The 53,073-nt window shown below is 63.7% G+C and carries 61 protein-coding genes (2 of these 61 running past the window's edge); 27 read left to right on the top strand and 34 right to left on the bottom strand.

The window, feature by feature from the left end:
- Together xseA and AC5Y5C_RS19250 are read right to left on the bottom strand one after the other, a co-directional pair.
- A protein-coding gene (gene xseA / locus AC5Y5C_RS19255; RefSeq protein WP_499975355.1) for an exodeoxyribonuclease VII large subunit crosses the window boundary here: on the bottom strand, positions 1 to 1,239 show its 5' portion. It extends 51 nt beyond the left edge of the window; the window shows 1,239 of its 1,290 coding nt (coding positions 1–1,239); its start codon is at positions 1,237 to 1,239; the stop codon falls past the left edge of the window.
- Positions 1,232 to 1,942 (bottom strand): lipid droplet-associated protein, encoded by a 711-nt coding sequence (locus AC5Y5C_RS19250; protein ID WP_499975353.1) that lies wholly within the window; start codon positions 1,940 to 1,942, stop codon positions 1,232 to 1,234. Before AC5Y5C_RS19250 ends, xseA begins: the two co-directional genes overlap by 8 nt.
- 60 nt (positions 1,943 to 2,002) lie before the next feature.
- Here AC5Y5C_RS19250 and AC5Y5C_RS19245 point away from each other — a divergent pair, with 60 nt between their 5' ends.
- Positions 2,003 to 3,010, top strand: coding sequence for a 4-hydroxy-3-methylbut-2-enyl diphosphate reductase (locus tag AC5Y5C_RS19245; protein WP_499975352.1), 1,008 nt, complete (start codon positions 2,003 to 2,005; stop codon positions 3,008 to 3,010).
- 5 nt (positions 3,011 to 3,015) lie between these two features.
- On the opposite strand, the gene AC5Y5C_RS19240 is transcribed toward AC5Y5C_RS19245, so the two are convergent.
- The 3 genes from AC5Y5C_RS19240 to AC5Y5C_RS19230 form a co-directional block, all read right to left on the bottom strand.
- A complete protein-coding gene (locus tag AC5Y5C_RS19240; protein WP_499975349.1) occupies positions 3,016 to 3,966 on the bottom strand; it encodes a DUF6542 domain-containing protein in 951 nt (316 codons plus the stop codon).
- A gap of 62 nt (positions 3,967 to 4,028) precedes the next feature.
- A complete protein-coding gene (locus tag AC5Y5C_RS19235) occupies positions 4,029 to 4,208 on the bottom strand; it encodes a YbdD/YjiX family protein (RefSeq protein WP_499975347.1) in 180 nt (59 codons plus the stop codon).
- Positions 4,205 to 6,472 (bottom strand): carbon starvation CstA family protein, encoded by a 2,268-nt coding sequence (locus AC5Y5C_RS19230; protein WP_499975345.1) that lies wholly within the window; start codon positions 6,470 to 6,472, stop codon positions 4,205 to 4,207. The genes AC5Y5C_RS19235 and AC5Y5C_RS19230 overlap by 4 nt, the downstream gene beginning before the upstream one ends.
- Positions 6,473 to 6,592: 120 nt before the next feature.
- Here AC5Y5C_RS19230 and AC5Y5C_RS19225 point away from each other — a divergent pair, with 120 nt between their 5' ends.
- The 4 genes from AC5Y5C_RS19225 (at position 6,593) to AC5Y5C_RS19210 (ending at position 7,994) form a co-directional block, all read left to right on the top strand.
- Entirely contained in the window at positions 6,593 to 6,916 is a 324-nt protein-coding gene (locus AC5Y5C_RS19225; RefSeq protein ID WP_499975343.1) for a hypothetical protein, read from the top strand.
- 37 nt (positions 6,917 to 6,953) lie between these two features.
- Complete coding sequence (locus AC5Y5C_RS19220) at positions 6,954 to 7,175, top strand: PspC domain-containing protein (RefSeq protein ID WP_499975339.1); 222 nt, start codon at positions 6,954 to 6,956, stop codon at positions 7,173 to 7,175.
- Between the two features lie 120 nt (positions 7,176 to 7,295).
- Positions 7,296 to 7,628 (top strand): hypothetical protein, encoded by a 333-nt coding sequence (locus AC5Y5C_RS19215; RefSeq protein ID WP_499976075.1) that lies wholly within the window; start codon positions 7,296 to 7,298, stop codon positions 7,626 to 7,628.
- 66 nt (positions 7,629 to 7,694) lie between these two features.
- Positions 7,695 to 7,994: a hypothetical protein gene (locus tag AC5Y5C_RS19210; RefSeq protein WP_499975336.1), complete on the top strand. Its 300-nt coding sequence runs from the start codon at positions 7,695 to 7,697 to the stop codon at positions 7,992 to 7,994.
- 13 nt (positions 7,995 to 8,007) lie between these two features.
- On the opposite strand, the gene AC5Y5C_RS19205 is transcribed toward AC5Y5C_RS19210, so the two are convergent.
- Positions 8,008 to 8,394, bottom strand: a complete 387-nt coding sequence (locus tag AC5Y5C_RS19205) for a DUF488 domain-containing protein (protein ID WP_499975333.1) — start codon at positions 8,392 to 8,394, stop codon at positions 8,008 to 8,010.
- 3 nt (positions 8,395 to 8,397) lie between these two features.
- On the opposite strand from AC5Y5C_RS19205, the gene ychF reads away from it, so the two are divergent.
- On the top strand, positions 8,398 to 9,471 hold the full coding sequence (ychF, locus tag AC5Y5C_RS19200; protein WP_499975330.1) for a redox-regulated ATPase YchF: 1,074 nt from the start codon (positions 8,398 to 8,400) through the stop codon (positions 9,469 to 9,471).
- Positions 9,472 to 9,491: 20 nt separating this feature from the next.
- Here the strand turns inward: ychF and AC5Y5C_RS19195 are convergent, their stop codons facing one another.
- Positions 9,492 to 9,995 carry a tyrosine-type recombinase/integrase gene (locus AC5Y5C_RS19195; RefSeq protein WP_499975327.1) on the bottom strand — a complete coding sequence of 168 codons (504 nt, stop codon included), beginning with the start codon at positions 9,993 to 9,995 and terminating at the stop codon, positions 9,492 to 9,494.
- A 268-nt stretch (positions 9,996 to 10,263) separates the two neighbouring features.
- Positions 10,264 to 10,449 (bottom strand): excalibur calcium-binding domain-containing protein, encoded by a 186-nt coding sequence (locus AC5Y5C_RS19190; RefSeq protein ID WP_499976074.1) that lies wholly within the window; start codon positions 10,447 to 10,449, stop codon positions 10,264 to 10,266.
- Between the two features lie 493 nt (positions 10,450 to 10,942).
- Here AC5Y5C_RS19190 and AC5Y5C_RS19185 point away from each other — a divergent pair, with 493 nt between their 5' ends.
- The 5 genes from AC5Y5C_RS19185 to AC5Y5C_RS19165 are packed head-to-tail and all read left to right on the top strand — an operon-like array spanning position 10,943 to position 13,951.
- On the top strand, positions 10,943 to 11,242 hold the full coding sequence (locus AC5Y5C_RS19185) for a WXG100 family type VII secretion target (RefSeq protein ID WP_499975326.1): 300 nt from the start codon (positions 10,943 to 10,945) through the stop codon (positions 11,240 to 11,242).
- A 1-nt stretch (position 11,243) separates the two neighbouring features.
- Complete coding sequence (locus tag AC5Y5C_RS19180) at positions 11,244 to 11,567, top strand: WXG100 family type VII secretion target (protein ID WP_499975323.1); 324 nt, start codon at positions 11,244 to 11,246, stop codon at positions 11,565 to 11,567.
- Positions 11,567 to 12,886, top strand: coding sequence for an HNH/ENDO VII family nuclease (locus AC5Y5C_RS19175; RefSeq protein WP_499975319.1), 1,320 nt, complete (start codon positions 11,567 to 11,569; stop codon positions 12,884 to 12,886). Before AC5Y5C_RS19180 ends, AC5Y5C_RS19175 begins: the two co-directional genes overlap by 1 nt.
- A gap of 2 nt (positions 12,887 to 12,888) precedes the next feature.
- The gene (locus AC5Y5C_RS19170; protein WP_499975316.1) at positions 12,889 to 13,284 is read left to right on the top strand and encodes an ankyrin repeat domain-containing protein; all 396 of its coding nucleotides are present in this window, start codon (positions 12,889 to 12,891) and stop codon (positions 13,282 to 13,284) included.
- 7 nt (positions 13,285 to 13,291) lie between these two features.
- A complete protein-coding gene (locus AC5Y5C_RS19165) occupies positions 13,292 to 13,951 on the top strand; it encodes an ankyrin repeat domain-containing protein (protein WP_499975314.1) in 660 nt (219 codons plus the stop codon).
- A 210-nt stretch (positions 13,952 to 14,161) separates the two neighbouring features.
- Here AC5Y5C_RS19165 and AC5Y5C_RS19160 read toward each other — a convergent pair whose 3' ends face one another.
- The gene (locus AC5Y5C_RS19160) at positions 14,162 to 14,440 is read right to left on the bottom strand and encodes a hypothetical protein (RefSeq protein ID WP_499975312.1); all 279 of its coding nucleotides are present in this window, start codon (positions 14,438 to 14,440) and stop codon (positions 14,162 to 14,164) included.
- Between the two features lie 262 nt (positions 14,441 to 14,702).
- On the opposite strand from AC5Y5C_RS19160, the gene AC5Y5C_RS19155 reads away from it, so the two are divergent.
- The 3 genes from AC5Y5C_RS19155 (at position 14,703) to AC5Y5C_RS19145 (ending at position 17,600) form a co-directional block, all read left to right on the top strand.
- On the top strand, positions 14,703 to 15,200 hold the full coding sequence (locus tag AC5Y5C_RS19155) for a PH domain-containing protein (RefSeq protein WP_499975310.1): 498 nt from the start codon (positions 14,703 to 14,705) through the stop codon (positions 15,198 to 15,200).
- On the top strand, positions 15,197 to 16,696 hold the full coding sequence (locus AC5Y5C_RS19150) for a PH domain-containing protein (protein ID WP_499975308.1): 1,500 nt from the start codon (positions 15,197 to 15,199) through the stop codon (positions 16,694 to 16,696). Before AC5Y5C_RS19155 ends, AC5Y5C_RS19150 begins: the two co-directional genes overlap by 4 nt.
- Positions 16,697 to 16,889: 193 nt before the next feature.
- A complete protein-coding gene (locus AC5Y5C_RS19145; RefSeq protein WP_499976072.1) occupies positions 16,890 to 17,600 on the top strand; it encodes a class III extradiol ring-cleavage dioxygenase family protein in 711 nt (236 codons plus the stop codon).
- Here AC5Y5C_RS19145 and AC5Y5C_RS19140 read toward each other — a convergent pair.
- Together AC5Y5C_RS19140 and AC5Y5C_RS19135 are read right to left on the bottom strand one after the other, a co-directional pair.
- Complete coding sequence (locus AC5Y5C_RS19140; RefSeq protein ID WP_499975306.1) at positions 17,591 to 17,902, bottom strand: VOC family protein; 312 nt, start codon at positions 17,900 to 17,902, stop codon at positions 17,591 to 17,593. The two genes, AC5Y5C_RS19145 and AC5Y5C_RS19140, sit on opposite strands and share 10 nt — an antisense overlap.
- Positions 17,903 to 18,037: 135 nt before the next feature.
- Entirely contained in the window at positions 18,038 to 19,558 is a 1,521-nt protein-coding gene (locus AC5Y5C_RS19135) for a multicopper oxidase family protein (RefSeq protein WP_499975301.1), read from the bottom strand.
- 200 nt (positions 19,559 to 19,758) lie between these two features.
- Between AC5Y5C_RS19135 and lpqS the strand changes: the two genes are divergently transcribed.
- The 4 genes from lpqS (at position 19,759) to AC5Y5C_RS19115 (ending at position 24,429) form a co-directional block, all read left to right on the top strand.
- The gene (lpqS, locus tag AC5Y5C_RS19130) at positions 19,759 to 20,181 is read left to right on the top strand and encodes a putative copper homeostasis (lipo)protein LpqS (RefSeq protein WP_499975298.1); all 423 of its coding nucleotides are present in this window, start codon (positions 19,759 to 19,761) and stop codon (positions 20,179 to 20,181) included.
- A 168-nt stretch (positions 20,182 to 20,349) separates the two neighbouring features.
- Complete coding sequence (locus AC5Y5C_RS19125) at positions 20,350 to 21,375, top strand: PLP-dependent cysteine synthase family protein (protein ID WP_499976070.1); 1,026 nt, start codon at positions 20,350 to 20,352, stop codon at positions 21,373 to 21,375.
- The gene (locus AC5Y5C_RS19120; RefSeq protein WP_499975295.1) at positions 21,327 to 22,640 is read left to right on the top strand and encodes an MFS transporter; all 1,314 of its coding nucleotides are present in this window, start codon (positions 21,327 to 21,329) and stop codon (positions 22,638 to 22,640) included. Before AC5Y5C_RS19125 ends, AC5Y5C_RS19120 begins: the two co-directional genes overlap by 49 nt.
- Positions 22,641 to 22,647: 7 nt before the next feature.
- Positions 22,648 to 24,429, top strand: coding sequence for an ABC-F family ATP-binding cassette domain-containing protein (locus AC5Y5C_RS19115; protein ID WP_499975292.1), 1,782 nt, complete (start codon positions 22,648 to 22,650; stop codon positions 24,427 to 24,429).
- Here the strand turns inward: AC5Y5C_RS19115 and AC5Y5C_RS19110 are convergent, their stop codons facing one another.
- The 3 genes from AC5Y5C_RS19110 to AC5Y5C_RS19100 form a co-directional block, all read right to left on the bottom strand.
- Entirely contained in the window at positions 24,430 to 25,110 is a 681-nt protein-coding gene (locus tag AC5Y5C_RS19110) for a GNAT family N-acetyltransferase (RefSeq protein ID WP_499975289.1), read from the bottom strand.
- A gap of 152 nt (positions 25,111 to 25,262) precedes the next feature.
- Positions 25,263 to 25,388, bottom strand: coding sequence for a hypothetical protein (locus tag AC5Y5C_RS19105; protein WP_044104255.1), 126 nt, complete (start codon positions 25,386 to 25,388; stop codon positions 25,263 to 25,265).
- Between the two features lie 118 nt (positions 25,389 to 25,506).
- A complete protein-coding gene (locus AC5Y5C_RS19100) occupies positions 25,507 to 26,028 on the bottom strand; it encodes a DoxX family protein (RefSeq protein ID WP_499975284.1) in 522 nt (173 codons plus the stop codon).
- Between the two features lie 39 nt (positions 26,029 to 26,067).
- On the opposite strand from AC5Y5C_RS19100, the gene AC5Y5C_RS19095 reads away from it, so the two are divergent.
- Genes AC5Y5C_RS19095 through AC5Y5C_RS19085 form a run of 3 tightly spaced genes read left to right on the top strand, consistent with a single transcriptional unit; the run spans position 26,068 to position 29,506 of the window.
- Positions 26,068 to 27,612 (top strand): ArnT family glycosyltransferase, encoded by a 1,545-nt coding sequence (locus tag AC5Y5C_RS19095; RefSeq protein ID WP_499975281.1) that lies wholly within the window; start codon positions 26,068 to 26,070, stop codon positions 27,610 to 27,612.
- 13 nt (positions 27,613 to 27,625) lie between these two features.
- Positions 27,626 to 28,987 (top strand): wax ester/triacylglycerol synthase domain-containing protein, encoded by a 1,362-nt coding sequence (locus AC5Y5C_RS19090; RefSeq protein WP_499976068.1) that lies wholly within the window; start codon positions 27,626 to 27,628, stop codon positions 28,985 to 28,987.
- A 30-nt stretch (positions 28,988 to 29,017) separates the two neighbouring features.
- Complete coding sequence (locus AC5Y5C_RS19085) at positions 29,018 to 29,506, top strand: VOC family protein (protein WP_499975279.1); 489 nt, start codon at positions 29,018 to 29,020, stop codon at positions 29,504 to 29,506.
- Here AC5Y5C_RS19085 and AC5Y5C_RS19080 read toward each other — a convergent pair.
- The 6 genes from AC5Y5C_RS19080 to AC5Y5C_RS19055 all read right to left on the bottom strand — a co-directional run bounded on the left by AC5Y5C_RS19080 (position 29,503) and on the right by AC5Y5C_RS19055 (position 35,507).
- Entirely contained in the window at positions 29,503 to 30,795 is a 1,293-nt protein-coding gene (locus AC5Y5C_RS19080) for a hypothetical protein (protein WP_499975275.1), read from the bottom strand. The two genes, AC5Y5C_RS19085 and AC5Y5C_RS19080, sit on opposite strands and share 4 nt — an antisense overlap.
- A gap of 28 nt (positions 30,796 to 30,823) precedes the next feature.
- Positions 30,824 to 31,408 carry a DUF3558 family protein gene (locus AC5Y5C_RS19075; RefSeq protein WP_499975272.1) on the bottom strand — a complete coding sequence of 195 codons (585 nt, stop codon included), beginning with the start codon at positions 31,406 to 31,408 and terminating at the stop codon, positions 30,824 to 30,826.
- A gap of 22 nt (positions 31,409 to 31,430) precedes the next feature.
- On the bottom strand, positions 31,431 to 31,826 hold the full coding sequence (locus AC5Y5C_RS19070; RefSeq protein ID WP_499975270.1) for a hypothetical protein: 396 nt from the start codon (positions 31,824 to 31,826) through the stop codon (positions 31,431 to 31,433).
- A gap of 108 nt (positions 31,827 to 31,934) precedes the next feature.
- Complete coding sequence (locus AC5Y5C_RS19065) at positions 31,935 to 32,792, bottom strand: hypothetical protein (RefSeq protein WP_499976067.1); 858 nt, start codon at positions 32,790 to 32,792, stop codon at positions 31,935 to 31,937.
- 14 nt (positions 32,793 to 32,806) lie between these two features.
- Positions 32,807 to 35,155: a TPR repeat domain-containing protein gene (locus AC5Y5C_RS19060; protein WP_499975267.1), complete on the bottom strand. Its 2,349-nt coding sequence runs from the start codon at positions 35,153 to 35,155 to the stop codon at positions 32,807 to 32,809.
- A 13-nt stretch (positions 35,156 to 35,168) separates the two neighbouring features.
- Complete coding sequence (locus AC5Y5C_RS19055; RefSeq protein ID WP_499975264.1) at positions 35,169 to 35,507, bottom strand: WXG100 family type VII secretion target; 339 nt, start codon at positions 35,505 to 35,507, stop codon at positions 35,169 to 35,171.
- A 266-nt stretch (positions 35,508 to 35,773) separates the two neighbouring features.
- On the opposite strand from AC5Y5C_RS19055, the gene AC5Y5C_RS19050 reads away from it, so the two are divergent.
- Together AC5Y5C_RS19050 and AC5Y5C_RS19045 are read left to right on the top strand one after the other, a co-directional pair.
- On the top strand, positions 35,774 to 37,984 hold the full coding sequence (locus AC5Y5C_RS19050; protein WP_499975260.1) for an MMPL family transporter: 2,211 nt from the start codon (positions 35,774 to 35,776) through the stop codon (positions 37,982 to 37,984).
- The gene (locus tag AC5Y5C_RS19045) at positions 37,977 to 38,618 is read left to right on the top strand and encodes a TetR/AcrR family transcriptional regulator (RefSeq protein WP_499976065.1); all 642 of its coding nucleotides are present in this window, start codon (positions 37,977 to 37,979) and stop codon (positions 38,616 to 38,618) included. Before AC5Y5C_RS19050 ends, AC5Y5C_RS19045 begins: the two co-directional genes overlap by 8 nt.
- Here AC5Y5C_RS19045 and AC5Y5C_RS19040 read toward each other — a convergent pair.
- Positions 38,609 to 39,421: a nuclear transport factor 2 family protein gene (locus AC5Y5C_RS19040; RefSeq protein ID WP_499975256.1), complete on the bottom strand. Its 813-nt coding sequence runs from the start codon at positions 39,419 to 39,421 to the stop codon at positions 38,609 to 38,611. The genes AC5Y5C_RS19045 and AC5Y5C_RS19040 overlap by 10 nt on opposite strands.
- A 5-nt stretch (positions 39,422 to 39,426) precedes the next feature.
- Entirely contained in the window at positions 39,427 to 39,921 is a 495-nt protein-coding gene (gene tpx, locus AC5Y5C_RS19035) for a thiol peroxidase (RefSeq protein WP_005059496.1), read from the bottom strand.
- 106 nt (positions 39,922 to 40,027) lie between these two features.
- Here tpx and AC5Y5C_RS19030 point away from each other — a divergent pair, with 106 nt between their 5' ends.
- Positions 40,028 to 40,672: a class I SAM-dependent methyltransferase gene (locus AC5Y5C_RS19030; protein WP_499975253.1), complete on the top strand. Its 645-nt coding sequence runs from the start codon at positions 40,028 to 40,030 to the stop codon at positions 40,670 to 40,672.
- A 12-nt stretch (positions 40,673 to 40,684) separates the two neighbouring features.
- On the opposite strand, the gene AC5Y5C_RS19025 is transcribed toward AC5Y5C_RS19030, so the two are convergent.
- The 4 genes from AC5Y5C_RS19025 to AC5Y5C_RS19010 are packed head-to-tail and all read right to left on the bottom strand — an operon-like array spanning position 40,685 to position 43,473.
- A complete protein-coding gene (locus tag AC5Y5C_RS19025; RefSeq protein WP_499975251.1) occupies positions 40,685 to 41,494 on the bottom strand; it encodes a class I SAM-dependent methyltransferase in 810 nt (269 codons plus the stop codon).
- 13 nt (positions 41,495 to 41,507) lie between these two features.
- The gene (locus AC5Y5C_RS19020) at positions 41,508 to 42,029 is read right to left on the bottom strand and encodes a DUF1697 domain-containing protein (protein WP_499975248.1); all 522 of its coding nucleotides are present in this window, start codon (positions 42,027 to 42,029) and stop codon (positions 41,508 to 41,510) included.
- A complete protein-coding gene (locus tag AC5Y5C_RS19015; RefSeq protein ID WP_499975246.1) occupies positions 42,026 to 42,622 on the bottom strand; it encodes a class I SAM-dependent methyltransferase in 597 nt (198 codons plus the stop codon). The genes AC5Y5C_RS19020 and AC5Y5C_RS19015 overlap by 4 nt, the downstream gene beginning before the upstream one ends.
- 2 nt (positions 42,623 to 42,624) lie before the next feature.
- Complete coding sequence (locus AC5Y5C_RS19010) at positions 42,625 to 43,473, bottom strand: class I SAM-dependent methyltransferase (RefSeq protein WP_499975244.1); 849 nt, start codon at positions 43,471 to 43,473, stop codon at positions 42,625 to 42,627.
- A gap of 60 nt (positions 43,474 to 43,533) precedes the next feature.
- Between AC5Y5C_RS19010 and AC5Y5C_RS19005 the strand changes: the two genes are divergently transcribed.
- Positions 43,534 to 43,719 (top strand): DUF5302 domain-containing protein, encoded by a 186-nt coding sequence (locus AC5Y5C_RS19005; RefSeq protein ID WP_499975243.1) that lies wholly within the window; start codon positions 43,534 to 43,536, stop codon positions 43,717 to 43,719.
- Here the strand turns inward: AC5Y5C_RS19005 and AC5Y5C_RS19000 are convergent.
- From AC5Y5C_RS19000 to AC5Y5C_RS18970, 7 genes are all read right to left on the bottom strand, one after another.
- Positions 43,716 to 45,050 carry an acyltransferase family protein gene (locus AC5Y5C_RS19000; RefSeq protein WP_499975241.1) on the bottom strand — a complete coding sequence of 445 codons (1,335 nt, stop codon included), beginning with the start codon at positions 45,048 to 45,050 and terminating at the stop codon, positions 43,716 to 43,718. The two genes, AC5Y5C_RS19005 and AC5Y5C_RS19000, sit on opposite strands and share 4 nt — an antisense overlap.
- An 89-nt stretch (positions 45,051 to 45,139) precedes the next feature.
- Complete coding sequence (locus AC5Y5C_RS18995) at positions 45,140 to 45,529, bottom strand: hypothetical protein (protein WP_078289592.1); 390 nt, start codon at positions 45,527 to 45,529, stop codon at positions 45,140 to 45,142.
- Positions 45,530 to 45,809: 280 nt separating this feature from the next.
- Complete coding sequence (locus AC5Y5C_RS18990) at positions 45,810 to 47,018, bottom strand: MFS transporter (protein ID WP_499975239.1); 1,209 nt, start codon at positions 47,016 to 47,018, stop codon at positions 45,810 to 45,812.
- Positions 47,019 to 47,048: 30 nt separating this feature from the next.
- Positions 47,049 to 48,698, bottom strand: a complete 1,650-nt coding sequence (locus tag AC5Y5C_RS18985; RefSeq protein WP_499975237.1) for a monocarboxylic acid transporter — start codon at positions 48,696 to 48,698, stop codon at positions 47,049 to 47,051.
- Positions 48,695 to 49,018 carry a DUF485 domain-containing protein gene (locus AC5Y5C_RS18980; protein ID WP_499976062.1) on the bottom strand — a complete coding sequence of 108 codons (324 nt, stop codon included), beginning with the start codon at positions 49,016 to 49,018 and terminating at the stop codon, positions 48,695 to 48,697. The genes AC5Y5C_RS18985 and AC5Y5C_RS18980 overlap by 4 nt, the downstream gene beginning before the upstream one ends.
- A 137-nt stretch (positions 49,019 to 49,155) precedes the next feature.
- Positions 49,156 to 50,184, bottom strand: coding sequence for a TPR repeat domain-containing protein (locus tag AC5Y5C_RS18975; protein WP_499975235.1), 1,029 nt, complete (start codon positions 50,182 to 50,184; stop codon positions 49,156 to 49,158).
- Positions 50,181 to 50,474 (bottom strand): hypothetical protein, encoded by a 294-nt coding sequence (locus AC5Y5C_RS18970; protein ID WP_499975232.1) that lies wholly within the window; start codon positions 50,472 to 50,474, stop codon positions 50,181 to 50,183. Before AC5Y5C_RS18970 ends, AC5Y5C_RS18975 begins: the two co-directional genes overlap by 4 nt.
- A gap of 116 nt (positions 50,475 to 50,590) precedes the next feature.
- Here AC5Y5C_RS18970 and AC5Y5C_RS18965 point away from each other — a divergent pair, with 116 nt between their 5' ends.
- A complete protein-coding gene (locus tag AC5Y5C_RS18965; protein ID WP_499976060.1) occupies positions 50,591 to 51,166 on the top strand; it encodes an HhH-GPD-type base excision DNA repair protein in 576 nt (191 codons plus the stop codon).
- Positions 51,167 to 51,195: 29 nt separating this feature from the next.
- On the opposite strand, the gene AC5Y5C_RS18960 is transcribed toward AC5Y5C_RS18965, so the two are convergent.
- On the bottom strand, positions 51,196 to 51,837 hold the full coding sequence (locus AC5Y5C_RS18960; RefSeq protein WP_499976059.1) for a hypothetical protein: 642 nt from the start codon (positions 51,835 to 51,837) through the stop codon (positions 51,196 to 51,198).
- Between the two features lie 153 nt (positions 51,838 to 51,990).
- Between AC5Y5C_RS18960 and AC5Y5C_RS18955 the strand changes: the two genes are divergently transcribed.
- Positions 51,991 to 53,073, top strand: the 5' portion of a protein-coding gene (locus AC5Y5C_RS18955; RefSeq protein ID WP_499975229.1) for a mannosyltransferase. 141 nt of this gene lie beyond the right edge of the window; only the first 1,083 of its 1,224 coding nucleotides appear in the window; it begins with the start codon at positions 51,991 to 51,993; its stop codon lies beyond the right edge, outside the window.

Below are 53,073 nucleotides of genomic sequence, written 5' to 3'. Positions count from 1 at the left end.
CCCGCTTGCGTGCAGAGAATCGGTCACGGTCGCGGTCACGGCACCATCGGAAACGCGTACACGTAGCGATGTGCCGGCGGGCGCATCAGCCACCGTGCGCAGCACCTCCACGGTGCCATCGTCGCGCATGCGCTGCACCACCGAGTACCCGCGGGCCAGGGTGGCGGCCGGTCCCAATGTGGCCAGCTGCGCCGACAGATGGCCCACCCGTTGGGTTTCGGTTTCCACCAGCCGCTTCATATCGCGGCGTAATGCTGTTCGTGCGACGCTGATTTCGTCGTGGCGCACCGTCACCATCCGGAGCGGATCGGCCAGCACCGGCCGGCTGCGTACCTGGTCCAGCCCGCGCTGCTCGCGCTGCACCCAGTTACGCAACGCCTGAGCCGAACGTCGCCGCAAGTCCAGAATCAGCGCCTGCTCCGCGGCCGCATCGGGTACCAGCTTCTTGGCCGCATCGGTGGGCGTTGCCGCCCGCAGATCTGCCACCAGATCGGACAACGGGTTGTCCGGCTCATGCCCGACAGCGCTGACCACCGGAGTGCGGCAGGCAGAAATCGCGCGGCACAGCGTCTCATCGGAGAACGGCAGCAGATCCTCCACGCTGCCACCGCCGCGGGCCAGCACGATCACATCCACCGAGGGGTCGGCATCCAAGGCCTGCAGCGCGGCCACGATCTCGGCCACCGCGTGCGGTCCCTGCACGGGGGTATTGCGGACCGCGAACTGCACTGCGGGCCAACGTGCCAAGGCCACCGAGGTCACGTCGTGCTCGGCGGCGCTCGCGCGGCCCGTGATCAGCCCGATGCGGGAAGGCAGGAACGGAACCGGACGCTTCAACCGTGCGTCGAACAGCCCCTCGGCGGCCAGCAGCTGACGCAGCCGTTCGATCCGGGCCAGCAGCTCGCCGATGCCTACGGCGCGAATCTCACTGAGCCGCAACGAGAACGATCCGCGTACCGTGTAGAAGGTGGGTTTGCCGCACACCACCACCTGGGTGCCTTCGGTCAGTTTCACCGGTGCGTTGCGCACCATATCGGGTGGGCATGTCACGGTCAGCGACATGTCGGCGGCCGGATCGCGCAGCACCATGAATACGGTCTTGCTGCCCGGCCGGACGTCGATCTGTGTCAGCTGACCCTCCACCCACACCTGGCCCAGGCGGTCGATCCACTTGGCCACTCGTGTGGCGACAGCCCGGACCGGCCAGGGGTTCTCGGGGCTGGTTCCCGGATCAGCCACGGGCAGCGGCGCGGGTGATCCTGTTCGCGAGCAAGGTCTGATACGGCGCCCGTGCCTTGTGAGCGTCCTCGTAGGCCAGCAGCTCTTCGAGCTCAGTCACGGACAACGACTGCAGCCTCGCCCGCAGCTGAGCCAGCGTCAGGTCGTGGTAGCCCAGCTCGACGACGACGTCGGGGGCATTCGGATCTGCGGGTTCGGCGGGTGCGGCCGGTGCCACCTTGTTGGCAGGGGCTTTCTTGGCGGCCTTTTTCGCCGGCGCCTTGCTGGGTGCGGCCTTCGCGACCTCCGGCTTGGCCTCGGGTGCGGGCGCCGCCGCGGCTTCGGGAGCGGAGAGGTCCGAGGAGTCTGTGGGCTCCGAGGAGTACAGCGCAAACCGTCCCTGCGTCATCCGCTCGGCGGCGTCCTCGTAGACGGCAGTGGCCTGTGTCTCGTCGGGTTCGGGTGCGTCGAGCTCGTCGAGATCCTCGTCGAATGTCGCCCACTCCGGCTGTTCGTCGGTGGGCGGGAAGATGTTTTCCCAGGTCTCGTCACCCTTGATGGCCAATTCCGTGACCGTCTGCTGGAACCGCATGAAGTTCTGCACGGTCTGACTGGCGGCCGTCATCGGATAGGTCAGAACCGCCTGCGGGAGCTTGCGGGTCTCTTCGAGAACGGTGGCGGCGACCCCAAGAAGCAACCGGACGCCGAACGGAGGACGAATCATAGGTCCAAGCTTGCCTTACGTCGGTCGTGCAGCGAAAGGCTGGGCCGTAAGCTGGTACGCATGGCTGCAGTCGATATGGGCACTCCGGGGATGGTGAGCACCGCGGTAAGCCGGGTCGGCCCGGCGACCAGCAAGCGAGTGCTGCTGGCCGAGCCGCGCGGCTACTGCGCGGGCGTCGATCGTGCGGTCGAGACCGTGGAGCGGGCGCTGGAGAAGCACGGCGCCCCGGTCTACGTGCGTCACGAGATCGTGCACAACCGCTATGTGGTGGACACGCTGGCCAAGGCGGGGGCAATCTTCGTCGACGAGACCGACCAGGTCCCCGAGGGCGCGATCGTGGTGTTCTCGGCCCACGGTGTGGCTCCGACCGTCCACGTGGACGCCGCGGCGCGCAACCTGAAGACCATTGACGCCACCTGCCCGCTGGTCACCAAGGTGCACCAGGAGGCCAAGCGTTTCGCACGAGACGACTACGACATCCTGCTCATCGGTCACGAGGGGCATGAGGAGGTCGTCGGCACCGCCGGTGAGGCTCCCGATCACGTGCAGTTGGTCGACGGCCCCAGCTCGGTGGACAAGGTCACCGTGCGCGATGAGAACAAGGTCATCTGGCTGTCCCAGACGACGCTGAGCGTGGACGAGACCATGGAGACGGTCCAGCGCCTGCGGGAGCGTTTCCCGACGCTGCAGGACCCGCCGAGCGACGACATCTGCTACGCCACCCAGAACCGCCAGGTCGCGGTGAAGGCGATGGCGCCCGAATGTGAACTGGTGATAGTCGTCGGTTCACGCAACTCGTCGAACTCGGTGCGCCTGGTCGAGGTTGCCCTCGGAGCGGGTTCACACGCCTCGTACTTGGTTGATTACGCCGAAGACATCGACCCGGCCTGGCTTCAGGACGTGACGACGGTCGGGGTCACCTCGGGTGCTTCGGTGCCGGAGGTGCTGGTGCGCGGGGTATTGGAGCGGCTCGCCGAGTATGGATACGGCGAGGTGCAGCCGGTCACCACGGCCAACGAGACCCTGGTGTTCGCGCTGCCGCGCGAGCTGCGGGCCTCACGGCGCTAGGTCACCTAGCGGTCGTAGTCCCAGGCGTCGTCGTATCGGCCCTGACGACGCCGTGGCGCCGGCGGGCGTTCGTCTCTGTACCTGACCGCCGGGCGGTGCGGTTCGCGGGCGGTTTCCGCGCGCGGCTCCTGGTAGCGGGGCCGCGGTTCGTACCCGTAATCGTCGTACTCGTCGCGGACTCGACGCGCGGGGCGGCGCTCGGTCCGCATCGGGCGCTCGTCCTCCCACGGCGTACCGACACCTGATGTGCGTCCACTCGATGTCCGTCGTGAGACGGGCTCGGAATCATGTGTAGGACGGCGGCGCACCCCGGATTCGTGTCGTCCATGGCGTGTCCGTGGGGCGGCCTCGTCGGCGCGAGGACGGCGGCTTCTGCCGGTACTTCCCGCGGCCTTGCCTGCGGTGTCGGCGTCGGCATCCACCAGCGCCTGTACCCGCGTCCGCGCGGAAGACTTCGGCCTCGCGGCCTTGGTGGCCTTTGTCCTGGCGGGTTTGGCTGTCTTTTCTGTGATGGGCCTGCCGGTGAAAATGCCCCAGTACCAGCGCACCACCCCGATGATCAGCACACCCAAAGCGGTGCTGATCATCAGTGGGAATCGTTCGATCAAGGGGTACCCGATGGTGATCGCCGTCGATTTTCCGCCGGCTAGTGGTGCCTGCGACATAACCATGTAGGCCATCGGGATGCTCGCGAACAGGATGAGCGGCGGCTGCACGACGGCGGTGAAAATCGACGCGTACCGCACCGCGAAAACCGCCACGACGCACCCTGCCGCATAGCATCCGGCAAACGCGCCGGTCAGCTTCTCGCCATTGGCCATCGCGTCAATCGCAAAGCCAAGGGCGGTGCCAGCGACCGCGATCAGGATCGCGCCCCACCATGGCACACCCGGAATATCAGGGTGCGCCGACCGATGATCGGCTTCCACCGATGAGCGGGCGCGTTGACCTGTCACATGTTGAAAGGTACCGGTGCCGAGCCGGATGTTCGGTAACGGTGCCCGTCAGCGCGCTTGTGTCAGCAGCATCGCGCGGCTGGATTCGCGTCGGCGTCGGCGTACCGCGCGCGCCAAAACTCGGCTTCGGTGGGCGCCGGGCAGCCCGGGTGGCGGCGCCGCAGGTGCTCGACATGCCGCTGGTAGTCGTGGTCCCCCATGAGGGAGGTGAACCACCACACCAGCCCTTTGATCACCTTCATGTCCGCGTCCCGGTGAGTTCACGTGCTGCCCATTGTTTTTCGACGTCCTTCTCCACGTCGGTGGGCAGGAAGCCGCTGGGCGCGAAGAATCTCGATGGCTCATCGGGATCCTCTGTAGTGGCCAATCCGCCGGCCCGGACTGCCCGCAGGCACGTCCAGGCCCCGGCCGCGACAACGACCAGCACCAGTGAGGCGAAGACAGCCGACAGCGTCCCCTGGATGAACGTGTTGCGAATCACGGCGTCGATGGCCTCGGGTGTTTTAGCGGTCTTGAAGCTCGTTAATCCCGCGTCCCGGGCCGCCGCATATAGGTGATGTTGCGTCCAGTAGCCCACTGCGGGGTCGGCCGAGAAGAGCTTCTGCCAGGACGCGGTCATGGTGACGGTCAGGTCCCAGGCCAGTGGGACCCCAGGGATCCATGCCCACTTGTAGAGCCGCTGTTTGACCACGATGGTCAGCACCACCGTGAGTGCGATGGCGGCCAGCAGCTGGTTGGCAATACCGAACAGCGGGAACAGGGTGTTGATGCCGCCCATGGGGTCGGTGACGCCCATGAGCAGTATCGAACCCCAGCCGCCGACGACGATCGCCGAGCAGATCCACGCCCCGGGCCGCCAGGAGGCGTCCTTGAACCTGCGCAGCGGACCACCGGCATTGCCCAGGGAGTCCGACAGCATGAACCGGGCGACGCGGGTGCCGGCGTCGACGGTGGTGAGGATGAACAACGCCTCGAACATGATCGCGAAGTGGTACCAGAACGCCTTGAAACCGCTGCCCCCGAATACATCCGACATGACATGGCTGATCCCGATGGCCAGGGTGGGAGCACCGCCGGCGCGAGAGACGATCGATGTCTCGCCGATATCCTTGGCGGTTTGGGTCAGCTGTGCGCCGGTGATGTCCGGCCCGCCGATCGGCAGCGCGTTGACGTAGGCGGCCGCGGTCTCGGCGGTGCCGCCGGTTGCCGCGCTGGGGGCGTTGATCGCAAAGTACAAGTGTTGGTTGAGGATCGCCGCGGTGACCAATGCCATGACCGCGACGAAGGACTCCGTGAGCATGCCGCCGTATCCGATGAAGCGGGCCTGAGACTCCTTCTCCAGCAGTTTGGGTGTGGTGCCCGAAGAGATCAGCGAATGAAATCCGGACAACGCCCCGCACGCGATGGTGATGAACAAGAACGGGAACAGCGACCCGGCGAAGGCGGGACCGGAGCTGTTGAAGGCGAAGGCGCTGACCGCGGGCAGCTGGGCCACCGGGCGAGCGATCAGGATCCCGACCGCCAGCATGGCGATCGTTCCGACCTTCATGAATGTGGACAGGTAGTCACGCGGTGCCAGCAGCAGCCAGACGGGCAGCACCGAGGCCGCGAAACCGTAGAACATCATCAGCCAGGCGATGGTGGTCTTGTCGAGGCCGAACAGTGCTTCGCCCCAGCCCGAATCGGCGACCCAGCGACCGGAGATGATGGCGGCCAGCAGCAGCGCGACTCCGATGACGGTCACTTCGGTGACCTTGCCCGGGCGCAGGTAGCGCAGGTACACCCCCATGAACAGTGCGATCGGGATGGACATCGCAATCGAGAACACGCCCCACGGGCTCTCGCCGAGCGCGTTGACGACAACCAGGCCGAGTACCGCGATCAGGATGATCATGATGACGAAGATCGCCACCATCGCGGCGATCCCGCCGACGGCACCCATCTCATCGCGGGCGATCTGGCCGAGACTGCGGCCGCCGCGCCTGTTTGAGATCACCAGCACCAGGTAGTCCTGAACCGCGCCGGCCAGGACCACGCCGACGACAATCCAGATGATTCCGGGCAGGTAGCCCATCTGTGCGGCCAGCACCGGACCGACCAATGGGCCGGCGCCAGCGATGGCGGCGAAGTGGTGCCCGAACAGCACTCGCCGGTCGGTAGGAATGAAGTCCTTGCCATTGTCGATGGTTTCCGCAGGTGTGGCGCGGTCGTCCCGTGGCCGGACGAGCTTGCGCTCAATCAGCTTGGCGTAGAAGCGGTATGCGATCAGATAGGTGCAGATAGCGGCGACAACGAACCACACCGCGTTGACGTGCTCCCCGCGCAGCAGCGCGATCATCGTCCAGGCGAAGGCGCCCAGCAGTGCCACCAACACCAGCACCACACGGGCGGTGGGTGAGGGCGCCCGGTTATCGATCACGCCGACGGGCGGGAGGTCGGGGTCCGTCCGCAGCAGCTCGACGCCGGGTGGGGGAGTCAGGTCCTGGGGCTCTACCGCGGTGGCCATGGGCGCTACCTTAGGTCCCCGTCACGTGGACCCGTCGTACATCTACCGTCTGTTCAAGTTCAGGGAAAGATCGGGGCTATCCCTGATGTTCCCCATGACCGGCGTTCATAGCGTCGAGATATGACCAAAACAGCGTGGTTTGCAACGGCTTTGGACGCCATGATGGTGGTTCTCCCGATTGCGGCGGTGGCGCTGGCGGCCGCTGCGTACGCGGGGCCGCAGGGGTACGGAGACGCCGAGGCTGTGATCAGTTCCCTTGAGGAGCAAGGAAATTACGTCATCCTGAATCGGACGGGCGATAAGCCACTCGAAAATTGCATCGTCACCAGGGTTCGGCAGGGGCCGTCGGTGTATCGGTACGAGCGGTCCGTCGGGGCCGATTCGAACTCGGCTCCGGCCAAGGTTCTGGACCATGGGATTTACTACGTGGACCTGAAATGCTGAGCCGCGAAGGCCAGGGGAAAGATCAGGGACTTCCCCGATGCGCCAGGGTATTTCGGTGCCCTACGGTGAGGCTATGACTACTGTACTGCGACGTCCCCAGACCGGGAAGATGATCGGTGGGGTGTGCGCGGCAATCGCCCAGCGTTTCGGATGGGACGTGACGATCGTCCGGGTGCTCACGGTCGCATCGATCCTGCTCCCCGGGCCGCAGGTGCTCGCCTACCTGGTGTTATGGGCACTCATTCCGCGGGAGCAGTGAGCGGCCAACGCGCGTTACGTTAATTTCTCGTAACCACCGGGTGTATAGGTATCGGCGTAGGGGCAAACCGTGAGTTAGTGTGCGCTCATGAGGTCATACGATTACCCCCTAAGGGTTACCGTGCTGGTCCTCGTCGCCGGGGTGCTGTGCTTCGTGGGGGTGAACCCGGGAAGTGTCATGGGTGAGCCTGGATCAGCGGCCACGGCGCACGCCCTCGATCGGGACGGTTCCCGTGCCGCGCCCGCGGATGTGCCCCAGGTCGATGCCTTCGCCCAGGTCGTGCAGATCGCCAAGATGTGCCGGGGAATCCTGGCCGGGGCGATGCTGCTGGTGCTCGCTTTCGTGGTGCGCTACGTGCTGCTCACGGCGACACGGGGGTCACCTGTGTTGCAACGGATCGTTGGCCAAGAAGGCCGCATGGTGTTGCTCAGGGGCTGTGTACATAGGTGCTGACGGGTTGGTGCGACCCAACCCCATGTCAGTCATGCCGCGGTATCGCGGTTCTACACAGGAGCATTCATGATTTCTCGTTTTGCGGTAGCCGCGTTGGCGGTCACAGCGACATTGCTTACCGCGCCGTCGGCGCACGCCGGCCCCGATGGGGAGAGCGCCGCCGACGTGATCGCCGACCTGGAGTCGCGCGGCAACATTGTCGTCGTCAACCGTGTGGGTAGCGGTCCCATGGCCGACTGCAAGGCGACCGCCGTCCGTCCCGGGCGGCTACTGGCCCCGGGTGCGTCGATTAACGCACCGGGAGCCAGCTGGGGTGGCTCCATCCTGTCGAATCATCGGGTCATGCACGTCGACATCACCTGCTGACATCAACCACTGACTAACCACTGAGGACGTCCAGCAGCACGATCGCGTGATTGTGCTCGGGGTCTTTCGCGGCGTACAGCAGCGTGACGGTGCCATGTTCGCGTTCGAGCTCATGGGCGGTATGCACCGCAGGATTGGTGGACAGCTCGGCGCGGTACTCGTCGGCGTACACGCCCCAATCCTCGGGTGTGCCGTGATGCCAGCGGACCCGCAGGTCCGGGCTCGGTGCGATGTCCTTGAACCAGAGATCGACCTGCGCGGCGGCCTTGCTCACACCACGCGGCCAGAGGCGGTCGACCAGCACGCGATATCCGTCTGACGGGTCGGGAGGCTCATAGATCCGCTTGGTGGAAAAGGTCACCTGAGCATTCTTATCCGCCCGGGTCCGTAGACTCACCATCTCGTGAGCCTGAACTTGGGAATCGTTGGTCTGCCGAACGTCGGAAAGTCGACGCTGTTCAACGCGCTAACGCGCAATAACGTGCTGGCGGCCAACTACCCGTTTGCGACCATCGAACCGAACGAGGGCGTGGTGCCACTGCCGGACCCGCGCCTGGACAAACTGGCGGAGGTGTTCGGCTCGGCGCGCACGCTGCCTGCGACCGTGACGTTCGTGGACATCGCCGGCATCGTCAAGGGTGCCTCCGAAGGGGCAGGGCTCGGGAACAAGTTCCTGGCCAACATCCGCGAATGCGATGCCATCTGTCAGGTGGTGCGGGTGTTCGCCGACGACGATGTCGTTCACGTCGACGGCCGGGTGGATCCGGCGGCCGATATTGAGGTGATCGAGACCGAGCTGATCCTCGCCGATATGCAGACGCTGGAGAAGGCGGTGCCGCGGCTGGAAAAGGAAGCCAAGACCAAGAAGGACCGCCAGCCACTCGCCGATGCCGCCAAGGCCGCGCAGGAGATACTCGACAGCGGCAAGACGCTGTTCTCGACGGGGCAGGACTGGTCGGTGGTGCGCGAGCTGAACCTGATGACCACCAAGCCCTTCCTGTACGTGTTCAACGCCGACGAGTCGGTGCTGGGCGATGAGGCCCGTGTTGCGCAGCTGCGGCAGCTGGTGGCCCCGGCCGATGCGGTATTCCTGGACGCGAAGATCGAGTCCGAACTGCAGGAGCTGGACGAGGAGTCCGCTGCTGAGCTGTTGGAGTCGATCGGGCAAACAGAACGGGGTCTGGATGCGTTGGCGCATGCGGGTTTCCACACGCTAAAGCTGCAGACCTACCTGACCGCCGGGCCAAAAGAGGCGCGGGCGTGGACGATTCACCAGGGCGACACCGCGCCGAAGGCTGCCGGCGTCATTCACACCGACTTCGAGAAGGGCTTCATCAAGGCCGAGGTGGTGTCCTATGAGGACCTCGTCGAGGCGGGCTCGATGGCCGCGGCGAAGGCAGCCGGGAAGGTCCGGATGGAAGGCAAGGAGTACGTCATGGTCGACGGTGACGTGGTGGAGTTCCGTTTCAACGTCTGAACATGCAGTTCAACTGGCATTTATGGCTGCTCAGTCCGCAGAGCGTCCGCAGGAAGATTAATCGACTGCTCGAAAAGCTCGCCAGCGGCTTTACGGGTACGGTCGTTCGCGTCAGGCCACAGATGTGCGTACGTCGACAACGTGACGGTGGCTGACGAGTGCCCAAGCGCTCGCTGGACCGTCACCACGTCGCATCCGGCAGCGATGAGCCCGGAGGCATAGAAGTGCCGGAGGTCGTGTAGCCGGTAGGCGTGTTCGACGTTCGCCCATGCGCGGCGCCACCAGTACCCGACCGAGTTCTGATGTAGCGGCTGGTCCTTCTCGCCAGGGAACAGCCAGCGTCCCGGATCGTCACCCGGACGATATACCCGGACGTGCTCGCTAATGGTCTCGATGAGGCTCTTGGGGGCATATACGGTGCGCTCGCTGCCGAACTTCGGGGGCCGGATCTCAACCTTTCCGCCGTTGGCGCGTTGCCAGACGACCGGCTCGTCGCGTCTGCTCTTCTGCTGCAATCCGAGCACCCAGGATCTGCCCTCTACGTGGCCACTAGCGACATCAACATGCAGACCAAGCTCGCAGCTGTCGGCCTCCCTTACGTAGAACCACCTGAAGCTTGAGCACCCAGGGGGATACCCCTCCCTGGCCGCTTAGCTGCACCTCGGGGCATAGGCGGCTCTACATTCACCACATTTTCCACCAAAGCGGCCATCACCGGTTAGGGGCCGTAGAGAAGGTTGGTTAGGGCGCCGATGAAGTCGTTGACGCCACCGAAAACCCCGGTAAAACAGCCTATTGGGGCTTGGGTTCGCAGGCGACGCCATCGCCGTCGCGATCGAGTTTCGCCCGATATCCGGGCTCGCCCTTCTTGATGTTGTACGCCCCGTCCTGGTGCGCCTCGGTGCAGTTCCCGTAGGGCGGATCCGCCTGCGCAACCGACGCCAAAGATATTGGCAGGAAAGAAAATCCAGCTGCCATCAATGCCGGAACGACCTTGGTCTTCATGGCGTGTTCCCCTCCGTCGGTCGAGCGCGATCAGGGAACTGTACGCGCGGCCACCTGCGCCTATGGCAAAAGTGAGCTTTGCCGCGCTTGTATCGCGCGCGGATAATATTGGCGGTCGCATACACATCACCGCACCATTTACGCAGGTCTTCGGCTATGAGCAGGTGGCGTTCACCGTGGTGGCAGCCATCGTGGCCCAGCGTGGACATAGTCCGGTGACAGTTGCCGCGACTCTAGACCCTCCGGGCAGAAATTGGCAGTCGACGACGGCATGCATCTACCACGATCCGGGGGGGATGTGCGCCAGATCTAGTTGCTGTCCGCTGGCGCTGACCCCGGAACTCAGGTGGGTCACCTAGTTAGTTCGGTGATAGCGTGCGGGCAGGATTTGCACAGGAGGAGCAAACTCGCTCACGAACCAGAGGGCTAGCTGCTGTGGATTCGCTGGGGACAGGAAGGCAGGGGCATGGGACGGGTTGAACCGAATCCAGATGTGGTTCGTGCGGAGTTTGCGCAGTTGCAAGCTGCGGCGAAGTTCATCCAGGAAGCCTCTGAGCAATTCAAGACCGGTAAACGCAATCTGGATCGCAAGGCTGAGGACGTGCTCGGGGGAAGTTGGACAGGTAAGGCTTCCGCGCTGATCCATGAGGGCTGGTCTGAGTGGCAGAAGGGGTTCTCCGACATGATGTCGTCCTTGCACGACTCGGGGGTGTTGGTCGGGGCCATCGGCAAGGACTTTCAGCAGGTTGACGAGCGGGGGCGCTGATATGGCTCGGCCTGGCGGTAGCTCCGGAGGATCTGAGGACGATTTCGACGTTGATCTCGATGACCTTGACGAGCTGGTAGTGCAGATGGATCAGTTCAACAAGTTTGTGGATACCGCCTCGGATCAGCTCATATCCCAGATGGACCAGCTGCACTCGGTATGGGACGGCAAATCAGCCGCGGCGCATACCGAGTGGCATGACAAATGGGTCGCAGCCCTGGAAGAGATGCAAGAAGGGCTCGACAAGCTCAAGGCGGGGAGCCGCACCGCACACGGCAACTACTCCAAAGCGGTCGCTGCGAACAAGCGGATGTGGCCGTCGTAATGGCACCCCCAATTCACTTCCGCAAGGGCACGTTTCAAGACACCTGCGATGACTACCACGACCGCCGCAACGAGCTGGCGGCAGCGGCGGACAAGCTCAAGGGCGCGCTGGCCGGAATTGGCGGTATCGCAGGCTCGGACGATCCGGGCAAGAAATTCTCCGATGGGTTCGATCCGAAGCTCAATGAGAATCTAGAGGCGATGACTGCGGTCATCAACGCCACCGGCAGCATGCACGACCTTTTGCAGCAGTCGGCATTCAACTACCGTAATTCCAACGATGTGCGCGGCATCGACGAGCAAGCCGATCTGGCAGTACCCAGCTGGATGTCTCCACTGCACTTCGTACCCAACGCGCCCTCGACCTACGGCGGTCCCAACAAAGACCCCAGCTGGTGGTCCAAGATCAAAAGCTATGTCGGCGGGAGGATTTGGCCCAACGGCGACATCGACAAGCTCAGCTCACTCGGCACAGCGTGCCGTGATCTGTCGGTCGCATTCAATGGCGTTGCCGATGCTCTGGCACCCACCAACGCCAAGCTCAGCGGCCTGCAGGTTCCTGAAGCTCCGCAAATCTCCACGAACGCCGGGAACTTGGCGAAAGCGATCAGACAGATCGCTACCAATTTCAGCAATTTAGCTTCGGCGGCCGATGGCTACTCCAGAGACATCGAGAACGCGCACAACCGTCTCGAAGACGAAGTCAAAACCCTCGTTGAGGCGGCCTTAGTAGCCGTCGGCATAGGCATCATCGCGGGTTTCGTTTCCTTCGGTGTCGGCGCGGCGGTCGGCGCTGGCGGTGGAGCCGCAGCCTTGACGGCCGCCGGGGTACTAGCAATAGAGATACTCGATGCGCTAGCGCTAGCCGCATACACAACCACAGCAGCGTACGCAGGAGCGTCAGCGATCAGCGCTGTTAGCGATATCCAGGCGCTGGCAGCCGCCTCGCCCGTGGCCGTCCAATACAACTCGGTCAACGAAGCAGCTGGAGAGGGCGACGCCTACGATGTAGCCGGACGTCGCGTCAAGCTTCGAAAGGGCACCAAAGAGGAAATCGATGCGGCTCAGCGCCGGGACGGCTTAGTCGACAAAGACGGGAACCTTCTTGATCCCAACACCCTTGAACCCATACCGAAGAACGGCCCGTTCGACTACGGTCACCGGCCTGGTTTCGAGTGGTGGAGAACCCGGATACAGGCACGTGAAGAGGGCTGGACCCGAAAAGAACTCATCGAGTACGAGAACAATCCCAACCACTACCGGGTTGAGAATCAGGGATCAAATCGCGGCCACCGTTGGGAACAACCGAAAGAGAAATAGACATGGCAGTTGACCAAGGCGGACGGTCCCCAATCCACTACGCAGCCCTAGACGGCAAGGTTGATTTGCTCCGCGAACTCATCGCGGAGGGCGCCGACGTAAATGCACGAGACCAGCAGGATTTCACACCACTTCATTTCGCTGCACAGCAAGGGGAATTGGATGCCAGTACCCTCCTGCTCGACAACGGGGCACAGGTAGACCCCAAGAACTCTCACGGCAATACGCCTCTATGGGTCGCAATGTTCCAGCCTGGGCCTGAAAGCAAGCTCGTGGTTCGGCTACTGCTTGCGCGCGGCGCTGACCCGGACAGTGTGAACAGTGTCGGGAAGACTCCCAGGAACGTCGCCGAGACGATGGTTAACGAAGAGCTGAAAGAAATCTTCGGGGTGCAGTAGGAGCCCTATGCCAGCGACACCTCGACTTCACCCCGATGTTGAAGAGCTGATCCACGCGGTTGAGCGGGGCGACTCGGAGCTGGTCCGGTCCACACTTGCCACCGGCAGCATCAACGTGAACCAGGACATCACCGCTGGTTACACCCTGTTACATCTGGCAGTGCAGCGGGGACGACTTGAGATTGTTCAGCTACTGATCGCCCATGAGGCGGAAGCCAATTGGCGCGGCGACGACGGATGCACGCCGATTTTCATGGTTCCAATGGCCCCAGCTTCAGTTCAGGTTCAGCTTTACGAACTCTTGGTCAAGCTCGGGGCGTCTCCGCGCGCGGTGAACAACCAGAAGCTGTCGGCCAAGAAGTACCTTCGATTGCTGGGGACCGACCCGCTTGTAGATCATCTCGGTGGTCGCCTTACAGATCTCTCTGACTCAGAGTCCGCACCATCCCGGCTGACGCAGCCGGAGCCAACTGCCACCGACGAAGAGGCATTCCGCGTTCGTTACCGCGCGATGGTGGACGAGAAGATCACTGACTGGCTCGATGATCACCCTGATTACGGGAATGCCGTGCCCGCTGGCGTCAGGCAGGCGATCGAAGAGGACTGCCGTCGTCAAATACAACATCTGTGGGCGGCCCATCGCCGCAGCATGGCCGAGCACGACTAGTTCGTGCCGGGACTTTCTCCCCGTCCGCAGTGCGTCCGCAGTAGATTCAGCACCAGTCGTTAACTGTCAACGCTGCTAACGCCTCTGAGCTGGCAAAATAAACGGTGTCAACGACTATCAACTTAGCCATATGCCCAGGTGGTAGTTCCGTTTCAACGTCTAAGAGGAAAGCTGCTTGACGATGCCGGGTCGTCCGGGGTCGAGTAGCGCCTAACCGGAGGTCGACTCGTCAAGGATGGACGCGACGAGTGACGAGCGTGGCGAGAAGACATCGAGGAGCCCGACGGCGCGTACCCCGGGTGCAAGGTTTCGAAGCTCGCTTTCGATGTCTGCGTAGCGCGGATCTGACCGAGGAGTGGTTTCCAGCAGTTTGGCGTTTGCGATGAACGCGGCGACGGTGCCCTTGCGTACGGTGACTCCATCGACTGTTGCGGAGTTTTGGGCGTCTGATAGGACATCTTCCGGGCGAATTGCGCCTTGTTCGGTCATCGAGTGGTCCCTTCTCTCTTCTATGGCTCTCTGCGCAAGCCTAAAAGACGATGCAGGCTGAAGGGGTTGCTCCACGGCTCGCGGGCACCGGTGATCAGCATCCGCCGACGGTGAAGCGGTGGAGTTCCGTTTCAAGGTCCGATCTTGGACGGTGGAAAGCGTGTCGAGCGTGATCAAGATCTGTTGCGCAACCACGGCTGCGATCCCCTGGCGAATGTCGCTGCCTGCGCAGACCTCTATTTGCTGTCGGTCACGTTCCCCTATGATCAGCCCTGTGACCACCTCGATGCTTTTTGTCGCACCTGCCAACCGGCTGGGTCCGAACGCGCGTAGGCTATGGATTATTCAGGGCATTGCCAACTATCTCGTCCTGAGCGCAGTCATCGTAGTGGTGGGGTTCTTTGCGCCCGGCCGATTATGGTGGTGGATCGCCGCGGCCGTCATCGGAATTCTCGCAGTGCCTTACGTTATTGTCCGCTCCAACCTGCGCATACGTGTGCACCGTTGGGAGTTCAACGAAATGGCCCTGTATGTCCAAACCGGTTGGATTACGCACGTCCGCGCGATCATTCCTATCCAACGGGTCAAGAAGATCACTGTGGAACGTGGATTGCTGCAGCGAAAGTTCGGGCTCTCCACGCTGACCATCAGCGCTGGTTCGGGTGCTGGCACGATCAGCATCGACAACATTGACCACCTGGTCGCGGCAGAGATTGCTGGCAGATCTGCAATCGTCAGTACCGCAGATACCGAAGAATGACGTTTCGTCGATCGCCGCGGTGGATTCTGCGGGAGTTGGTTGAGACCCTCAAGATTGGCTGGGCTGGTCTGGCCTTGGTCTTGATCAATAGGTCGTTGCTGCTCTTTTTTCTGGCGTACCTCGTGTTGGTAGTTCTGTTGAAAGCCTGGGCGTGGTGGAGAACCACGATCGAGGTCGGCGGCGACGCAGTTGTGCTGGAAATTCGGGGGCTAAGCACCAAGCGAGAGTCTGTCGCGCGCAGTGCGATTGAAACGCTGGTTGTATCTGCCGAAATGCTGGATCGACTGTGTGGGCTGCAGACGTTGCAGCTGACCACCAACGACGATTCCAACACTCTGGTTCTGAAAGGGCTCTCGTCTCAATCCGTCCGCGGCATTAGCGCGAGCCTGGAAACCGAAGTCAGCGAAGAGGCTTCCAACGCTCGGTTGATTGCCGCCTTTAAACCCGGGTGGTTTGGCTACGCCCTGCTCACTCCCATCGGCTGGACGGGCGTTGTGGGCGTGGTGTTCCTGGCGAACCGGATTGGTGATCGCTTTGTGAGCCCGTTTGACGGGCTCAGTGCGCAAGCGCAGGCGGCGCTTAACCAAGTCGCCACGCCGTTGCTGATTGTCCTCAGTGTGGCGGCGGGAGTCGCGATCGTATTGTTGCCGTACGCAGTCCGCTACGGCCGGTTTCGCCTAGAGGAATCGGTGGGTAAGAACGGCGCCGAGGACCCGCTGTTGGTCTATCGGCGGGGGCTGTTCGAGACCAAAGCAATTACTTTCACCCGGAGCCGGATTCGCGGAATTAGATTGACCGAGCCTATTCCGCTGCGGTGGGCCAGGGGTGCGCGGCTACATGCGGAAGTTGTGGGGCACAAGGATGTTGAACTGTTGCCGCCGGCGGCACGCGCGATCGCGCTCGACGTGGCCCGCGATGTGCTTTCCCATCGCGGGCCGGATGCCGTTGCTGCGCTCAGTGCAGGGGGTCGGCTTCCCGGCCACGGTCGGGCCGCGCGGCGGATCCGTTTGCAAGAGTCAGCGACTATTCCGCTTGCGCTGCTGACTGCCGCAGCCGTTGCCGCGGTGATCAACGTCGAACTTTCCTTCCTCGTGATCCTGGCATTGGTCCTACTAATTGTCCGGCTGTGCTACACCTGGATTGTCTGCGGGCGGTGCGCAACCGCGTGGGTGCGGCGGCCGTACCAGCCACTGATCCTCGCCCAGTCACACCCACAGCTGACGCGCAATCTCACTATCACCACATTCGATTCAGCCCTGGGCGTTCGTATCCGCCAGAGCTGGCGGCAGCGCAGGGTCGGTGTGGCCGACCTCAGCATCCGATCGAATGCGGGCGACGGAGCGGTGGCGGTGGACTCCCTACCTGATGCCGCGGCAACGAATTTGGCGATCTGTCTTTGTCCCGTCGCTGCTAGCTTCGCGCAACCGGTGCCGCCATCGGCTGATCCTGAACATGCCGTTGACCGCTTCGGAACGTTCGGCACTCGTGCATCCTGATGGGGCGTGGCCGCTGCGGAATCGGTGCCGTCGACGTTGTCGCCCCTGATGCGATGTCTGTGACATTGCGGCATAACATTGCTTGGTGAGTTCTGTTGTCTCTTTGACTTTTACCGTCGACGCCTGGGCCGCCAGTGGATCGGTGTGACGTGATCTGATGGCGTTGATTTCGGCTGCGATATGCCCACACCCGATGATGTTGATACCCGATATAGCAGGCAGGGCAGACAGGAAGTGGCGGCAGCTCCGTGATGCTTGTCTGGAATCTATTGGCCGACTGAATATTCCGATTTCCGGCAGGGGGAGTGCCATTGCAGAGAATGCACCTCACTTGGTTGTGATCGTAGGCGGTGACGATACGACCAGGAGTTTCGATCCGGCCTGCGCATACGGAAGCCTCTGGTCGAACGGTATCCGCTGGAACTACGGGTGGGGTATCGACAGCGCGGCCCCTCAACCCTTACCGCTATCCCTGACTCTTGGATACTGGCTCATGATTCAATCCCGGATCGGTAATAAGGGAATGATTGTGGCCGATGTCGCCTTCCAAGCGATCGATTTCGATGCGTCGTCGGCGGCGTGCGCCGAACTAGGACGGGATTTGGCTGAGCGCGCTGAGCGTGTCGCGATGATTGTCATGGGCGAAGGATCCACGTGTATGCCCGCGGCCGCGCGGGTACAGGACGCCGAGGAAGCGAAGCGGAGCGATGACGAGGTGCTGCGCGCGCTCAGGGAAGCTGACGCAGATGCCCTCGCCCATCTCGAGTTTCGGGGAACCGGGCCGGCGGCTTGGAAGGTGTTGGCAGGTGCAGCTGGCGATCAACGATTTCACAGTCACATTCACGCGAACGGGTCGCGCAGATACAGGCGATACTTCGCGGCGAGTTGGACGCCTCAGTCGTAGAACCGGACGAGGCAGAACTCATTTCCTTCCGGATCGAGCATGACGAGCACCATGCCCTCGTCGTAGTCATGGCGCTCGCCCGACCACGATCCGCCGAGTCGCTCCACTTGAGCCCTCGCCACATCGATGTCATCGACCTCAACATCGAGATGAAGGCGCACTTTCGAGGTCTTCGCCTCCGGCACACGCTGAAAGGTAAGCCGGGGTTGATCGACGGCGCGCGTGCCCAGCGTGGCCCACCCCGGATCGTCACCGTGCTCGGCCGAAGGTACGAGGTCGAGCAGCGTGCCCCAGAACGACAAGAGCCGCGCGGGGTCTGCACAGTCGATGTGAGCCCAAACCAGCGATTCGTCACCCTGTCATTGTTGACTGATCAACCGGAGTTGTCGCATATAGCCGGGCAATTCCCTTATGTGTCGAGGAATGTTCTGTGCGCGTCAGTCCTGCACGTAGGACACGACCGCCATCATTCCTGCTTCGCCGTGATAGATGTTGTGGCAGTGGGTAAGCCACTGCCCGGGATTGTCGGCGTCGAAGTCCACCTCGACGGTCTTCATGGGGGCCACGAGAACAGTGTCCTTCCGGGCGCGGAAGGCCCCCTTCGCATCTCGAACCGAGAATGTGTGTCCGTGTAGATGCATGGGGTGGAACATCATTGAGTCGTTTATGAAACGCAGACGTACGCGTTGCCCGTCACGCACCGGCAGTCCATCGCGCGGGTCATAGGTCTTGCCGTTGATGGTCCAGGTGTACTTACCGACCGGCCCGGCCAAGCGCACGTCATGCGTGACGTCTGGGTCGCGTCGCCCCAGCTGGACCTCGGGGGAGGCCGTCAGCGTCGCGGTATCCAGCGGCACCTGGGACTTCATCAGCATCGCGGCGTCTTCGGCGCGCCCGCGTACCGGCGTATCGCCCGAACGCAGAATCAGTTGAGCGAAGCCCTTTTTCCCCTCGGGCACGGCGACCAGCGGCACCGATGAACCCGGGATCGTGACCACGGCGTCGACCCGCTCGCCCATGGTGACCAGGATGGTGTCGGCCCGGTAGGGCTGCACCGGGAAACCATCAGTGTGCGTAACCGTCATCGGCGCACCGGGAATGCTGATCCGGAACGCCGTGTCGCCGCCGGCGTTGACGATGCGCAGCCGCACGCGCTGTCCGGCGCGATAGGTAGCGGCGAACGGATCGGCGGCCACCCGTCCATTGATCAAATAATGGGGATACTTCACATCGCCGGCGTCCATACCCAGCGGCGCGGTGGGGTCCATCCCCATGCCTCCCATGGAGTGATCCATCGGTGGCATGCCCTTTGCGCGTAGCCCTTCCAGCACCTGGTCGGGATCGGTGCCGGTGCCGTCGATCCAATCATCGAGAGCGACGACCAGTTCTTCGTCGTAATCGACACGCTCGTCGGGGTCCTCGATGATCAGCGGCGCGTAGAGCCCGCGATCGATTTGCGTTCCGACGTGGGGGTGGAACCAATAGGTCCCCGCGTGAGGCACCGCGAACTCGTAGTCGAACACCCCAGTCGGCGGGATCTCCGGCTGGGTGAGGCCGGGTACGCCGTCCATGTCATTGCGTAGCGCCAGGCCATGCCAATGCACGGTGGTGGGGGCCGGGAGGTTATTGACTGTTTGCACGCGGAGGATTTCACCCTTGCGCACGCGAATCTCCTGGCCGGGTACCCGCCCTCCGTACGCCCATGTCGACACCCGGGTCCCGGCGAGGTCGATCTGCGCGGGTCCGGCATTCAGAGCGAACTGTCTGACCTGGGCTCCCTGCGTCCGCCGGGCCGCTTCCGTTGCGGCGACCCGGGCCGAGTCAGGGTTAACGCGTTGTGGTGTCGCGGCTGCGGGGAAGTTCTTGGTGCAGGACGCGAGAAACCCTGCTGCGGCAACTGTCATGCCCAGACGGAGGAGCCCGCGGCGGTCAAGCAGTGGTGAATCGCCCGTTGTCATGTCTTCATGCATACCCCGTAGGGGTATGCATGCGCAATTGCGCGCTGCGGTCGCGACGTGTTGTGTGGCCGATCTCTCTGGTCCGCTGGCGCGGCGCTCGACCCGGGTCATGCATGTGAGCGTTGAGTGCTGAGCACGGATAGGTAGCGATCGGGTCACATACCCCATGAGGGTATGTGACATCGTGCTAGCCTCGCTACATGCTGACCGGAGCGCGCCGCACCCGTGGCCGTGGTCGGCTCTGGCTTATCGCGGCCATGGTTGCCATGGTCGCGAGTCTGCCGGTCCTGCATTGCGCCTCCGCCGATCACGGCGGCGCCGAGGCGCCACACCATCAGGCAACGCACGCCGCACTCATCGGGCACGGTCCATCGGCCACGCATGCGCACCTCGACAACGCCGCGCATCAGATGGCATGCCAGACCATGGACGGGCTGGTTTCACTGGCCCGGGGTCACAATCCGCTGCGGGTTCTTTTCGTGCTGGCGGCGTTGGTCCTTACCGCCCTGGTGTTTCAGCCCGTGGCTGCCCACCTCGCACGGGGTCCACCGCTGGCCGCCGGCTATCACGGGGCCCGAACGGGCCGCGACATTCTCACTAATCTCTGCGTCATTCGGCGCTGATCGGCGCCTCGGGCAAAGCGGAGTCCCGCCATGCCCACATGCCGTCATCAGCTTCGTGGCCGTATCGTGCGGCCCCTCACGCAGGGATTCTCCATGAACAACAGCATCGCTCTGTCATCTCGTCGTAGCTGCACTCACTTGGGACCGAAGTTCCACGATCCCAACACTTTGGTCGGCAACACCCCGGTGTTGTGGGTATCGGAGCCATTCGCGACACCGGGCACCGGCTTTTGGGCCAAACTCGAAGGACACAACCCCAACGGCATGAAGGACCGGCCCGCGCTACACATGATCGAGCAGGCCAGGGCGCGCGGGGATCTCAAGCCCGGCGCCATGATCGTCGAATCGACCAGCGGAACGCTGGGGTTGGGGCTGGCCCTGGCCGGAATCATCTACCGTCACCCGGTCACCCTCGTCACCGATCCGGGCCTGGAGCCCATTGTGAGCAGCATGCTGACGGCATACGGTGCGCGGGTGGTCACCGTGACCGAGCCGCATCCGGTCGGGGGCTGGCAGCAGGCACGCAAGGATCGCGTCGCTGAAATACTTGCCGCCGAATCGGATTCATGGTGCCCCGACCAGTATCAGAACCCCGACAATGTGGACGCCTACCGCGGGCTCGCGGAGGAACTGATCGACCAGCTCGGCACCGTGGACGCCCTGGTCTGCTCGGTGGGAACCGGTGGACATTCCTCGGGCGTGGGACGTGTGCTGCGGGAACACAATCCGAATCTGCGGTTGGTCGGTGTCGACACCATCGGCTCCACGATCTTCGGGCAGCCCGCCAGCTCGCGGCTGATGCGCGGCCTCGGGTCGAGCATCTATCCGGGCAATGTCGACTACCCGGCATTCGACGAAGCCCATTGGGTCGCGCCGAATGAGGCTGTCTGGGCGGCCCGAACCCTGGCGTCGACCTACCATGCCAGCGGCGGATGGAGCGTCGGGGCGGTGGCATTGGTCGCAGGGTGGGTGGCGCGGACATCGGCGCCCGGATCGCGCGTCGCCGCCATCTTCCCCGACGGCCCGATGCGCTACCACGGCACAATCTACGATGACGATTACTGCCGTGAGCACGATCTGTTGGATCGCCCACCGGCGCAGGATCCCGATGTGATCGACGATCCGTCGGATCGGGTGGTAGACCGATGGACAAGGCTGACCCATGTGATCGATCCGATAGGGAGGAAGGCGTGATCCAAACCTTCCGCCAGTTCCGGTCTTTCGATCGTCCCAGCCAGATCCTGATGGTGAACCAATTCGCCATCAACGTCGGCTTCTACATGCTGATGCCCTACCTCGCCGGATACCTTGCCGGGCCGCTGGGTTTGGCGGCGTGGATGGTGGGTCTAGTGCTGGGTGTCCGAAACTTCTCTCAGCAGGGCATGTTTCTGGTCGGCGGCACTCTGGCCGACAGGTTCGGATACAAGCCACTGATCGTGGCCGGATGTCTCTTGCGCGTCGCCGGATTCCTGATGTTGGCCTTTGTCGGCTCGCTGCCGGCGATATTGATCGCCTCGGCGGCAACGGGTTTCGCGGGCGCACTCTTCAATCCCGCAGTGCGCGCATACCTGGCGGCGGACTCTGGGGAGCGCCGGGTGGAGGCGTTCGCGGTCTTCAACGTCTTCTACCAGGCGGGAATCCTCTTCGGGCCGATCATCGGTCTGGCGTTGACAGCCTGGGATTTCAGGATCACCTGCGCCGTCGCCGCAGCGGTTTTCGCGGTCCTGACGGTGATCCAATTGATGGCCCTGCCACCGAACCGCGCCGAGCAGGACGTGGATCGGCAGCCCGTGCTGGCCGACTGGCGCTCGGTGGTGTCCAACAAGGCCTTCCTGTTGTTCTCCGGCGCCATGATCGGTTCGTACGTGCTGACGTTCCAGGTGTACCTGGCGTTGCCGTTCCAGGCGGCACTGCTGACCAGCGACAAGAAATCCGAAACGGTCTTGGTGACAAGCATCTTCGTGGTCTCCGGGCTGGTGGCGATCGCCGGCCAGGTGCGGCTCACGGGCTGGTTGTCCGCACGGTTCGGCCCTAGTCGCAGCTTGGTGCTCGGGATGCTGGTCATTGCGGCGGCCTTTGTGCCGCTGATGCTGCTCCCCACAGGGGCGGCGGCCGGATCAGTCCCGGCGATCGTTGCGCTGCTGCTGGCGGCGGCCCTGCTGGCCGTGGGCACCATCGCGACCTTCCCGTTCGAGATGGACACCGTGGTCAGGTTGGCGCGTAACCGGTTGGTTGCCACTCATTACGGGCTGTACAACACGATCGTCGGTGTCGGCATTCTGGCCGGGAATCTCCTGACCGGCTCGATATTCGGGTACACCCAGCAGCACGGTAAGCCCGCCTTGCTGTGGGTATCGCTCACCGGTATTGGACTCGTGTGTGCCGCGGCATTGTTCGCGTTGCGGCGGGCGGGACTGCTCGACCGGGGCAGGGAAGTGGCGCCGGCTGCCTGTGCCTGAGTAGTTTGTGGAGGCCATGACCTCCCCTGCCAAAGCCATCAACCTCGTCAACCTCGAGAGCGTCTCGAAGTCATACGGCGTCAAGCCGTTGCTCTCGAACGTGAGTCTCGGGGTGCAGGCGGGAGACCGCATCGGAGTGGTGGGCCTCAACGGCGGCGGCAAGACCACGCTGCTGGAGGTGCTTGCGGGTGTCGAGCCGGCGGATCAGGGCAGAGTGAGCCGGACCGGGGACCTGCGCCAAGCCGTCGTCACTCAGCGGGAGGACCTTGTCGGCGACACCGTGTTCGATGTCGTGATCGCGCCGCTGGGCGTCGCCGAACACGAATGGGCCGGGGATGCCCGGATCCGTTCGATTCTCGACGGGCTCGGCGTGGCGGCCCTCGGCCTCGACAGACGGGTGGACCAGCTGTCCGGAGGCCAGCGGCGCCGGGTGGGGCTCGCCGCCGCCCTCGTTCGCGATCTGGATCTGCTGATTCTGGACGAGCCGACGAACCACCTAGATGTCGAAGGCGTGCAATGGCTCGCCGAGCACCTTCTTGCGCGGCGCACCGCGCTGGTGGTCGTGACGCACGATCGGTGGTTCCTGGACACCGTGGCCACCCGCACGTGGGAGGTCGTCGACGGCAGCGTCGAATCGTACGAAGGCGGATACGCGGACTGGACGTTCGCGCGTGCCGAACGCGGGCGCCAGGCCGACGCCGCCGAGGCACGTCGCCGCAATCTTGCGCGCAAGGAGCTGGCCTGGTTGCGCCGCGGCCCCCCCGCGCGTACGTCCAAGCCCCGATACCGGATCGAGGCAGCCGAAGCCTTGATCGCGGACGTGCCACCCCCACGAGACTCAGTGGCGCTCAGTGCATTTGCGCGCCGACGCTTGGGAAGAATCGTCATCGAGCTTGAGGACGCGACGGTGACGACACCCACCGGTGAGGAGCTGGTGCGTGATCTGACCTGGCGCCTGGCCCCAGGCGAGCGCATCGGCCTGGTGGGGGTCAACGGATCCGGGAAGACGACCCTGTTGCGCGTGCTTGCCGGCGCGGTGCCCTTGGCGGCCGGGCATCGCAAGGAAGGCAAGACGGTCAGCATCGGCTGGCTGCGCCAGGAACTCGACGACCTGCCGGGCGACATCCGCGTGCTCGATGCGATCGAGTCGATCGCCCTGCGGATTACGCTGGGCGACAAGGAAATGTCAGCTTCCCAGGTCGCCGAGATGCTCGGGTTCAGCCCGGCGCGTCAGCGCACCCCCGTCGGCGATCTCTCCGGTGGCGAGCGTCGCCGACTGCAGCTGACTCGTGTGCTGATGGCGGAGCCGAATGTGCTTCTTCTCGACGAGCCCACCAACGACCTGGACATCGAAACCCTGCAGCAGGTGGAGGATCTGCTGGACGGCTGGGCGGGCACCCTGGTCGTGGTCAGCCACGACCGGTATCTCATCGAGCGGGTCTGTGATTCGACGTGGGCGCTACTCGGTGACGGCAAGCTGACCAACCTGCCCGGAGGCATCGAGGAATACCTGCGTCGGCATACCCCATTGGCTGCCGCTCCTGTGAAAGTCATATCGGATCGCGGCCGCGATGGCGCGGCATTGCGGAACGCACAGAAGGAGCTCGGCCGGCTCGAGCGGTCCGTTGCCAAGCTGGATGCACGCGAGGCCGTCCTGCACGAGAAGCTTGCCGAACATGCCACCGATGCGGACCGGGTGGCGACGCTGACCGCCGAGCTCAACGCCGTCGTCGCCGAGAAGGATGCGGCCGAGGTGCAGTGGATGGAGCTCGCCGAAGAGCTTGAGTAGTCATCCGAGCCGGATGGCCAGGTGCCGTCCGTACTCCACGTATCCAAGCCGTCGTGCGATGGCCAGAGACCGGAGATTGGTCTCCTGGGCCCGGTAGCGGGCGATGCCATGCCGGTTGACAGCGAAGGCGGTCGCCGCTGCGGCCAATCGGGTTCCCCAGCCACGCCCACGGGCTCCGTCGTAGGTGAGCACTCCGACGTCGGTGGCGCGGCCATCCCACATCGTTAGGTTGGCGGCGCCAACCAGCCGACCCCGGGTAAAGGCGCCGAACAGTTCTTGGGTTTCGTGGTCGAATCCGCTTTCCGTCCAGTCCCCGGCTGAGCACTCCGCCCGCAGCTCTGCGAGGGCACCGGCGTCCTTGGTGTCAAGATGCCGCACATCCGGATGCGTGGTCAGTCGGGTCGTCTCGGTGAGGTAGTTGTGCACGTTCGGCCCCAGCACCTCGGCGTGCGGCAGCTGTTCCTCCCAGAAAGCCCGGGTAAGGAGAGTTTCAGGGGGATGGGCAGCAACGATCCGGCGTGTGTTCGACACCATTGGGCCTGGTACACAGATGCGCGCACACGCGGGAGTGCCGACCGCCAACACGCCATTCCAGTCGTCATTGCTCTCGATGACGTGGACACCGGGTTCGGCGCCAACTCCGAACACCCGCACCCAGTAGTCCTCGATGAGTGCGAACATCAACGCCTTAATAAAAAAGCGAGGGCAGTCAAAAATGACTGCCCTCGCCCAGAAGTGGATGGATGAGTGAGAAACATCCGGGACTGAGCCCGGCATGCGATGCGCTAGGCGCCTCGCCGATGCGTCCCCCTATGGGGTTCGCCTACCTGCCGTTATACGGCTAGCGGGAACCACTCATCGGTCTGCTCCGAGTTGTCGCCCTCAACCAGCATCTCGCCGCTGTAGATGGCTTCGAAGTCGATCTCGATGACCGTGGCACCGAATTCCTCGTTCGTCATGTACTGAACAGTAGGGGTCACTATTAAGAAATCATTGAGTCACGAATCGGAAAAGTCTGGCAATTTTCGCTATACGCATCGGCCCAGGTCATGGACCATGAGCGGCCTTGCTGAACTCTTAAGAAAGCGGATTTGTGCCCTTGACGAGCACCCAGGCCGCGATCGCGCCCCCAATTCCGGCTATGACCAGCACCGATGAGGCAGCTGCGGGCCACTCGTCGCGGCCAAACCGCCCGTCCACAGAGATGCGTCCCGGACCAATCAGCAGCACGGCCAGGGCGGCCGCGCCGAGCACCAGGGGGAATTGCAGCGCCAGGCCGGATGGAAAGAGGTCGTTTCGCACCGAATAGATCTGGACTGCGGCATAGAGCATCGACCCCAGCACCGCGGAGGCGCCGAAGGGAGTGAGGAGTCCGGCGACCAGCATGGCGCCGCCGATGCTGTAGGTACCCGCGAGCACCCGTGCCGGCAGATCAGGCTGCGTCTCGACAGGCAATGAGCCGAGTTGCAGGAACTGGCCGGAGGCGAGCACGATGTTCAACCCGTTCCAGCACAGCGTCACCCCCACCGCGACACGCAGGACCAAGAGTCCAATATCGTTGCGGGTCAACGGATCGCTGTACTTACTGGCGCTCGGCACGGCGGAAGTCTATGGCATGCGCGCTATGGTGAACCCGCTATGGCGGCGGTCACTTCCCGGTATGACGACGGCAATAACATCCCTGGCATACCGTCCGTGCGAGTCGCACACGCCGACCTGACAGCGATTACCGCGCTGACGGCCCTCGTGTTCGGGTGGGCGAGCAGTGGATACGGCTACTTCTTCGACGAGGCGTACTTCGTTGTCGCGGGACGCGACCACTTGTCCTGGGGATACTTCGACCAGCCCCCGCTGGTGCCGTTCATCGCGGGCATGGCCGACAACATCGCGCCCGGCTCGTTATGGGTGCTGCGCCTAGCCGCGACTGCGGCGGTCGCGATCGGGACGTTGATGTGCGGGTTGATCGCCGCTGAGCTCGGCGGGGGCCGCCTAACGCAATCCTTGTCCGCCATCGCATATGCCACCGCGATGTTCCAGATCCTGGCCCACTGGCTGCAGACGCCGGCGATCGACCCGGCGCTCTGGGCGGTGGTGTGCTGGCTGCTGGTGCGCTGGACCCGCGGCCTGCGGGAGCGATTGCCCGACGATCGGCTGCTGTTGTGGGCGGGAATCGTCACCGCGGTCAGCATGCAGGTCAAGTTCCTCATCCCCGCGCTATGGCTTGCGGTGCTGCTGTGCGCGGCGGTTCTCGGGCCGCGTGCGCTGCTGCGCCGTCGGCAGTTGTGGATCGGGGCGGCCGTTGCCGTCGCGGCCACCGTCCCGACCCTCATCTGGCAGGCCACCCACGGGTGGCCGTACCTCCGGATGGCCGGGATCGTGGCAGCGGAGTCCGAACGCGGGATAGCGCTCGCGGCGGGCATGTTCGTTGGTTCCGTCTTCATTGGCCTGGTGCTGCTGCTGGCCGGAATCGTGGCGCTCGTGATGGTGCCGTCGTCGCGCCCCTACCGGTACCTGGGTGCTGCCGCGGTGTTGGTGGGGGCATTTATGTTCGCCTCCCATGGACGTGCCCACTACGCCATGGGCCTCTACGCGTTGCTGATAGCCGCGGGTGCGGTGGGGCTTTCCCGCTGGCGCCCGTCCCGGCCCGCGGTGCGGCGCGTGATCTACGGATTCATCGGGTTCCTCGCGGCCGTATCGGTGATCATGGCGATCGTCCGGCTGCCCATCGTGTCCGAACCGGCCGCGGCGCGCTGGTTTTCCTGGGCGGGCGCCATGGGGCCCACGATGCTCGCCGAAGGTGATCACTCCACCGAGAGTCTGCGCCAGGTGGCCCGGGATACCTACGATTCGATGCCGTCGGGCGTGCGCGGCCGCACGGCTCTGGTGCTGCAGATCTACCCCATGGCCGCCGCCTATGACGTGGAGGCGGGACGCGAGGGACGCTCCCGTGCCTACAGCTTCCACCGCGGGTACTACTACTTCGGGGCACCGCCGGAATCCATGACGGACATGATGTACATCGGTGTCGACGATCCGGATCCTAAACTTGCCCAAGGCTTCCTGGGGGTGCAGCGGATCGAACTGTTGCACGCTCCCGGCGAGGACGAGGCACATGTGTATCGCTACTACGGCAGAATTGCGCCGTGGCAACAGCTGTGGGACAACTGGCGCACCTACAAGTAGGCGTCGTATGACGATGTTCAATGGTCTTCGCGCGAGCGGCTCATCCGTCGAACAGATGGCGCCCCGCGACGCCCAGATGTACTGGATGTCGACGAGAATTCCGAACGATCAGTTCCTGCTGTTCTGCTTCGACTCGCCGACGGTGGATGTCGCCGCCGTGCGGGAGACAATCGCCGAGCGTGCGACCCACATTGCGGACCTGCGCGTGCGGGCTGTCGACGTCGCCGGACACCTCGACTACCCGTACTGGGCGCCGCGCGATGAATCCCAGGTGCCCTTGACCGTGCACACGCTGCCGCAGCCGGGCTGGCCGCATTGCCGATCCGCGATCGCCGCGCTGCTCACGAGTACCGTCGACATCCGCCAAAGCCCTTGGCATCTCCATCTTTTCCCTGAGGTACACGGCGCGCCGCAGGTACCGGGCCGGGCGCTCGTCGCGGTACTGCAGGTATCGCACGCGTTGGCCGATGGCCGACGGGCCACTGCGGCCGCGCGTGCATTGTTCGGCGATGCGGTGGCGGTGGGCGGCACGTTACCGGACGTGCCCGGTTATGCCGCGCTGCGCGGGATAGCCGGATTTCCGGTGAAGTTGGCTCGGCTGCTGAGTGCGAGCCGCGCTGGGTACCTGGCCTATCGTCAGCAGCAAGAGCTCGTCGAGGCGGGCGAGTTGGAGCCCGAACCGCAAGGTTTCCCGCTGATTTCGCTTAATGCCCGGCCCGATGAGCGCCGGGAGATCCGGATGATCGTGCGGCCGCGCGACGAACTTCGCACCGAGAACGTCAGTGTGACCGTTGCCGTCCTGACGGCGATCGGTACGGCGCTGCCGCAGTATCTGCGCGATCACGGTCAGTGGGTTCCGGACAGGCTGGGCGCAGAGGTGACGGTTGCCGATTCCGGGGAATCTCTGGCACGCAATAACTTCCGCAATGTCGGAGTCGATCTGTGTTGGGGCGAGCCGGAGGTAGGCACCCGTGCCCGGCGGATCGCGGAGGGGATCGACAGCAGGCGCCGTCGTGCCGCCCATCCGGTGCTGGCCGCGCAACGCGCCGGTGGTGCGGCCCTGCCCGCGCCGATGATGTGGGTGGGTATTAACGCTTTCAATACCGATCTCATGCCGCCCACTGTGGCGGGCAACACCGTAGTGTCGAGCGTGGTTCGTGGCGCGGGCGATCTGACCCTTGCCGGTGGGCGGGTGGTGTTCACGGCCGGGTTCCCGGCGCTGTCGCCGGTGATGGGCCTGACCCATGGGGTGCACGGGATCGGCGACACCGTGACGGTGAGCGTGCACACCAGTGCCGCGGTGATGCCCGATGCCGATCACTATGAGGGCCTGCTGGCCGCTGCACTCACCGAGGTATCCCGCCGATTGCGATGAGTTTTCTCGTCTGCACCGGTCGATACTGATATGCCGACGATTACCCCCTGTCTCTGGTTTGACACCCGCGCCGAAGAGGCCGCCAACTTCTATGTGTCCGTGTTTCCGAACTCCCGGATTCTCGAGGTCACCCATTACGGGCCGAACACGCCCATGCCGGAGGGCACGGTGCTCACCGTCGAGTTCGAGCTCGACGGACAGCGGTACACCGCCCTCAACGGCGGACCCCAATTCACCTTCGACGAGGCGATCTCCTTTCAGATCGACTGCACATCGCAAGAGGAAGTCGACCGCTACTGGGAGGCGCTGACCGCGGACGGGGGAGAGGAATCCCAATGCGGTTGGCTCAAAGACAAGTTCGGAGTTTCCTGGCAGGTGGTTCCGCGTGAGCTGATCGACCTGATTTTCCACTCCGATCCCGTGACCGGTAACGCGGCGATGCAGGCCATGATGGGCATGCGCAAGCTCGATCTGGCGGTCGCCCGAGAGGCGGTGGCCGCGGCGCAAGCTGGCTCTTAGTCGTCGTCTCCGAAGTCGACGTTCCAGCCCATGGACTTGTAGCGGCGTTTCTCCGACTCGCGGCGCTGCTTTTCAGCGCGTTCATGTTCGGTCCAGTCGCCGATGACGCCGGGGGATGCCTTGGGTAGATCGCCGAAGAGCTCGTTGCCGTTGTCCCAGTTGATGAGGAATTCCGGAGTCTGGTGTTCGTCGTCGTCTTCGCCCTTGCCACCGCGGCCGTGGGCGCCACCCATGGGTGCCATGCCCATGCCGCCCATGCCCATTGCGCCACCACGGACTCCGGCGCCGCCGATGCCGGCGGCGTTGGTTCCGGCGCCGCCCGGTCCGGGAACGCCCGAGCCGCCGCGCAATGCTCCTGGTCCGCTGAGGGTTCCGGTACCTGAGCCCGAGCCTGAGGGGGAGCCGAAGCCTGCTGCGGTCGTGTTGCCGGGCGCCAGGCCGGAGCCGTCCTTGCCCAGGCCGCCCGCGAGGCCGCTGAGTGCATTGCTGAGTCCGCTACCCGAACCACCGGAGCCGCTTTGGGGGCTACCACCACCCGAGCCGCTACCGCTGCCGCCACCTGCGCCTTGGCCTTGTCCGCCTTGGTTACCCGCGCCGTCGCTGAAGGCCGGCTTGGTGTTCTTGTCGGCGAGGCCGTTGGCCGGATTGTTTGCGCCGCCTGAGTTCTGGCCACCGCCTGAGCCGCCGCCGTTCTGGCCGCCGCCACTCGTGCCGGTGTTGTTGCCCGATTCGGTGCCGTTACTGGGCTGCTGAAGCGTGATGTTGCCGGGGTTGTTGCCCTGCGGTGGCCGCACGTCGGTGACATTGTCGCCTTCGCGCACGACTGGCTCGCTGAACAAACCGACCATCTGTAGGCGCGCGAAGAACTGCTCCTGGTTCTTCAGCTGTTGTATGTCGGCATCCGAGGATCCAGACTTCTTTTTCTGTGCGACCTCGGCATCGGACATCGGCGGCTCGATACTCGACTTGGCGGCGCTCATCGCGTCGGCAAGCGGTGGCATCCTGTCGGCCACGTGCCGGATGCTGATGATGCCTCGTTCTGAGGCTCGGAAATACTCGGACATGTTGGTCTGCAAGGATTTCGCGGCCGCGCCGCGCCAGTCTTCGACCAGCATGCCTTGCACCTTGCCGCCGAGCGTGTGCATGATGTCGCCCAGCTGCTCGGCGATGTTGTTGATCGATTCCTGGGCGGCATGCGGGCTGCCAGTCTGGAATGCCTGGGCGGCGTTGTAGATCGACTGGTGGTCGTGGCCTTCCCAGTGTTCCTTCTGGATCTGCTTCTTCCCCATGTCTTCTCCTCCTGAAAACTTATTGGCTCTAAGGGATTTTCGGCTCGATCTGCTTCATGATCTGCAGAGCCAACGGGCATTGGTCGTAATGCTGCTCGGTCAAGTCCAGATTCAGGTCGACTTGAACGGCGGCGATTGCTTGTTGCGACTGGATGCCGACAGAGCAGCCAATCCAGTTCTTATCGTGAAGTAGCCAGCCGGCGCGTGAACCGATCTGCACACGTTCTTGGCGATCGAATCGGCCGTTAGGTTGCTCCAGTTGCGTCAGTGAGCCGTCTACTGCGTAGATCTTGATACCCCACTTAGGTCCGTTCCAGATACAGCCGCGAACACGCTGGCCAAACGCCGTGGTGTGCGCGTCGCGCTTATCAGGCTTGACTTCCCACGTCGCAATATCAGCGTCGGTAATGGCCGTACATGGATCGAAGGTTGTCCCCTTTACGGGGTCGCTATCGGTACTTGTCGTTGACGGAGTCACGCTGTTGGACGACGAAGGTGAACTGGAGGAGGTTGATGCCGACCCTGCTGTGGGCGCTCCCTGGATTCCGTTATGAGTACACCCGGCGGCGAGTGCCGTCGAAAGGGCGACAACGGCGATCCATTTCGTCTTCATTGGTTCGAGTCTTCCTGACCTGTCAGCTGGTGGTGGGCGGCGGGTAGACGCCCAAGCCGTTGCTGTCGATGGTGTCTCCCCTGAGCTGCTCGAATGATTCGGCGTTTCGGTGCTCGGTGTTGTCATACTCGTTCTGAGCGACCTTGGCCCACTCTGCCCACGTCTTGACAGTCTTGATATGCGCGGCGATGACAGCAGCAACGGAATCTGAGTCGGCCGTCACCAACTCGTTGAGTGCCGTGTTCCAGGAGGAACCTTCAGCACAGGAACCCATACCGACGTCGAAGGCAAACGAGTTCGCGTCTTGACGGAGCTCCTCCAGCTTGTCGACTGCTGCGCTGAACTCCTGTGACACCTTCGTCGCGGCTCCGGGTGCTAGATGCAGCTCGTTCATATCGAGCCCTGATTCTCCGGGCATGGACGCTCCCCTCGCTGGTCAAGCAGACATGTTTGTCCTACATATAGCTCTGACGCCGGATGAGCCGGTTTGGTTCCATGTTTTTTGGGTGAGGACGAACTGGGGACGTCAGGTGCCTGCCGCACGCCAGCCAGGTTCGGCGGGCAGAGTCGGGAAGTCGCTCCGAGGGTGCTCGCCGACAGTGATGAAGTCGCCAGATCTTACGAGGGGGTCAGGGGCCTTCTCGCCGCAAGCATTGAGAGTCAGGCGAAAGTCATCCAGGGGCCAGTCCGAGCGCTGATCCATCCATGTCGCGATGCCCGGGCTGTCTGCCGTGCGTATTTTCCAACCGCCGAATACGTCGGTCGAGGGATTGGGTGAGCCCCCGTGTTGAGACGTTTTCGTGGGGTCCGGTTCGGACGGTGGCGGTGGGGTGACGGTGATTCGGAGAGCCAGCGTGCCGACACCAGCCCGTGTCGACCACTGTGAATTCGAGGGAAGTCGGTTCGGGTAGCGGTATTGACCGTTGGGTAATTGCACTCCGGTGTCGATATCCCAGACACACACTTTTGCGGTGTAACCCAAGGTTGGGTCGCCAGTGATGGACAGTATGTGTTCGCGCCAGGTGCCGACGATCGGAGTGGTGGTCTGGAACCCGCGACTCTCTAGCTGTGAATCGCCGGTCACGAGCGGACGGATGAGCGGACTGACCCCCGGGCCGTTCAGCGGGACGGCGTGTTCGAAGCCGGGGTAGTAATACGCGGGGTTTGCCATAAGTCCGCCGATTACGTAAGACTCGCGGTAGGCCCGGACGATAACGGCGGGGCCTGTGAGTAGATCGACGTCTGGCTCGGTGGACCACCGAATTCGCAGCTCTTTGGTCAGCCCGGTAAACGGGATTAGCGGCTGGTCAGTGGGTGTGCACCCTGCCGACGTCAACGTAATCGTTGCCAGCAAGCTGATCAGTGCCTGGGCGTCAGCGCGCATCCTCAGTAGGCGTTTCATCGGGTTGTCTTCACAGCGTTGTTATAGGCATCGACCAGCGGCTCGGCGGAGCCCGCATCTCCGGGTACCCGGCGAAGGGCTTCGTTGACCATGGTGTGATATCTGTCTGAAGTGAGGTGCTCGTAGACGGGGCGGCCATCCGGATGTTGCATCTGTCGCAATTCTTCCAAGCTCCCTACTTGCAAGGCGCCCGGGTGCCCAGGTACTGGCACAAGCATATTTGGGGGGAACTGGTCGGGTTGTAGCACTCCGGTGGCGACGTAGGCGTTCAGGAGTTGCTGCTGAGCCTTTGCCGGATTCATGTCTGGAACAGTGGTGTTGAGGAGCTGAGTGGGGTCGGGGGCCGATCCGATGATGCTCTCCTTGAGTGTGTCGGACATGATCCCAAAAGGAGTTGTTGCGTAGTCCGGTATGGGCAAGACCTTCGTAATTGAGCCGTACGCCGCTTCCTTAAGTTTCTGCAGGTCTTTGGCGTATTGCTCCTTGGAAACGGCTTGGGCGTTGTGTTGTGCATCGTTGCCTGCGGCTAGTCCGGCGTCCGCCAGGCCACGGAATCTGCCCGCCTGGTCCAGATCGCCGACCGGGCCGGTGCCGAATTGCTTCACGGTTTCGGCGTAGTGATTCGTCGCCATGATCGAATCCCCATACAACGCGCTACCCAGCGTGGTGGCCGCGTCTGCATTGGTATCAAGCACTCTGAAAAGTGCCTTGGCTTGAGGCATAGAGCCATTGCCAATGGCGTCGTCGGTATCCAACGCTTTATCGAATCCGGGGGTGGTCCCGAATATTGCGGGATCTCCGCCTCCAATGATGGCTGTGTATGGCGCCAAGCCCCACGCCATGCCTTTCACTAGCTCGGGGCTGAGTTCGCCGAGCGTTTTCGTCCCCTTTCCAAGGCCTTGGTTGTCGTTGGCTGGCAATGAATTTAACTCTTTATGGTCGGCGATGTAGCTTGCGTACGCGCGAGCCGTCTCACCGGACATTTGTGCTTGTTCCGAGGACACCCCCGGTCCCACATGTGCCGAGCCGTGGGTCCAGCTCATCAAGCCGCCCGCCGCTTTGCCGCCATCAGGGAACTGATGATGCATCAGATCGCCCAAGAACTGATCGTTACGCTTGCCATCAGGGCTGACCATCATGTTGTGGTCGACGATGTGGTCTCGGCCAGCTGCCGAGAAGATGTTCTGAATCGTCGAATCCGCAGCGCCTTCGTGGCTGTCGTGATTTTCGTTCTCGAAATGCAAGATATCGGCGCCGCGCTGCATGAGCTTCTGATCCAGCTCGGTGCCGTGCTGGAAACCGGCATCGCCGTCTTTGATGACGTCCGACAGCCTGTCTAGATTGCCCAGGGTCGACCCGTCGGTCACGGGTGCGGTTCCTTGCCCAGGTCCCTGCGATACATAGCTGAACCCAGGGGACTTGTCGTTCAACGCGTTCTGTACCGAGGCGGGCAGCTTGTCATACCCGCCTGTCGTGAGCTCGGTGGTGGAACCCTGTGCGCCGGGACGTAATTCGGTCTTCGCGTAGCCGTACTGATTCGAACCCATCATCTGCAGCGCGTTACCGATAATGCTCTTGTTGTTGCCCAAGCGTCGCTCGGCCCGGTGAATGTCTTCCACCGACATACCGTTCATCTGTGCCTGCAGTTGACCCAACACCTGTTGCTGCGAACGCGTCAACTGCACCGGCCGGCCCGCATCGCGGTCCGCGATCTGCTCCGGGCTAAGGATCGATGCCGCCTGGACGCGCGTCTTCTGTTCTTCCGTAGCGGTACCGGCGAGAACGTCGTGGACGTCGCGTTCGGCTTGTTCAGGAGTTCCCTCGGCGATCTGTTTCTCCGCCATGGTGTGGCCGCCAGTGCCCTCGTCGAGCACACGAGCCAACGAGTCGTCCAACATTTCGCCGCGCGCTACGAGGCCCGTCACCCGCTGGTGAAGTTCCTTCAGTTTGTCGATGACCTTCTGTAATTGGTCTTTGTTCAAACCAGTGATATCTGGCGGCGTCACCGTGTTCGTCTTGGGATAGATGTCCACCTTCGGGGGCGCGGCAGCGTATGCCAAGAAGGAGGCGATGTCGTCGGCCAGAGCTTGCGACTCTCCATAGGCCTTGTTGGCATGCATCGCCACATACATCGCCTCAAACCCGGCGGTCTCGAAGCGGGAGGCCGAGCGCTTCATCGCATCCCTGGCGGCGTCGCCGGCATCACCCTTCCAGGTCGACATGTCGATGATGGCCTGCACCTTGTCCGCTGCCTGCTGGCTGGCATCACCCCGTTTAGACGCGGCATCCGCGAGTGCCTTGATCTGAGGCGGCCAGTGCTGCAGTTCATCGAGCGTCATCCCCATATTCGTTCCCCCTTTAGACCGCGCTGCCGGGTCCGGCTTGCTCGATACCCGCACGATTGAGCTCATCCCGGTTCACGAATATGGCCGCCGACGCTTTGTGGTTCTCGCCGTGACTAGTGAGCTCTGCGTGATGGTCTGCGCTTTCCTTCTCCCACTCGGAAATCCGGTTACCCAACGCATTGGCGGCACGCCCCGATCCGAAACCGGCCTGCGCATCGGTCAATGCGCGATGGGCGGCGTCGTGTGCGTCCTTCAGGTCGGAAGCGTGCGTGTGGAGTTGGTCTCCATGAATTTGCAGTTCGGCCGGGTCCACATGCAAGTGGCCACCCGATGAACCCGAAACGCTCGCCATGTCTGACTCTCCTCGTCCGTACGGGCGTGCATGCCCCTATATAAAGATCGGACGGGGTGGGCCCTCGTTTGGTTCCATGTTTTTTCTGGGAATCGCGGGCTGGCGGGGTGCCTCGTATAACCCCTCTCCGAGTGCATACCGCACGCCGCTGATTACGCCGCTTCACCTGCGTGCGGTGTGCGCTCGGCGGGGACATTCCCACCCTTGACCCGTCTAACTTATCGCTGATAACTTAACGCCGTTATCCTCTGGTGGAAGGCGTTGCAATGCTGGAACGTTTGGCTCGATCGGTGATCGCGGCACCCCGCGTCGTACTCGGCGCGGCGCTGCTCATCGCCATCGCGGCCGCCATCTTCGGGGTCCCGGTGACCAAGCATCTCGCCGCAGGCGGGCAGCAGGACCCGAACTCCGAGTCCGCGCATGTGACGCGAGTTCTCACCGACAAGTTCGACATCAGCGACCAGTCCCTGGTCTTCATGCTTACCAGCGATCAGGGAGTCAAGAGCCCGCAGATGCGCGCCGTCGCAGCCGATCTGGAGCGCCAACTCAAAGACTCGGGTGAGGTGCTTAACCTGACCTCGGCGTGGACGGCTCCGCCGCAGGTCGCCGACGATCTCTTTGGCACCGACGGCACGTCGGGCTTGATCGTCGCCGGGCTGACCGGGGGCGAGAACGACGCTCAGAAACACGCGGCGGTTCTCATCAAGTCGCTCGCCGTCGACCGCGACGGGGTCTCGGTCAAGGCCGGGGGCGTGGCCACGCTCTACAACCAGATCGTCACGCAGTCCGAGAAGGACCTGCTGGTCATGGAATCGATCGCGATTCCGATCAGTTTCGTGGTGTTGGTCTGGATCTTCGGCGGTCTCTACGCGGCCTTGCTGCCCCTGGTCGTCGGGGTGTTCTCGATCGTCGGAGCGATGTCCATCCTGCGCGGCCTGACGTATGTCACCGACGTGTCGGTGTTCGCGCTGAACCTCGCTGTCGCCATGGGATTGGCACTCGCCATCGATTACTCGCTGCTGATCATCAGTCGCTATCGCGAAGAGGTGAACGCCGGTAAGCCCCGCGACGAAGCGCTGGTTCTGACCATGACCACCGCGGGCCGCACCGTGCTGTTTTCGGCGCTGACGGTCGCCCTGGCGCTGGTGGCATTGATCCTGTTCCCGATGTACTTCCTCAAATCATTCGGGTACGCGGGTGTTGCGGTGGTGTTCGTCGGTGCCATTGCGGCTCTTGTCATCGTGCCCGCGGTGGTGACGCTGCTCGGCGACCGGATCGATGCCCTGGACGTACGCCGCCTCATTCGCAAGATCCTGGGCAGGCCGGAACCCACGGTCAAGGAGGTCACCGAGACCTTCTGGTACCGAAACACCAAACAGGTTATGGCCCGGGCGATTCCGATCTCCATCGTGATCGTCACGGCATTGGTGGTTCTGGGCCTGCCGTTCCTCAACGGAACGTTCGGGTTCCCGGATGACCGGGTGTTGCCGGCATCGGCCTCAGCGCATCAGGTCGGCAACGAGATGCGCCGAAACTTCAACAACAACAGTTCCACCAATCTGTCCGTCATCGCCGAGGACATCGGTGCGGTGCCGCCGCGGGACATCGACGAGTACGCCACGGACCTCTCGAAGATCGAGGATGTCAAGGAAGTGGCCGCGCCCACCGGTGCGTTCATTCGGGGCATGAAGGTCGGTCCACCGTCGAGCGCAACCGGGATCAAGCAGGGGACAGCACTTTTCACGGTCCAGACCGGTGCCAAGCCCTACACCGCCGCCGCCGAGCGTCAGCTTGACGCCATCCACGCCCTCCCTGGTCCGAGCGATACCACCGTCAAGATCGGTGGGGGAGCTCAACTGGACCGCGACGCCGTCGACGGCATCGTGCACAAGCTACCGTTGGTGCTGGCCATCATCGCGGTCGTCACCTTCGCGCTGCTCTTCCTGCTGACCGGCTCGGTGGTACTGCCGCTGAAGGCTCTCGTCCTCAATGTGCTGTCGCTGACGGCGACCTTCGGCGCGCTGATCTGGATATTCCAGGAAGGGCACCTGGGCGGATTCGGAACCGAGGTCACCGGCACGATTGTGGCCACCATGCCGATGCTGTTGTTCTGTATAGCGTTTGGGCTGTCGATGGACTACGAGGTGTTCCTCATCTCGCGGATCCGTGAGTACTGGATGGCATCCGGACATACGCGCGCCGACAATGACGAGGCCGTGGCCCTCGGGGTGGCCCGCACCGGACGGGTTGTCACCGCGGCGGCGATGATCATGGCCATTGCCTTTGCGGCGCTGATCGCCGCGCAGGTGTCCTTCATGCGCATGTTCGGCACCGGCCTGACCATTGCGATCGTGGTCGACGCCACCATCATCCGGATGCTGCTGGTGCCCTCGTTTATGCGAATGCTCGGACGCTTCAACTGGTGGGCGCCCAAGCCATTGGTCAAGCTCCATGAACGAATCGGATTCAGTGACTAAGCGCCAGCGTTCCTCGCGTGGGGAAGGAGACCATCTGCGCGACGAAATCATCGACGCGGCAATCGGTCTTGTTCTTGAAGCCAAGGAGCTGCGTGCTCCGTCCATCCGCGAGGTGGCGCGCAAGATCGGTGTGACCCCACCGTCGATCTATCTGCACTTCGCCGATAAGGACGAGCTGATGGACGCGGTCTGCGGGCAGTACTACCAACGGCTGGACGACGAGATGGTGACCGCAGCCCTCGATCAGCCGACCGCGCTGGAGCGCCTGCACGCCCAGGGCATGGCCTATGTGCGCTTTGCGGTGGCGACCCCGTTGATGTACCGGCTGGCCACCTCGGCACCGCCCCGTGATGACAGCGAACTGGACGAAACGCTGGTCAGTGCGGCATTCGCGCACTTACACAAGGGTGTTCAGGAACTCGTGGCAGAAGGTTTCTACCCCGACGGCGATACTGTGGCGATGGCGTTGCAACTGTGGTCGGCAGCCCACGGAGTCGCCTCAATGCTCGTCACCAAACCGTACCTGCCGTGGGGCGATGCGGAAGTATTCGCGGACAATGCATTACGCGTCGCCTGCCTAGGGCAGGCCGTCAGCGACATCGATCTGACCGGTGTGCTGCCGCGTCAGAAGTAGAGCCGCACCGAGGTCAACGTGCCCGGCGCCGCCGAATTGTCGGAGAACTCGAAGAGCCCGACACCGCGCTGATTGCCCAGACGCACGGTGGCCGATACCGAAGAGCCCGCGGCCAATAGCTTATCGACGGTCAAAGAACTTGCTGCCGAGGCGAACTCGGCCAGCGATGCGCCGGCGACGCCGTCGAGGGAGAGGGCGGCCTGGGGGGACAGCAGCGTGGTGACCGTCGGGACGTCCCGGGCCGCCAGCGCGGCCGTCAGTTCCTGGACGCGCTGCTTGCCGGTCTCTCGCACTCCCTTGAGTCCGCGCATGAATCCCAGCACGCCATTGAGCCCCTGGTTCTTCAGCAGCTGCGGACCCAGCTTGGCGCTTGCCAGCAGCCCATCGCCACCGGCGCCCAGGAGCTGGCCGATCATGGCACGCAGTTCCCAGTACGCGAACAACCGGTCGATCTTGAGCGATGAGGCCGGTCCGTCCTCCACGATGTCATAGCGCAGATGCATCGGGATGTGCATGGTGACGCCGGTGGACATCGTCGTATGAATGGTCAGATCGCGTAATACCGACATCCCGGCGACCACGTCGTTTTCGACCTCGAACACGATCGTGTTGGGCGCGATGAACGTGTCGTAGAACTTGCTGATCGCGGATTCGCCGATATGTGGCCGCGAACCCACCGGGTCATTGACCTGGCCGTAGGTGGCGAACAGGCCGACCCAGGTGTCCTTGTCGTGTGCACCGACAGCGGCCGGCGACGCCTGAACGGTCGCCAGCAGCTCGTCGGCAAATGGGGCGCTGGACACTGGGCTTAGGACAGTGCCCCGAGCACCGCGTCGTAATCGGGTTCCTGAGCGATCTCGGGCACCAGCTCGGTGTAGGCGACGTTGCCGTCGGCGCCGATGACGACGATCGCGCGGCCCAGCAGACCGGTCATCGGGCCGTCGGCGATGGTGACACCGAAGTCCTCGCCGAACGAGCTCCGGAATGCCGACGCGGTGCCCACGTTCTCGATGCCCTCGGCACCGCAGAAGCGCTTCTGGGCAAACGGCAGGTCCTTCGATACACACAGCACCGGCGCGCCTGCCTCGGCGGCGCGCTGGTTGAAGGTCCGCACGCTGGCCTGGCAGACGGGGGTGTCGATCGAGGGAAAGATGTTGAGGATCACCGGCTTATCCCGGTACTGGTCGCTGGTGACGGGGCCAAGATCGGCGCCTACCAGCTCAAATGCGGGGGCAGGAGAGCCGACAGCGGGAAGCTCGCCGACCGTGTTGATGGGGTTTCCGCGCAACGTGATCTGTGCCATGGCCCCAGTGTTCCAGAGTTCGGTTATCGCCGGGGTGGTGGGGTGGGAGCTAGTTTGTGTGGTGGGTGGGGGCTAGATAGACGTCAGCGGGGCTAGGTTGGATGGCATGGCGACGCCTGTCAGCTTCGACAACAGATTCTTCTCGGCAATGTGGTCTGCCATCGCGCGCCGCGAGCCACCCGCGATCAAGGAGCTGCGCGCCGAGAACCTGCAGGGTCTGACGGGACGGGTCCTGGAGGTGGGTGCGGGCATCGGCTCGAACTTCCCGCTGTATCCGGACACCGTGACGTCGGTGACGGCGCTCGAGCCCGAATCACGGCTACGTCCGCAGGCCGAGGACGCCGCGGCCACCGCGGCGATCCCGGTGACCGTGACCGCCGGCGTGTTCGAGGATCTGGCCGTGACGGGTGAGGACCGTTTCGATGCGGTGGTGTGTTCGCTGGTGCTGTGTTCGGTGAGTGACCCCGACCGTGCCGCCGCGCAGGCCTTCGAGGTGCTCAAGCCCGGCGGTGAGGTGCGCTTCTTCGAGCACGTCGCGTATGGCGGTGCGCTCGGATTGGTGCAGCGCGCGGTCGACGTGACGTTCTGGCCCCGATTGTTCGGAAACTGCCACACCCACCGGGACACACTGGCCGCGATCGAGCGGGCGGGGTTCGAGGTCGCGGGGCAACGCGACGATTGGCTGAAGGTGTTCGGTGTTCCGATGCCGTCCTCGTCGATCGTGATCGGACGCGCGGTCAAACCTGCCTAGAGCGCCTGCGGGTCAACCGAATTCGACGACGGTCATTGCCGGCCTTATCCGGTCCGACAAGGGTAGGTTGTAGAGCAGCGGCGTGGCCAGCCGAAGGAAGGCGCCGCGTCCGGGAGGCATCCGAACCTCGCGCACCGCGCGAACGCCGTCGAGGGCCTGCAGCTCCCCGTACTGGTGGGCGGTGAACGAGAAAGGCATCGGCGGCACGGTGTAGTGCTCGCTCAGCTTCCAGCCGCGCCGCTGCGAATACACACTCATCAGCCACGGGATGGTGTCGAAAACCATCCACCCGCCGGGGAAGCGTTTGGCACACGCGGCGATGAGGTCGAACACCAGGTCGCGCTCCAGGTACATCAACAGCCCCTCCGCGGTGATCAGCACGCCGTTGGAGTCGTCGACGTGATCCATCCAGGAGTGGTCGAGCGCGGACTGTGCGATGTACCGGAGCCGATCCGAGGGCGGAAGCAGCTGCTGGCGCAGCCGCACGATGGGTTCCAGGTCGACGGACAACCAGGTCAGGTCGCCATTGTCGATACGCCAGAAGCTGGTCTGCAGGCCCTCGGCCAGCGCCACCACGGTAGCGCGCGGGTGGTTGGCCAGATATTCGTTGGAGACGTTGTCGAATGTTAACGCCCGCAGGGCAATTCCCTGATGTGTGCGGCCGAAGTGGTGGTAGTCGTAGTCGAGGCTGTCGCGCAGGACGATGGCCATCGGATCCTCGAGTACACCGTCGGGCCGGTTCGCTTCGGTGGCCCGTTGATTCAATGTGATGAGCGCGGTTTCGGACACCCCGTCGAGGTGGCGGGCGTCAATGGCAGCCATGCACGCCACAGTACTAGCGAACGAGCTTGTGCAGCGTTCTCAGGTTTCGGGTGGTCGTCGTCGACTTGTATCGCTTCTTGCCGGTCGTCTTGCCGATGGGGCTACTCAGGGTCTGCGATTTGGGTACCTGCCAATACAGCACGCCGTCACCTGCGGCAATGCGTTCACTCTCGTCGAGTTCGCCACTGAGTGCGGCCAGCTCGGTGAGCACCGCGGGGTCGCCGCAGAACATCACGTACGAATGCACGCCCTCGATATCGGGCTCCCAGGGGAAGGCCGCAATGATGCGGCCAATGGTGTCGAGGTCGTACACCAGCACCCAGGCTTCGTATCCGAAGCGATCGCCGAGTGCCCGCTGCAGTCGTTCCTTGACCGCGGAGGGCGGTTCGGCTGAGTCCAGCAGCACGTTTCCGCTGGCGAGAATCGTTGTCACCCCGGTAAATCCGTCAGTTTCGAGGGCATCGCGGACATCGGCCATCTTCATCGTGATGCCACCGACGTTGACTCCGCGCAGCAGGGCGGCATATCGGGTCATGGTTTCTCCCAGGTGAGCAGGTGGCGCCACAGCACCAACCGCTGCAGCCGCGCGCCGGGCAGCACGCTGTGGGCGATGCGCCCGACCTCGTCGTGGCTGTCCAGGCCCTTGCAGATGATCGGTGAGGGGTGTTCCCACCAGTCATGCCGAAAGCGGTAGTAGCGGTGCGCCCAAAATCCGAGGCTGTCGTACCAGAGGTCGGTCAGCGAGCGGGTGGCGGCGTAGCCGACGACGACGATCCTGCCTCCGGGCCTGAGCAGTTCCGACATCCGCCGCAACCCCTGCTCGACGTCCATGTGGTGCAGCGATGTGATCGCCGCGATGAGATCGAAAGACTCAGCGGCAAAAGGGTGTTCGAGGAAACTGTCGGGCACGTACTCGACGTTCGGTGCCGATGTCTCCGCGCGGGCGATCTGCAGGCTCGGTTCGTGGGGGTCGATCCCGATCACCCGCTTCGACAATGGGGCAAGTTCGCGCGTCAGCATTCCCACTCCGCACCCCACGTCCAGCACGTCGGTCGCTCCCGCAGGCACCCGGCGCAGCACCTCGCCCTGGTAATGGATGTTGTGGTTCCACCGGTCTTGTTTGGGCACGCCTATCCGAACTGCAGCAGCGTCATGGAGGGGCGAGTCCGGCGCAGAAATCCGCGATCGAGGCGCTTGGAGTTGACGAACTTCCAGATTCCACGGCCGGGATGCAGCGGTATGTCGATGGCCGCCGTCACCCCCGGAACAGAGGTGAGTGTCTCACCTTCATCGGGTGTCAGTGCGAAGGGCATGGGCGGGGCCACATAGTGGTCCGACAGCTTGAACCCCTGCAGGGTGCGCCTGCTGAACCAGTGCGGGATGCTGTCGAACATCATCTGCCCGCCGGGAAAACGCTTGGCGCAGGCCTCGATTAGTCCCAGCGATTCCTCCGGTTGCAGGTACATGAGCAGCCCCTCGGCCGTGATGAACACGCCGTCTGAGGCATCGACCCGATCCATCCAGCTCAGATCCAGGGCCGACTGCGCCAGCTCGACGATCCGTTCATTCTTGGGCAGCAGTTTGGTGCGTAGTTCCATCACCGGCGGCAAATCAACCGAGTACCAAGTGAATTGGGCTGTGGATTCCGCGCCGCCCAGCCGCCAAAAGCTGGTTTGCATGCCCTCCGCGAGTGCGACGACCGCCGTCCGGGGATGCGTCGCGAGATACACGCGTGCCTGGGAGTCGAATGCCCGGGCTCGCAGGGCGTGGCTCTGCGACGGGCGGCCGAACTTGCGGTAGTCGTACTCGATGGCGTCGAAGAGTTCTGCGGCCAGCGGGTCCTGAATCACACCATCGGGGCGCTTGGCCTCGGTGCCGCGGTTGTGCAATGTCCACAGGGTGGTCGCCGAGACGCCCTCCAGGCTGTCTCCGCTGATCCGCGATGATCCGCGAGGGCGAAGAGCGTCAGACTCGGTCATGAGCGCCATGCTAGTGAAATGGTGCGACGATCGGTCTGTCCCTTGGCTAGGCTAACGGGTATGACCGATTCGAACGCGAGCGGCGACTCGGCCGCGGACGATGCCAAGCGCAGGTTCCGCGAGGCCCTTGACCGTAAGAACAACAAGGCTAACGCCGCCGCCGACAACAAAGACACCGCCAGCAAGCCGACCCATGCACATGGCCGGGCCGGCTCGCATCGCGAATTCCGTCGTAAGAGCGGTTAAGCGTCCCGCGTTTGGTTGGCCAGTGCCCGGGCGGTGAACAGCCCGGCCAGGACAACCACCCAGCACACCAGTCCAAAGCCCTTGAGTCCCCAGACGACTGAGGCCAGGGTGAACCCGCCGGCGGTCATCAGTGCTATCCCCACGGTGGCGCTGCGCATACCGGGGTACGTGACGCGGCCACCGTCCCAGCCCGGCAGGGGGTTGTTCTCCAGCGGTCGCAAGGCCAGGAAGAGTCCGGTCACCAGCACGGCCATCGTCGCCACCTGGAGTATCGACAGCACGACGAAATCTGGTGCCGCGGTGTTGTATCGGGGGAATCCGAGGAAATCGAAAACCAGGTGCGTGCCGAGCAGTGCGGGCATGTGCCAGAGGTACAGCGTCATCGCGCCGGAGTTGCCGATGGCCACGGCCCACCACACCCGCGGGCGCTGAGCCCATCGATTGATGGCCGGCATCGCCGCGATCGCAAGTGCGGACAGGACGATGGCGTGCCCGGCCAACACCAGCGACGGCGGAATCATGTTCGGCACCTTCTGTCCGGCCACACCGACCAGACTGATCGTGTACGGCCCATATGTCACCAACGCGATGTTGACCGCGAATACGGCTGCGGCGAGCATCAACGCGGCCCTCTGGGTGATCAGCTGCCGGCGGTACCCCACGCCCAAAACCGCCGGCAGCAGCCACACCACGAAGTTCACGTATCCGATGCCGGAGGGCGCCCCGAGCCCGAGTCGCAGCACGTCGATCGCCGCGATACCCAGGTAGATCCCCGCCAGCGCGGCGAACATGCTCCGTGTCGTCGCGATACGGGCAAGCACCGGAACCGCCGCCAGCACCAGCACATAGGCGCCGAGGAACCACAGGAGCTGGGTGCTCACCCCGGCGACCGGCTCGTAGACATGCAGCGGCAGGACCTGCCGAAGTATCAGCAGGGCCACCGCCCAGAAGCCCAGGTAGTAGAACACCGGGCGGTACAGCCGGGTGCAGCGATGCATGAGCCAGGACCCCCAGCTGGTGCCGGGCTTCCACGAGCCCACGCTCGCCGCGACACCGGCAAAGAAGAACAGCGGCATGATCTGGAAAACCCAGGTCAACGCCTGGAAAACGGGGCGACCGTTGAGCAGGTTGCCCCACAGCAGCACACCGTTGTCGATGGCGCTCACCGCCATGATGGTGTGCCCGAGGACCACGCCGACCAGCGACACGATCCGGATCACGTCAAGTGCGCGGTCGCGCGTTACCGGAGTGGCGGCGCCCACCTGGTCGGCAGTGGGCAGGCCCAGCGATGAGCCGCTCTCGCGAAGAGCCTTGATCGGTGCAATCGTCATGCACCCAGCGTCGCGCAGCGGCGATCACCGGCACAGCGCGTCGCTACGCGAGCCCGCTAGGTAGTTTCCCCTGGGCCCCGCGAGTAGGACTAGCCGCCGAGAGCGGCGATGAGGTCCTTGATCTTGGCGGCCTCGTCCTCGGTCACGGATTCCTCGGACTCCACCGCCGTCAGGAATCCGACCTTCAGGCCTGCGCCATTGGCGGTTTCCTGCGCGGTGAGCCGTGCCCGCCGGCGCGCGGTGTAGAGACGCTGGCCCAACGTCGCGCTGGGGCTGTTGGCGGCGTCCTTCATGAGATCGTCGTATCGGTGGCGAACCCCGCTCAGCGCGACGATGACCGAGGGCGTTACGCGGCTGCGGCCGGCCGCCTTCGAGATCGCGCCTTCGAGTTTTCTCAACCCGCTGAGAACGACGCCAACGCGTTCGCCGTACTCGGGGTCGGTCGGTTCGGGCAAGGTGTCGATCGCGGAGGCGTACATGTGCACCGCCGCATCGACGAGGCTGACAATGACTGGGGCTTCTCCGTCATCCGGCACGACTTCAGGCACGACCCATCGACTCCTTCTGAAAAGACCGGTAACGGCCCCGAAGTAGGCAGGGGCCGCCGACAACTTAGCGCTGATCCCCGGCCTGGACAACCCCTATCGGATGAACGATTTTTGGTCTGAGTGTCTAGGTTCGGTGTGTGAACTGTGCTGCGCTACCTATATTTTCGGCACCGCAGCTGTGCTCATGGGGTGTGGCGGCAACAGACCTTGATTAGCCGGTGGTCATCGGCGCGGCCGCTTCCGCCCGGCGAGGGCGCTCTTGCCAGATGACGGCGATCAGGCAGAGGGCCGCCAGGGCGGCCACCGCGAGTGCGAACGAAACCCCCGCAGTGCGTAGTCCCCACGCGTGGGCCGCCAGACCCTCGCCGATGACCGGCAGGGCGATGCCGATATAGGCGACGACGAAGTAGCTGGAGGTCACCTCCGCGCGGTTGTCCTCCGGCGTGCGATCGGCGATGGCGGCCAGTCCGCGGCTGAAGCTGATGCCCTGCCCGATGCCTACCACCACCGCACTGGCCAGGTACCAGGGCAGGGAAGAGGTATGCAGGGCCACCACGACAAGCAGCATGCCGGTCAGCAGAATTGCGCAGCCAAGGATCAGCGCCTTGGCCGCCGGCACCTGCCGGACCAGAATCTGTGCCACACAGGAGGATCCGAATGTGAGGAAGACACTCGCCCCGGCAACCGCGTGGTTGTCGATGCCGAGCACTCCCGACAGGAATCCGGGGGCCACCGCAGTGAAGGATCCGAGTGCCGCGAATCCGGCGAATCCCGCGGTCGCCGCGGCCGCGAATGTCGCACGGACTTGGGGAGGTAGCGAAAGGCGTTGCACACCAAGTGTTCCGTGCCTTGGCGCGGTCTCCGGCGCCAAGAGCAGGGCCACCGCGGCGATCGACACGAGTCCGATGTGCACGATGAACGCCAGATGGGTGGGCCAGGGTGCGTACTGAACGAGGATGCCGGCCACCAGGGGGCCGAGTCCCAGGCCGCCGGTGTTGGCGATGGTGGCCACGGCGGCAGCTCGTCCCCGCCACTGTTCGGGTGCGGCCTCGATGACGGCGACGGTAGCCGCGCCGGTGAAGAACCCCGCCGACAGTCCCGAGACGATGCGGGCGATCAGCAGCAGCGGGACCGAGTCGACGAACAGGAAGACGACCGAGCTGAGGATGGCGAATCCGGCGCCGGTCAGCAACAGTGGGCGGCGGCCCAGCACGTCGGACCAACTACCGAAGAGCAGCAGCGCGAACAACACGCCGGCCGCATAGGTGGCGTACACAACCGTGGTGGTGAGCACCGAAAAGTGCATCTGCTGCGAGTACAAGGCGTACATCGGGGTCGGCATCGTGGTGCCGATCATGACGGCCGAGAAGCTGAACGCCAGCAGGGTGAACGCGGCCGAACGGCGCAGACGGGCAATCACAACCCAATGTAAGTCACGGGCGGGCCTGTCTCATTCCGCCGCGGTCAACGGGCGACCGCCTTTTTCCGCGCCGATGCCCGTCAGGGAACGCACCTCCATCTCCGCGATCAACCCGGGGTCGCCCTTGTCGTTCGAGGTCAGCGTCCCGACGATGCCGAGTAGGAAGGCCAGGGGGATCGACACGATGCCTGGATTGGCGAGCGGGAACCAGGCGAAGTCGGCGCCAGGGATCATCGCGGTCTTCGCACCGGAGACGGCAGGGGAGAAGACGATGAGCACGATGGTGGAGATCAATCCGCCGTACATGCTCCACAGCGCGCCGCGGGTATTGAACCGCGCCCAGTACAGCGAGTACAGGATGGTCGGCAGATTGGCGGCTGCCGCGACCGCGAAGGCCAGTGCCACCAGGAACGCGACATTCTGCCCGTTGGCCAAGATACCGAGCCCGATCGCGACGACGCCCAGTACTACCGCGGTGATTCGCGACACCCGGACCTGCTCTGCCTCGGAGACGTTGTGGTCCTTGATGACTGAGGCGTAGATGTCATGTGCGAACGATGCCGATGCGGTGATCGTCAGCCCGGCCACCACCGCGAGAATGGTCGCAAAGGCCACCGCCGAGATGACCGCCAGCAGGATCACCCCGCCGAGCTCGAAGGCCAGCAGTGGAGCGGCCGAGTTCTGGCCACCGGCCGCCGCCAGGATGCGATCTGGTCCAACGAGTGCGGCGGCGCCATAGCCCAGTGCCAGGGTGAACAGGTAGAAGGCGCCTATCAGGCCGATTGCCCACACCACCGATCGGCGGGCCTCTTTGGCAGTGGGCACGGTGTAGAAGCGCATCAGGACATGGGGGAGTCCCGCGGTGCCCAGCACCAGCGCGAGTCCGAGCGACAGAAAGTTGATCTTTGATGTCAGCGAACCGCCGTACTGCGCCCCCGGGGCCAGAACATCGCGGGACGCAACACCTTTGGTGTGGCTGCCGGAGACGGCGTGCTGTGCCGCCCCGAGGATGTCGGAGATGTTGAAACCGAACTTGGCCAGCACCGCGGCCGTCATCAGTGCGGCACCGGCGATCAACAACACCGCCTTGATGATTTGCACCCAGGTTGTGCCCTTCATGCCGCCCACCAGGACGTAGACGATCATGAGCACGCCAACCGCACCGATGACGATCGACTGGCCCAGTCTGCTGTGGATGTTGAGCAGCAGCGCCACCAAGCCCCCGGCGCCCGCCATCTGCGCGAGTAGGTAGAACAGCGACACCGTCAACGTGGAGGTGGCCGCCGCCAACCGCACCGGACGCTGCTTGAGCCGGAAGCTCAGCACGTCGGCCATAGTGAATTTTCCTGTGTTGCGCAGTAATTCAGCCACGAGGAGCAGTGCGACCAGCCACGCCACCAGGAATCCGATGGAATACAGGAAGCCGTCATAGCCGTATACCGCGATGGCGCCGGCGATTCCGAGAAAGCTCGCGGCGGACAGGTAATCTCCGGCAATCGCGATGCCGTTCTGCGGACCCGAGAAGGCGCGCCCGCCGGTGAAGAAGCCCTCTGCCGTCTTGTTGCTGCCGCTGGCCCGGATGACGAGGTAGAGGGTGACGGCGACGAAGACGGTGAATATCGCGATGTTGGTGGCCGGATTGCCGACGGTCTCGGCCGCCAATACCGATGGGGTCGTCATGCCTGTTCCGCCTCGGCGCGGATGGCCGCGGCCCGCGGATCCAATTCGCGGTTGGCGAATCTGACGTAGAGGCCGGTGATGACGAACGTCGTGAGGAACTGGGCCAGGCCCAGCACCAGTCCCACGTTGATGTTGCCGACGAGCTTGATCGCCATGAAGTCGTGAGCGAAAGCGCCCAGCACCACATAGAGGCCATACCACACGAGAAAGAACGCGGCCATGGGAAAGATAAAGCGGCGCAATGTATTCCGGAGTTCTTGGAACTCGGGACTGCCTTGGATTTCCAGGGCGCGTTCGGCGGACAGCTCGGTAGGATCGATAGCGGTCAACGCTGGCTCCTTATGGGTACCTGGCAGGGTGCTGGGAGAGCGTAATGAGAGACGAGACGTAGCCGTGGGGTTTCTGGTGCTGGTTTGTCAGGTGTTCACCTGACCGGCCGGGGTTGAGGGCCGGCGGCTCACGCGTTTCTGCGCGCTGACTCTTCCCCATACTGCTGGTTGACCGCGCGCAGGAACTTCTCCGCATCGGTGGGCTCGACCGGGGGCAGGTGGATCGTTTCGCTGACGATGCCGTCCGGAAGACGCGGCACGGAGCCGACATCGGGAATGAAGTTCTTCAGGGCGCCATCGGTGAAGGGCACACCGGATTTGACCTGATCGTTGGACACCAGGTCGAATGCCCGCGTCATTGCATCTCGAGATTCCTCGGGCAGTCCCGCTTTGATTGCGGCGATCTCGGTGGCGGACTTGCCATCGAAGGACTGTGCGAATTCGTACAGATACTGCAGCTGGTTGGACGGGATGGTGACGCTCTTGCCCGCGGCGAGATCCTTGAGTTGCCGATCGTCCAGGAACGATGCCGTGTTGACCCGGCTCAACACACTGTGATCTCGCTGGCTGGCCGCCTGAAAGTGTTCCCCGTCCCGATTTCCCTGTGCGGAGGTCAGCCCGCAGAAGGGATTGAACGAGGCCGTCAGCTCATCACAAATGGCGTCGATCTGATGCTGGGCTTCCAACTCGGCCGCCCACCACTTGTCGTAGGCCTTGCGCATCATCCGTGTGAACTTCGCGGCGTTCTGGTTCCCCTTGTCGATGACCTCCGCGCTGGCGTTAGGCTGCACGATCCAGCTGGCGGTGAGGTCCTCTGCCACGGTGTAGCCGTGGTCGGTGGCCTCGTTGTACAGGTCCACTGCCTCACGGCGATACTCGATCGACTGGAACTCCAAGGTGACCAAGGCCTTCGGGGCGTCATCGAGTAGCACCTGGGTGGCCAGATAGATCGTCTTCTCATCGCTCGCGGCAGTGTCCTGGATCGCGCGGGCGGTTTCACCGTCCCAGGGCAGGCCGCCGGGCGTATCTATCGAATGCTTGTAGTCCTGGGCGCGGTGCTGCAGTTCGGTGGCGGCGAGCATCGCCTGGCGCAATGGCACGATCGACTGTTCGGGGTGGTTGGTGAGCAACCTTCGGGCCGAATACTCCGACTTCATGTCGGCCTCGACAGCGATGCGGCGGAAAGGATGGTCTGTCGCACGTACTCTTCGGTATCCCCGAACCGGGCCTGCGCCTGTTCGGACAGGTCGGCCATGTTGATGCAGCGTGCCGCAAACATGCGTTGCAGTTCGGGAATGACCTCGGTGACCAGCCGCCTCACTGCAGTCAGCGACGGGGCATCTCCGACTTCAACCCTGGTGGGATTGGCGGCCCGGCTGCACAGCTTATGGGCCTGTTCTCGTAATTCCGGCGACAGCTTGCGCAACGCCTCTAGATCAACGTCCAATTGGCCTGACAGCGGCAGCCTCCCCGAGCACGGCGATCTTGGTCGCCCAAGTTGCCGTAGCGTAGCACCGCTCGGGTTGTCAAAGTTCAGAAGGAAGGAATGTCACATTGGCGAAATTGCAGCTAGCGCAAGACCCGGCCGCCGATGAGTTGCTGGAGGAGAATCCATTGGCGCTTTTGATAGCGATGCTCCTTGATCAACAGATTCCTATGGAGGTCGCGTTCGCGGGGCCCAAGAAGATCGCCGACCGGATCGGCGGTATCGACGCTCACCAGATCGCCGAGTACGACCCCGACAGGTTTGTCGCCTTGTGTTCCGAACGCCCGGCGATACATCGATTCCCCGGTTCGATGGCCAAACGTGTGCAGGTACTGGCGCAGGAGATCGTCGCCGAGTATGACGGGCGCGCCGAGAATATCTGGAAGGCAGGCGATCCCGACGGGGCCGAGTTGCTCAAGCGGCTCAAGGCGCTTCCGGGTTTCGGCGAGCAAAAGGCCAAGATCTTCGTGGCGCTACTGGGCAAACAGTACGGAGTCCAGCCCAAGGACTGGCGCAAGGCCGCCGGAAATTACGGCGAGAAGGACACGCACCTGTCGGTCGCGGACGTTGTCGACGGCGAGTCGCTCGGCCTGGTGCGCGCCCATAAGAAGGAAATGAAGGCTGCGGCAAAAGCAAAGGCGGCCAAGGCATAACGCCCTGACCGCCTTGCTTGTGTGGTGAGCTACGGCAGCGCTGCGAACATCGGTGCGGACGGGACCACGCCAACGCCAGGAGCGGTGGCAGCGGGCAGCCCGGCGGCGGGAGCCGCTGCGGCAGCCGGGATTCCGTTGACCAGGGCCGGCGGAATCAGTGTCTGCTGCACCCCTGCTGGCAGCAGCTTGGGCAGGTTGGTGGCCCACAGATCAACGGTCTGCGTGACACCGTCTGCGCCGGGGATCTGCGAAACGCCGGGCACGTTGCTGGTGGCAGGAACCGACGCCGGAGAAAGTGCCTGAGCGGCGGCGGGCGTCAGTGCCTGGGCGGCGGCCGGAGGCAGTGCGGCCGGGGCAGCCGGAGCGGCGGGAGCTGCGGGTGCCACACCGGGAACCTGTGCGACCGCAGGAGCGGCAGGAGTGACACCCGGCAGGGCAGGTGCGGCCGGTGCGGCGATCGCGGCGGGTGCCGCGGGAGCCGCTGGGGCGGCAGCGGGGGCGTTACCGAAGCCCGCGGCGGCCTGGCCCAGGATCGCGGCAGGGTTGGTCGGGTTCGGCGGCGGGCCGGGAACGGGGTCGGCGCCAGCGGTCGACGCCATGCCCAGTGCCAGGCCGGCTGACGCGAAGGCCGCGATCGACGCGCCCACGAAGACGTTGGGGAGCCGGGACATAAACCGTGACATATTGAACTCCAATGCTGTTTCGCTAGACCTGATTACCGGTGTTGAAACCCAAGGTAATCCGTTACGCGTGTTACTCAAGTGACGCGTGTGACGTAGACAGAACCGTTACCAAAACGAGTGAGTGAGGTTATCGAAACCCCGATGAGTACCGAGTCGACCAGGGCGGATGCCGAGCCGCTGGTGCCGACACGCGGCGCGGCGGCGTGGCGGCGTGTCCGGGAATGGGGTCCCTGGCTGCTCGTGCTGAGTGTCGCGGTGCGAATCGCCTGGGCATACCTGACTCCGCATGGCGCCGATCTTGTGGATCTGCATGTATACGTCAGCGGTCCTGCCACTCTGGGGCACGGCAATCTCTATGAGTTCACGTATCCGGACAAGACCCCTGACTTCCCGCTGCCCTTCACCTATCCGCCGTTCGCGGCCGTTGTGTTCTGGCTGCTGCACCTGCTGCCGTTCACCCTGCTCGGCCTGTGTTGGATTCTGGGCACCATCGCCGCGCTGTACACGGTGGTCCGGCTGAGTCAGCGGTTGCTCGGATTCGACGACGCGCGTGGGGCCGCCGCGTGGACCGCCGTCGCGATGTGGACCGAACCCGTGCGCTCGACGTTGGACTACGGGCAGATCAACGTGTTGCTGATGCTGCTGATCCTGCTGGCGGTGACTTCCTCACGCTGGTGGATCTCGGGAACGCTGGTGGGCCTCGCGGGCGGGGTGAAGCTGACCCCGTTGGTCTCCGGGCTCTACTTCCTGGGCGCGCGTCGCTGGGCGACAGCCCTCTGGGCCGGTGTGGTCTTTGTCTTGACTGTGCTGGTCGGTGTCGCCGTCGTCGGGGCGCAGGGGCGGTACTACTTCACCGACCTGTTGGGTAAGCCGGACCGGATCGGGCCGATCGCCACCGTGTTCAACCAGTCCTGGCGGGGCGGGATCTCGAGGATCCTCGGACACGACGCCGAATCTGGAGCGCTGGTGCTGGCGGCCTACCTGCTCACTGCGGTACTGGCCTTCCTCGCCTGGCGGGCCGTGGACGACAGGTTGGGGCAGATCTGTGTGGTGCAGATGTTCGGTCTGCTCATCTCGCCCATCTCGTGGACACACCACTGGGTGTGGATGGTTCCGTTCATGGTGTGGCTGCTGCACGGACCATGGCGAGAAAAATTGGGCGCCAAGATCTTTGGGTACGGGTGGCTTGTGCTGTTATTGGTCGGCGTGCCCTGGCTGCTCAGC

Source organism: Mycobacterium sp. NGS15 (genome assembly GCF_059813245.1).
Note: the sequence above shows the minus strand (reverse complement) of the source record. Positions and strands in the feature narration are given on the sequence as shown.

What these genes read in the sequence shown, in the direction of transcription:
- AC5Y5C_RS19010 (WP_499975244.1), bottom strand. Translation starts at nt 43,473, where the DNA reads ATGACCGAGTCTGACGCTCTTCGCCCTCGCGGATCATCGCGGATCAGC.
- AC5Y5C_RS19055 (WP_499975264.1), bottom strand. Translation starts at nt 35,507, where the DNA reads ATGGCGAGCGTTTCGGGTTCATCGGGTGGCCACTTGCATGTGGACCCG.
- lpqS (WP_499975298.1), top strand. Translation starts at nt 19,759, where the DNA reads ATGCTGACCGGAGCGCGCCGCACCCGTGGCCGTGGTCGGCTCTGGCTT.
- AC5Y5C_RS19085 (WP_499975279.1), top strand. Translation starts at nt 29,018, where the DNA reads ATGCCGACGATTACCCCCTGTCTCTGGTTTGACACCCGCGCCGAAGAG.
- AC5Y5C_RS19080 (WP_499975275.1), bottom strand. Translation starts at nt 30,795, where the DNA reads ATGGGGAAGAAGCAGATCCAGAAGGAACACTGGGAAGGCCACGACCAC.
- AC5Y5C_RS19170 (WP_499975316.1), top strand. Translation starts at nt 12,889, where the DNA reads ATGGCAGTTGACCAAGGCGGACGGTCCCCAATCCACTACGCAGCCCTA.
- AC5Y5C_RS19075 (WP_499975272.1), bottom strand. Translation starts at nt 31,408, where the DNA reads ATGAAGACGAAATGGATCGCCGTTGTCGCCCTTTCGACGGCACTCGCC.
- AC5Y5C_RS18995 (WP_078289592.1), bottom strand. Translation starts at nt 45,529, where the DNA reads ATGTACGCCTCCGCGATCGACACCTTGCCCGAACCGACCGACCCCGAG.
- AC5Y5C_RS19110 (WP_499975289.1), bottom strand. Translation starts at nt 25,110, where the DNA reads ATGTTCGCACTCATCGAGGACTACTGGGTGCGGGTGTTCGGAGTTGGC.
- AC5Y5C_RS19245 (WP_499975352.1), top strand. Translation starts at nt 2,003, where the DNA reads ATGGCTGCAGTCGATATGGGCACTCCGGGGATGGTGAGCACCGCGGTA.
- AC5Y5C_RS19090 (WP_499976068.1), top strand. Translation starts at nt 27,626, where the DNA reads ATGTTCAATGGTCTTCGCGCGAGCGGCTCATCCGTCGAACAGATGGCG.
- AC5Y5C_RS19180 (WP_499975323.1), top strand. Translation starts at nt 11,244, where the DNA reads ATGGCTCGGCCTGGCGGTAGCTCCGGAGGATCTGAGGACGATTTCGAC.
- AC5Y5C_RS19220 (WP_499975339.1), top strand. Translation starts at nt 6,954, where the DNA reads ATGCGCCAGGGTATTTCGGTGCCCTACGGTGAGGCTATGACTACTGTA.
- AC5Y5C_RS19235 (WP_499975347.1), bottom strand. Translation starts at nt 4,208, where the DNA reads ATGAAGGTGATCAAAGGGCTGGTGTGGTGGTTCACCTCCCTCATGGGG.
- AC5Y5C_RS19005 (WP_499975243.1), top strand. Translation starts at nt 43,534, where the DNA reads ATGACCGATTCGAACGCGAGCGGCGACTCGGCCGCGGACGATGCCAAG.
- AC5Y5C_RS19230 (WP_499975345.1), bottom strand. Translation starts at nt 6,472, where the DNA reads ATGGCCACCGCGGTAGAGCCCCAGGACCTGACTCCCCCACCCGGCGTC.
- AC5Y5C_RS19190 (WP_499976074.1), bottom strand. Translation starts at nt 10,449, where the DNA reads ATGGCAGCTGGATTTTCTTTCCTGCCAATATCTTTGGCGTCGGTTGCG.
- AC5Y5C_RS19095 (WP_499975281.1), top strand. Translation starts at nt 26,068, where the DNA reads ATGGCGGCGGTCACTTCCCGGTATGACGACGGCAATAACATCCCTGGC.
- AC5Y5C_RS19160 (WP_499975312.1), bottom strand. Translation starts at nt 14,440, where the DNA reads ATGACCGAACAAGGCGCAATTCGCCCGGAAGATGTCCTATCAGACGCC.
- AC5Y5C_RS19185 (WP_499975326.1), top strand. Translation starts at nt 10,943, where the DNA reads ATGGGACGGGTTGAACCGAATCCAGATGTGGTTCGTGCGGAGTTTGCG.
- AC5Y5C_RS19210 (WP_499975336.1), top strand. Translation starts at nt 7,695, where the DNA reads ATGATTTCTCGTTTTGCGGTAGCCGCGTTGGCGGTCACAGCGACATTG.
- AC5Y5C_RS19165 (WP_499975314.1), top strand. Translation starts at nt 13,292, where the DNA reads ATGCCAGCGACACCTCGACTTCACCCCGATGTTGAAGAGCTGATCCAC.
- AC5Y5C_RS19025 (WP_499975251.1), bottom strand. Translation starts at nt 41,494, where the DNA reads ATGGCTGCCATTGACGCCCGCCACCTCGACGGGGTGTCCGAAACCGCG.
- AC5Y5C_RS19120 (WP_499975295.1), top strand. Translation starts at nt 21,327, where the DNA reads ATGGACAAGGCTGACCCATGTGATCGATCCGATAGGGAGGAAGGCGTG.
- AC5Y5C_RS19065 (WP_499976067.1), bottom strand. Translation starts at nt 32,792, where the DNA reads ATGCGCGCTGACGCCCAGGCACTGATCAGCTTGCTGGCAACGATTACG.
- AC5Y5C_RS19000 (WP_499975241.1), bottom strand. Translation starts at nt 45,050, where the DNA reads ATGACGATTGCACCGATCAAGGCTCTTCGCGAGAGCGGCTCATCGCTG.
- AC5Y5C_RS19135 (WP_499975301.1), bottom strand. Translation starts at nt 19,558, where the DNA reads ATGACAACGGGCGATTCACCACTGCTTGACCGCCGCGGGCTCCTCCGT.
- AC5Y5C_RS19250 (WP_499975353.1), bottom strand. Translation starts at nt 1,942, where the DNA reads ATGATTCGTCCTCCGTTCGGCGTCCGGTTGCTTCTTGGGGTCGCCGCC.
- AC5Y5C_RS19070 (WP_499975270.1), bottom strand. Translation starts at nt 31,826, where the DNA reads ATGCCCGGAGAATCAGGGCTCGATATGAACGAGCTGCATCTAGCACCC.
- AC5Y5C_RS19225 (WP_499975343.1), top strand. Translation starts at nt 6,593, where the DNA reads ATGACCAAAACAGCGTGGTTTGCAACGGCTTTGGACGCCATGATGGTG.
- AC5Y5C_RS18985 (WP_499975237.1), bottom strand. Translation starts at nt 48,698, where the DNA reads ATGACGACCCCATCGGTATTGGCGGCCGAGACCGTCGGCAATCCGGCC.
- AC5Y5C_RS19155 (WP_499975310.1), top strand. Translation starts at nt 14,703, where the DNA reads ATGATCAGCCCTGTGACCACCTCGATGCTTTTTGTCGCACCTGCCAAC.
- AC5Y5C_RS19020 (WP_499975248.1), bottom strand. Translation starts at nt 42,029, where the DNA reads ATGACCCGATATGCCGCCCTGCTGCGCGGAGTCAACGTCGGTGGCATC.
- AC5Y5C_RS19105 (WP_044104255.1), bottom strand. Translation starts at nt 25,388, where the DNA reads ATGACGAACGAGGAATTCGGTGCCACGGTCATCGAGATCGACTTCGAA.
- AC5Y5C_RS19030 (WP_499975253.1), top strand. Translation starts at nt 40,028, where the DNA reads ATGGCGACGCCTGTCAGCTTCGACAACAGATTCTTCTCGGCAATGTGG.
- AC5Y5C_RS19060 (WP_499975267.1), bottom strand. Translation starts at nt 35,155, where the DNA reads ATGGGGATGACGCTCGATGAACTGCAGCACTGGCCGCCTCAGATCAAG.
- AC5Y5C_RS18975 (WP_499975235.1), bottom strand. Translation starts at nt 50,184, where the DNA reads ATGAAGTCGGAGTATTCGGCCCGAAGGTTGCTCACCAACCACCCCGAA.
- AC5Y5C_RS19145 (WP_499976072.1), top strand. Translation starts at nt 16,890, where the DNA reads ATGATGTTGATACCCGATATAGCAGGCAGGGCAGACAGGAAGTGGCGG.
- tpx (WP_005059496.1), bottom strand. Translation starts at nt 39,921, where the DNA reads ATGGCACAGATCACGTTGCGCGGAAACCCCATCAACACGGTCGGCGAG.
- AC5Y5C_RS19050 (WP_499975260.1), top strand. Translation starts at nt 35,774, where the DNA reads ATGCTGGAACGTTTGGCTCGATCGGTGATCGCGGCACCCCGCGTCGTA.
- AC5Y5C_RS19150 (WP_499975308.1), top strand. Translation starts at nt 15,197, where the DNA reads ATGACGTTTCGTCGATCGCCGCGGTGGATTCTGCGGGAGTTGGTTGAG.
- AC5Y5C_RS18960 (WP_499976059.1), bottom strand. Translation starts at nt 51,837, where the DNA reads ATGTCCCGGCTCCCCAACGTCTTCGTGGGCGCGTCGATCGCGGCCTTC.
- AC5Y5C_RS19205 (WP_499975333.1), bottom strand. Translation starts at nt 8,394, where the DNA reads ATGGTGAGTCTACGGACCCGGGCGGATAAGAATGCTCAGGTGACCTTT.
- AC5Y5C_RS19175 (WP_499975319.1), top strand. Translation starts at nt 11,567, where the DNA reads ATGGCACCCCCAATTCACTTCCGCAAGGGCACGTTTCAAGACACCTGC.